We start from the raw sequence: 54,803 nt of genomic DNA, 5'->3' as shown, positions 1-54,803 counted from the left end.
CTCGCTCATCGCGCTGTGGTTCGCTCTTGCGATCTACACGGGGGCCTTCATCGCGGAGAACGTGCGTGCGGGGATCCTGGCGGTGAACCGCGGCCAGACCGAGGCGGCGGCCTCGCTGGGCCTGCGCCCGGGGCGGATCATGAACCTCGTGATCCTGCCGCAGGCGCTGCGCGTCATCATCCCGCCGGTGATTTCGCAATATCTCAACCTCACCAAGAACTCGTCGCTGGCCATCGCCGTGGGCTACATGGACGTGACCGGCACGCTGGGGGGGATCACCCTCAACCAGACGGGCCGCGCCATCGAATGCGTGCTGCTGCTGATGCTGTTCTACCTGACGATCAGCCTCGCAATCTCGTCGGTGATGAACCTCTATAACAAGTCCATTGCGCTGAAGGAGCGGTGAGCCATGTCGCACGATAATGTCGCCTTCCACCGCGAGCATATGCTCCCCGAGGCACCGCCGCCGGTGACGGAGACGGGGGTCATCAAGTGGCTGCGTGAGAACCTGTTTTCCTCGGTGGCCAACGGCCTGCTCACGGTGGCTACTGCTTATGTCATCATTAGTATCGTGATCGCGGCGGCGCCGTGGTTTTTCAACGGTATCTGGGACAGCCCCAGCCTTACGGCCTGCCGCGAGATGCTCGATGGGCGAACGGGGGCCTGTTTCGCGGTGCTGACAGAGCGCTGGAACCAGCTTCTGTTCGGGTTCAAGTATCCCGACGAGCTCTACTGGCGGCCGACGCTGGCCTTCGTGCTGCTGTTCGCGGCGATCGCGCCAGTGCTGTTCATCAAGTTCCTGCCGCGCATCCTGCTGATCTTTACCGGGCTCTACCCGTTCATCGCTTATTGGCTGATCTGGGGCGGGTCGATCATGGTGCCGATCATGGCGCTCCTGGGCGTGCTGTTTGGCGTTCTCGTCTACCGGCGCACCCTGACCGTCAGCGCCGGTGTTGCGGTCCTTGCGGGGATCGTGGGAGCGATGGTGTTCTGGTGGGCTGCCGGGTTTTTGACCGGGGCCACTGCCGGTTTCATGGCGCTCGAGCCGGTGGCATCGCGCGACATGGGCGGTTTCATGATCAACCTGATGCTGGGTGTGGTCTGCGTGTCGCTGTCGCTACCCTTCGGGATCGCGCTGGCGCTGGGGCGGCAATCCAACATGCCGATCATCAAGTGGATCTGCGTGATCTTCATCGAGTTCATACGCGGTGTGCCGCTCATCACGCTCTTGTTCGTGGCGAACGTGGTGCTGGCATATTTCCTGCCGCCGGGCACGAATTTCGACCTCATCCTGCGGGTCATCATCATGATCACGATGTTCGCCTCGGCCTATATCGCCGAGGTGATTCGGGGCGGTCTCGCGGCGCTGCCGCGCGGGCAATACGAGGCGGCTGACAGTCTCGGGCTCGACTACGCGCAGTCGATGCAGTTCATCATCCTGCCGCAGGCGCTGAAGATCTCGATCCCGGGCATCGTCAACGTCGCCGTGGGGCTGTTCAAGGATACCACGCTGGTCTCGGTGATCTCGATGTTCGACATCGTCGGCATGATCCGCGGCCCGATCCTCGCCTCGGCGGAATGGAACGGCGTCTATTGGGAGCTGTTCGGCTTCGCCGCACTGCTGTTCTTCATCACCTGCTACGGCATCTCGCAATATTCGCAATGGTTGGAGCGTCAGCTTCAGACCGATCATCGGTAAGGAGGGTCATCGACATGGCCGCAGAAGCACAAATGAAGGTCTCCGACGAGGTTGCCGTCGAGATCAGCAAGATGAACAAATGGTTTGGTGCGTTCCACGTGCTGCGCGATATCGACCTGACAGTCTATCAGGGCGAGCGGATCGTGATCGCGGGGCCCTCGGGATCGGGGAAATCGACGCTCATTCGCTGCATCAACGCGCTGGAGGAGCATCAGAAGGGATCGATCACCGTCGATGGCACGGTGCTGTCGAACGATATCAAGAACATCGACCGGATCCGCTCGGAGGTCGGGATGGTGTTCCAGCATTTCAACCTGTTCCCGCACCTGACGATCCTCGAGAACTGCACGCTTGCGCCGATCTGGGTGCGCAAGACGCCCAAGCGCGAGGCCGAGGAAATCGCGATGCATTTCCTCACCAAGGTCAAGATCCCCGAACAGGCGGACAAGTATCCCGGCCAGCTTTCGGGCGGGCAGCAGCAGCGGGTGGCGATCGCGCGGTCGCTGTGCATGAAACCGCGGATCATGCTGTTCGACGAGCCCACCTCGGCGCTCGATCCCGAGATGATCTCGGAGGTGCTCGACACCATGATCGAGCTGGCTGAGGAAGGCATGACCATGCTCTGCGTGACCCACGAGATGGGATTTGCCCGCAAGGTGGCGAACCGGGTGATCTTTATGGACCAGGGCCAGATCGTCGAACAGAACGAGCCCGAGGAGTTCTTTAACAACCCCAAGAGCGAGCGCACCAAGCTGTTCCTGAGCCAGATTCTGGGGCACTGATGGTCTTGGGGGCGCTGCCCCCGTCGCGCGATGCGCGACTCCCCCGGAATATTTGGGGCAAGATGAAGGGGCGGTCCGAGGGGCCGCCTTTTCGCATCAGACCCACGCGGCGCGGCGTTCGCGCAGGGTGGTAATCGCGGCACGCAGGTCGTCGGCGATCACGCCTTCGCGTGGACGGTCGCGCAGCGTATCCACCAGGGTATCGGGCGGCAGCGCCGGGCGGCGCGACCACGTGAGCGCGGCGAGGATGTTGCGGGCGCGTTCGGGCAGGCGGTCAGGGATGTCATACCCGTTCAGGGTGGCCCAGACACCCGCCCAGAGGCGGCCTACTGTCCACGGGTTGTAGCCGCCGCCGCCGAGGACCAGCAGGCGGGGGCCGAGCGTGCGGAGGGCCGCGACGGTGGCCCAGTGGGCGTTATTGGAGAGCGCGAGGCGCGAGAGCGGATCCTCGGCCACCGCGTCGGCCCCGCATTGCAGGACGATGGCCTGCGGCCGCATCGCCTGCAGGCTGGGCAGGATCACCTCGTGCAGCGCCATCGCGAAGCCGCTGTCATTGGCGTCGCGCGGCAGCGGCAGGTTGATGGCGTGACCGCCAGCGCGGTCGTCGAGCGCGCCGGTGAAGGGCCAGCGCCCGGCCTCGTGGGTGGAGATCATGAGCACGCGGCTCTCGCCGTGAAACGCCGCCGCGACCCCGTCGCAGTGATGGGCGTCGATATCGACATAGGCGATGCGGGTGAGACCCTGGGCGAGGAACGCCTTCAGCGCCAGAACCGGGTCGTTGAGGTAGCAGAATCCCGCCGCCCGGTCCGCCATGCCGTGATGGGTGCCGCCGCCGGGGTTGTAGACGGCGCCACCTTTGCCGAGCAGGTCGGCCGCAAGGAGCGAACCGCCCGCCGCCGTCGCGGGACGACGGAACATCTCTGGAAAGACCGGGTTCGACAGCGTGCCGAGGTGGTGGCGGGTTCGGGTTTCGGCGGTGACGTGCCCCTCGGTCTCGGCGCATTGCAGTGCGGCGATGTAGGCGGGGCTGTGCCATGTGGTCAGGGCCTCCGCCTTCGCGCGGGGGCTGGTGACATACTGGCGGTCCGGGAGCCAGCCCATGGCGCGGCAGAGGTCGATCACCGTCGGCACGCGCGGGATCGAGAGTGGGTGGCGCGGCCCGTAGCTCGAGCCGCGGTAGATGTCCGAGCCGATGAAGCGCGGTGTCTGCATCGCGCTCAGATCAGGTCTCGTGGGATGACGAAGTGCAGCGCCGTGCCGGTGCCGGGGGCGACATCGGCCCAGTCGTCGATCTCGAAGCGTGCGACCAGCGTCGCCCCGGTGGGGTAGTCACCGAAGCGGTAGTGGTCTGGCGGTGCGGCGACGAGACGGGCTGCGAATTCGGCGATGCCCGGGTTGTGGCCAAGCATCAGCACCTGCGAACCGGTGGCCCCGCGCAGCAGCCTAAGCATGTCCGGTGCCTCGGCGAGGTAGAGCGCGTCGTGAAGCTCGGGGGCGAGCGGCAGTTTCAGGCGCGCGCAGGTCTCTTGCGTGCGTGCGGACGAGGAACAAAGGATTTGATCCGGCACCGCGTCTATCGTGCGCAGCCAGTCGCCGAGCGCGGTGGCCGAGCGGCGGCCGCGCTCGTTGAGGGGGCGGGCGTGGTCGGGCAGCGCCGGGTCGCCCCAATCGGACTTGGCGTGGCGCATGAGGACCAGGCGTTTCATCGGAAGTATCCCATGTGGAAGGCGGATTGCGCCTCGGTCCGGCCCGCGCCCTGGCTGAGCGGGCAGGCGCGGCGCACGGCGCAGCCGCGCGCCATGCAGTCGTTGCCGGGCCGGTCGAGATCGGTCTTGCAGGCGGGTACGTCGTAGCCATCGGGCGACAGCGCGCTCACCGGGCAGGCGGTGCGGCAGGGCTGGCCGTCGCAGGTGTCACAGGGGCGCGAGGCGGGGGCAGGCAGGTCGATCCGGTGGGGCAGGGCGAGGGCGCCGCGATAGGACAGCATCAGGCCCGTGGTGTCGTGCACCAAGAGCCCAACCGGCGAGGACCAGGCCCGCCCGCTGCGCCGTGCCCAGCCGGTGAAGGATGGCCAGGGCGGGCCGTCGAAGGGAAAGACCGCGCGCGCGCCGAGATCGCTGGCCAGCGCGCCGATCACCCGAAGTGACCAGCGGTCGAGCGGGTCGGGCGCGCCATCGGCGAATTCGGGCGCGGCGGTGACATGCGGCCAGAAGTCCGGCCCGGCGGGGCCGAGCAACACGAGGCTGGTGTATCCCGGCACCTCGTCCGGTTCGAGGTGCAGCGCGCCAAGCGGGGCGAGGTGGTTGCCTCGGGCCTTGGTGGCAATAGAGGAGAGCGCGAGCCGAGGTGTCATGCCGGAGAGCTAGGCCGGGGGCCGCTTCGTCGAGGGGGCCGCACCGTTGCGGATGAGCGATCCGGCGCCATGCTCGGTGAACAGCTCCAGCAGGGTGGCGTTGGGGGCGCGTCCATCGAGGATGACCACTGCGCGCACACCGCCGGCGATGGCGGCGAGCGCGGTTTCGGTCTTGGGGATCATGCCGCCCGCGATCACGCCTTCGCGGGTGAGCGCGCGGATCTGCTCGGGCGTGAGCTCGGTCACGACGTGGCCCTCGGCGTCGAGCACGCCGTCGGTGTCGGTGAGCAACAGCAGCCGGTCGGCGCGCAGTGCCGCAGCGATGGCCCCGGCGGCGGTGTCGCCGTTGATGTTGTAGGTCTCGCCATCCGGCCCGCCGCCAAGCGGCGCGATGACGGGGATCACGCCCGCATCGAAGAGTGTGTGCAGGATCGCCGGGTCGATTTCCGAGGGCTCGCCCACGAGGCCGAGATCGGCGCTGGCCGGGGTGCAGGCGATGAGCCCGGCATCCTTGCCCGAAAGCCCCGCCGCGCGCCCGCCCTGGCCGCCGATGGCCTGCACGATGCGCTTGTTGACGGTGCCCGAGAGCACCATTTCCACCACTTCCATCGTGGCGGCATCGGTGACTCGCTTGCCGCCTACGAAATCCGAGCGGATATCGAGCCGGGCGAGCATCTCGTTGATCATCGGTCCGCCACCGTGGACGATCACCGGGTTGACCCCCACCTGCCGCATCAGCACCACGTCGCGGGCGAATTCGGCCATCGCCTGCGCGCTGCCCATGGCGTGGCCGCCGAGCTTGATGACCACGATGGCACCGGTATAGCGCTGCAGGTAGGGCAGCGCCTCGGAAAGGGTGCGGGCGGTGGCGATCCAGTCGCGGTTCATGTCTCGGGCCTTCATTCCTGTCTCCGGGGTCACGCGCCCGCACTTGTTATCCGCTGCGCCGTGGCGTGCCAAGAGCCGTTGATCCTGGCTGCAGTCGGGCTAGGGTGGAAAGGTCCACGCCGGAGAGATCGCCATGACCATGACGCGCACTTTGCTACTGACCGGCGCGAGCCGGGGAATCGGCCATGCGACAGTGCGCCGTTTCAATAACGAGGGTTGGCGGGTGATCACCTGTTCGCGCCACCCGTTTCCGCAGGAATGCCCTTGGGGTGGCGGCGCGGCGAACCATATCCAGATCGACCTCGCGAACCCCAACGACGTGATCGAGAAGGTCGAGGTGATCCGCAGAATGCTGGGTGGCCGTCTTGATGCGCTGGTCAACAACGCCGGCATTTCGCCCAAGGGGCCGGAGGGTGAGCGGCTAAATACCTTCGACACCGACCTGCGGACATGGGGCCATGTGTTTCACGTCAATTTTTTCGCCCCGGTCGTGCTGGCGCGCAGCCTGCGCGACGAGTTGGCGGCAGCCAAGGGGGCGGTGGTCAATGTCACCTCCATCGCGGGCGGGCGGGTGCATCCCTTTGCGGGTGCGGCCTATGCCACGTCAAAGGCGGCGCTGGCGGCGCTCACGCGCGAGATGGCGCATGATTTCGGGCCTCTCGGCGTGCGCGTGAACGCCATCGCGCCGGGCGAGATCCGCACCGACATCCTGTCGCCGGGCACCGAGGAGCTGGCCGACACGATCCCGATGCGCCGACTTGGCGAGCCGCGAGAGGTGGCTGACACGGTCTATTTCCTGTGCACGTCGCCCTCGGCCTATATCTCGGGTACGGAGATCGAGATCAACGGGGCGCAGCACGTTTGAGCGGGGAGAGATTTGGGCTTGGTGCGGACGTTTGGGATTTGGACCCGGCGCGGAATCGAGGGCGAAGCCCGCCGCGTCATCGCCAGGCCGCCCCCCGGACTGGCGATTTGTCTAAGCTCGCGCACCGATTACAGGTTTTTCGGATTCGGCAGGCATAAAGCGCCCTGAAAAACCGTCGGATCGCCAGCCCGCGGCCTGTCGATGGCGCGGCTCACGGCAACGACCGCTCAAGGCCAGAACAGCCCCCTCACCCCTCCTGTCCCAGCGCCGCGATGGTGGCGCGCAGGGTGGCGAGCCCCTCGCCCTTTTCCGAGGACGTGAGGATCAGCTCGGGGTAGGCCGCCGGGTGCGGGGCGAGGCGCTCGCGGACCTGCGCGAGCACCTTTTCCCGGGTGCCTGCGGCGATCTTGTCGGTCTTGGTCAGCACGCACTGGAAGGGCACCGCGGCGCGGTCGAGCAAGGTCATGATCTCTTCGTCCACCGGCTTGACCCCGTGGCGGGCATCGACCAGCACGAAGGCGCGACGCAGGCTGGCGCGGCCCGAGAGGTATGTCTTTAGCAGCGCTTGCCATTTGCGCACCACGTCGAGCGGCGCATTGGCGTAGCCATAGCCGGGCAGGTCGACGAGGTAGTGGCTGTCGCCGAGGGTGAAGTAATTGATCTCCTGCGTGCGCCCGGGCGTGTTGGAGGCGCGCGCCAGTGCCTTGCGCCCGGTGAGCGCGTTGATGAGCGAGGACTTGCCCACATTGGAGCGGCCCGCGAAGCAGACTTCGGCGCGGTCGGCGGGTGGCAGGCCGGACATGGCCACCACGCCCTTGAGGAAATCCACCTCCCCGGCGAAGAGCTTGCGCCCGGCCTCGGCGTGCTCGGTGTCGGGCTGCTCGGCCTCCGGGAAGGGCAGGCGTTGCATCACAGCACCTCGATCCGGTCACCCACGGCAAGCGTGCCGCTGCGGGTCACCTCGGTATAGATACCGAAATCCTGCGCTCCGCGCGTGCTGTTGAGCGCCCCGAGCGTGTCGAGATCGCGCGCCCCGGTCCCGGGATTGGCCGTGGTCGCCATGCAGCGCCGGATCGGCTCGCGCACGCGCAACTCCGCCTCGCCGATGCGCAGCGTCCGGTCGACGAGATCGAATTCTGCCCACGGCTCCATGCCATCGACATGGATGTTGCAGCGCCACCGCAGCGGCGACACCTCGGCGCCCATCTGCGCGGCCAGATCGGCATTGGAGGCAAGGTTCAAGAGGCTCACCGAGGGGTAATCCGTATCCGTCAGCCCGCGCCCGTCGAGCCGGAAGAGCCGCACCGAGCGCGCGCGGCTCGAAGGCATGAGTGGTGCGACCCAGTCGAGAAACGCCTGTGCGTCGCGGTCGGGATCGAAGGTCAGGTCGGGGCGGTCAGGGTGGGTGAGGGTCACGCGGCCTGCCGCCTCGTCCACCTGCGCGTCGATCGCCATCAATGCGGGCGCCTTGGCCCCGATGGAGAAATTCGTGCAGGGTGCCCATTCGCCTTCGGTGAGGCGCGCCAGCTCGTGCGCGACGGCCCAGCGCCGATCCCACGGCATCGCCTGCCCGCGGCTCAGCGTCACGCGGCGCAGCGCCTCGCGCCCGTGCCCCTTGACCGGGTGGCGCCAGAGGGCACTGACCCGCGCCATCACTTCTTCTTGCCCGTATCCGGGGCGGGCTTGTTGGCGCGCCTGAAGCTCGCTTTGATATTGCCGAACACGTCGGGCTTGTGCCCGTGGCTGCGCATGATCGCGTATTGCTGGGTGAAGGTGATCATGTTGTTGGCGATCCAGTAGATCACCAGGCCCGAGGCGAAGCTGCCCAGCATGAACATGAACACCCAGGGCATCCAGGCAAAGATCATCTTTTGCGTGGGATCGGTCGGGGTCGGGTTCAGCTTCTGTTGCAGCCACATCGACACGCCGAGGCAGAGCGGGAGGATACCAATGAAGATGAGCGCGAGAACCGAGCCGGACTCGGGCGCGGCCCAGGGCAGCAGGCCCCAGAGATTGTAGAGCGACGAGGGATCGGGCGCGGAGAGATCGCGGATCCATCCGATCCACGGCGCGTGACGCAATTCAAGCGTGACGAAGATCACCTTGTAGAGCGAGAAGAAGATCGGGATCTGTAGCAGGATGGGCAGGCAGCCCGCCGCCGGGTTGACCTTTTCCTTCTTGTAGAGCGCCATCATCTCCTGCTGGAGCTTCTGGCGGTCGTCGCCAGCGATCTCCTTGATCTTCTCCATCTCGGGCTGGAGTTCCTTCATCTTGGCCATAGAGACGTAGGATTTGTAGGCCAGCGGCAGCACCAACGCCTTGATCGCGAGGGTGAGCGCGATGATCGCCCAGCCCATGTTGCCGATCATCAGGTTGAACCAGTGCAGCGCCGCGAAGATCGGCTTGGTCAGGAAGAAGAACCAGCCCCAGTCGATCGAGTCGAGAAAGCCGTTGACGCCGTCCTCGTCCTGGTAGCGGCGGATGGTGGCCCATTCCTTTGCCCCCGCGAAAAGGCGGCTGTCGGCGGTGACCGTCTCGCCGGGGGCGAGGCTCCGGGTCTGCTGCACGGTTTCGGTCTGGTAGATGCCGCGCTGCGGATCGTACTTGGTGACGGCCTTGAAAGGCGTGCCGGGCGCGGGGATGAGCGTGGTCATCCAGTAATGATCGGTGAATCCCAGCCAGCCGCCTTCGGTGACCTGCGTGACCTCGGCGGGCGCGCCCTCGCGGGGGTTCAAGGGATATTCCTCGACATCGTCGTAGTCGATCTCGGACAGCGTGCCGTCGGCCATGCCGATAAGGCCTTCGTGCAGGATGAAGAAATTCTTCATGTCGGCGGGCTGGCCGTGGCGGGCGATGATACCATAGGGGGCGAGGCTGACCTCGTTGTTGCCCCGGTTCTCGACCGTTTGGCGCACGGAGAACATGTAGTCCTCGTCCACGGATATCTCGCGGCGGAAGGTGAGGCCCGCGCCATTGTCCCACGACAGGGAGAGCGGCGCGCCGGGGCTGAGCGTGCCGCCGCTCTCGACCTGCCAGAGCGTGTTCGGCCCGGGCACCTGATCTGGCGCCAGTCCGGCGCCAGGGGCCCATCCGTGCAGCGCGTAATAGGGCGTGTCGCTGCCCAGCGGCGTGAGCAGGCGGACGACCGGGGATTCGGGGTCGATCGTCTCGCGGTAGTCCTTGAGCGACAACTCGTCGATGCGCCCGCCCTTTAGCGAGATCGAGCCGACGAGGCTCGGTGTGTCGATGGCGACGCGCGGCACATCGGCGGCGGCCTCCGCGGCGGCACCGGTCCCAGTCGCGGCTGTTGCGTCATTGTTGGCGGCGGGATCGGCGCTCGGCGTGGGGGCGAGCGGATCCTCGGCTTGCGACTCGGCGGTGGGGGCGTTGGGATCGGTGGGCGCGGGCTCCGGCGGCGGGAACATCACGAACCAGACGAGGATCACGAGAAAGCTGAGCGCCGTCGCGAAAATGAGATTCTTGTTCTGATCGTCCATCGCCGGGACCCGTCCGTCATTTATTTGCCTTGGGGCGTTCAACAGAGTGAGGCCCCAAAGGTCAAGCGGATTCCGGGATCGGGTGGTGACCCGGGCGGTATCGGTCGGGATATGCGGCGGTAGCGGCGCCGCACGCGTGAGCGGCCCCACGCGCCCGTCCCTCGTACCAGCGTTCAGCCGCCTTCATGGACGGATGGCGGCGAGGCTATCGGCGATCATCGCCCGCCCGCTGCGTGTGCCCGGCTGTGGCTCCAGGCAGAAGCCGGACGCGACGGCGAGCCCCTCGTCCCGTTGGAAGCCGGACAGGCACGCCGCGGCATGAGCCTGAAGCCGGGCGGCGAGGCGTTGGGCCGCTGCGGTGTCCATCCCCCGCGCGCCGCCGGGGATCACGCCGAACTGCCCGCAGCCCAGGTCGAACAGTGCATCCTCGCGCCGAAGTCGATGGGAGAGGTGGTCGAGGCAGGTGGTTACCAGCCGTTCACCCAACGTGTCCCGTACCCCGTCGAAGCCCGCAATCTCGAGCGTGACGCACAGCACCGGGTGGTGCGCGCGCCGGGTGGTGCGCAGGCGGCGATCGAGGGCCGCAGCCATTTCCGCCATCTGACCGGGCGTGACACGACGGCGCCGCCCGCTGCCGTGGGTGGCGGTCTTGCGCGGGAACAGCACCAGGGCGAAGGGCAGGCCGAGCGCCAGCGCGGCGGGGCCGAACCACACGAAGGCCAGCCCCAGCGCCAGCGCGAGGATCGCGATTTGCGGCCCGCGCATGGCGGCCAGCGCGCTTCGCAGGGCGTATCGAGCCTGGTGCATGGCAATCTCCGTCAACAGGGGCGCAGCCTAGGCGCGCGCGGTTAACGGAGGGTTGGCACCGCCGGCTCTTTTGTCTCGGATTTTAGGGGGTCGCGGGTCAGCCCGGCGAAATCGAACAACGCCGGGTCGAGCAGGTGCGAGGGGCGGGCATTCATCAGCGCGCGGAACATCTTTTGCCGCCGACCCGGATGGTTGGCCTCCCACTCGTCGAGCAGGCGCTTGACCTGCTGACGCTGAAGCCCGTCCTGCGACCCACACAGGTCGCAGGGAATGATCGGGTAGTCCATCGCCCGCGCGAACCGCTCGCAATCGGCCTCGGCCACGTGGGCGAGGGGGCGGTAGAGAAACAGGTCGCCCTCTTCGTTGATGAGCTTGGGCGGCATGGTGGCGAGCCGCCCGCCATGGAAGAGGTTCATGAAGAAGGTCTCGAGGATGTCGTCGCGGTGATGGCCGAGCACCACCGCCGAGCAGCCCTCTTCGCGGGCGATGCGGTATAGATTTCCCCTGCGCAGACGGGAGCATAGCGCGCAATAGGTGCGCCCTTGCGGCACCTTGTCCATGACGATGGAATAGGTGTCCTGATACTCGATCCGGTGGGGCACGCCGCGTGCTTTGAGGAACTCGGGCAGGACCGTGGCGGGAAATCCGGGCTGCCCCTGATCGAGATTGCAGGCGAGCAGGTCGACCGGTAGCAGGCCCCGCCATTGCAGCTCGTGCAGCACGGCAAGCAGGGTGTAGCTGTCCTTGCCGCCCGAGAGGCAGACAAGCCAGCGAGCCCCCTTCTCGACCATGCCGTATTGCTCCACCGCCTCGCGCACCTCGCGCACGATGCGCTTGCGCAGCTTGCGGAATTCGGTGCTGGCGGGAGCGCCGTGGAAGAGTGGATGGATATCGTCGGCTGTGTCGGTCATGGCCCGCGCTTTAGGGCCTATCGGGGCGTCGGGCAAGGGCGGCGGCGGTGGTCTGCATCTTGAGGCCACCCCTCCTGCCTCAACAACTTATTGCGGATATCCCCAACAAATTGCTTTACAGCCCATGAATATGGCCGCACCATATATTGTATGGGCGGTTGGATGCACCTCCGCCCGTAGAGCAGGCACCTAGCGTTTGGGGTGCAAGGCCACCCCCGCGCTACAGCATATGAGGCGGCGCCATGGCACTTTCCGAGCATGATCTGAGCGCGGATCTTCATCCCATCGACCTTGTCGAGCACATAGCAGAACATCACGACTGGGAATTCGACCGCATCGGTGACGATCAAATCGCGATGGCGATCGAGGGGCAGTGGCGCACTTATTCCATCACGCTCGCATGGTCGGGCCATGACGAGACGCTGCGCATGGTCTGTACCTTCGAGATGGAGCCCCCCGAAGAGCGCCTGCCGGTGCTTTACGAGATGCTCAATCTGGTCAACGATCAGTGCTGGTCGGGCGCATTCACCTGGTGGGACGAGCAGAAACTCATGGTGTGGCGCTATGGATTGGTCATGGCGGGCGCGCCGGGGGCGACGGCAGAGCAGATCGACACGCTGCTGGGCGCGGCGGTGATGAGCGCCGAGCGCTATTATCCGGCCTTTCAACTGGCGATCTGGGGCGACAACAGCCCGAAGGACGCGATGCAGGTCGCCATTGCAGAGGCCTACGGTCGCGCGTAAACCTCGGCCCGCAACGAGACGGCGCGGGAGGGGTTCATGACGAAGGAAGAGATCGGCGAGCGGGGCCTCGTGCTTCTTGGCTGCGGCAAGATGGGCGGCGCGATGCTGAAGGGCTGGCTCGATGGCGGGTTGGATGCGGGCGCGGTGCACGTTGTCGATCCGCACCCGGCGGAGTGGCTGGGCGCGGCGGGTGTGAACGTCAACGCCGAATTGCCGCCCGACCCGGGCGTGGTGCTGATCGCGGTCAAGCCGCAGATGATGGCCGAGGCGCTGCCAACGCTCAAGGGCTATGGCAACGGCGCGACGCTGTTCGTGTCGGTGGCCGCCGGCACCACCATTGCCACCTGCGAGGAGATGCTGGGCGCGGCCACGCCGATCGTGCGCGCCATGCCCAACACCCCCGCTGCGGTGGGGCGCGGGATTACCGCGATCATCGGCAACGCCCACGCCACGCCCGCGCATCTGGACGCGACCGAGACGCTGCTCAGGGCGGTGGGACAGGTGGTGCGGCTGGAGAGCGAGGATCAGATGGACGCGGTCACCGGGCTGTCGGGCTCGGGACCAGCCTACGTGTTTCACATGATCGAGTGCATGGCGCGGGCGGGCGAGGCGCAGGGGCTGGCCCCTGCGCTGGCGATGCAACTGGCACAGGCCACCGTCGCAGGTGCCGGTGCGCTGGCCGAGGCCGCCGACGAGACGCCCGCAGAGCTGCGCAAGAACGTGACAAGCCCCAATGGCACCACGCAAGCGGGGCTGGAAGTGCTGATGGACGAGGCCACCGGCCTGCCGCCGCTGATGGCGCGCACGGTCGCCGCCGCTGCCGACCGCTCGCGTGAGCTACGTGATGGCTGAGATCAGTTTCGACGATTTTCTCAAGGTTGATATCCGGGTGGGCCGCGTCACCCGTGCCGAGCCCTATCCGGAGGCGCGCAAGCCCGCGATCAAGCTCTGGGTCGATTTCGGCGCGGAGATCGGCGAGAAGAAATCGAGCGCGCAGATCACGGCGCATTACACGCCCGACGCGCTCGTCGGGCGGCAGGTGCTGGCGGTGGTCAATTTCCCGCCGCGGCAGATCGGCAAGTTTGTCTCGGAGGTGTTGGTGCTGGGGCTGAGCGATGCCGCGGGCGAAGTAGTGCTGATCGCGCCGGACAAGGACGTGCCCGAAGGCGGGAGGCTGCATTGAAACGGATTCTCATTACACGTCCCATGCCCGCGCGGGTGGTGGCCGAGGCAGAGACGCATTTCGATGTTGAGATGCGCGAGGAAAACACGCCCCTCAAGCCCGGGCAGATGCGGGGTGCGCTGGCGCTCTATGACGGAATCCTGCCGACGTTGGGCGACATGTTCTCGGCGGAGGTGTTCGAGGACGCGGAGGGAAGCCGCTGCCGGATTGTTGCCAATTTCGGGGTGGGCTACAATCATATCGACGTGGCCGCCGCGCGCGCCGCGGGGATTGCCGTCACCAACACGCCGGGCGCCGTGACCGATGCCACCGCCGATATCGCGATGATGCTGATCCTGATGAGCGCGCGCCGAGCGGGCGAGGGCGAGCGGATGCTGCGCGCGGGCCGCTGGACCGGCTGGAACCCGACGCAGATGCTGGGCACCCATGTCACCGGCAAGACGGTTGGGATCGTTGGCATGGGGCGCATCGGGCAGGCCATTGCACGGCGCTGCCATCACGGTTTCGGCATGGAGGTGCTCTATTACAACCGCTCTGCCAAGGCGGTGGATATCCCGTCGCGGCAGGTGGAGAGTATCGAGGCGCTGGCCTCAGAAGCCGATTTCCTCGTGGCCGCGGTGCCGGGTGGAGCCGAGACGCGGAAAATCATCGGGCCGGAGGTGCTGGCGGCGATGAAGCCCACGGCGCATCTAATCAACATCGCACGCGGCGACGTGGTTGACGAGGCGGCGCTGATCGACGCGCTGCGCGAGCGGCGCATTTCGGGCGCGGGGCTCGATGTCTACGAGCGCGAGCCCGAGGTGCCCGAGGTGCTGCGCAAGATGGAGAACGTGACGCTGCTGCCGCATCTGGGCACCGCCGCATTGGAGGTGCGGGAGGCGATGGGGCTGCTGGCAGTGGAGAACCTGCGCGCCTTTTTTGCCGGAGAAGACCCGCCCAACCCGGTGAATTGAGTATTTCGGGAAAGGTGAATCCGGGTGGTCTTGCGCGACGTCGCGCTTGACCTTGGCGCGCGGCTGCGTTGATCTGGCGGAAAACCCTGGGGGAGAGGTTCATGGTGCAGCCCGCGATCACGGGATCGGGCGTGTTCACGCCGCCGCAGGTCATCAGCAACGAGGAACTGGTGGCGGCCTACAATGCCCATGCCGAGGCGTTCAATGCGGCCCACGCCGATGCGATCGCAGCCGGGGAGGTAGAGGCCAAGGCGCCGTCTTCGCCCGAGTTCATTCTCAATGCCTCGGGGATCGAGCGTCGGCATGTCATGGACAAGGCAGGGGTGCTCGACCCGGACGTGATGCACCCGATCCTGCGGGAGCGCAGCGATGACGAGCCGGGGATCATGACCGAGATCGCGCTGGAGGCTTGCGGGACGGCGCTGGCGAAGGCGGGGCGCGAGGCGGGCGAAATCGACCTGGTGATCTGTGCCGCGTCGAACCACGAGCGGCCCTATCCGGCCATCGCCATCGAGATACAGGAGACGCTCGGCGCGGGCGGCTTTGCCTTCGACATGAACGTGGCGTGTTCTTCGGCCACCTTCGGCATCCAGGCGGCGGCGGACATGATCCGCGCAGGCAGCGCGCGGCGCGCGCTGGTGGTCAGCCCCGAGATATGTTCGGGGCATCTGGAATGGCGTGACCGGGACTGTCATTTCATCTTTGGCGACGTGTGCACGGCGCTGGTGATCGAGGCGGCGGAAGAGGCGAGGGCTACGCATTTCCGCATCCTCTCGACCCGCTGCGCCACGAAATTCTCCAACAACATCCGCAACAATAACGGCTTTCTGCGACGCACCCGGCCCGGCCACATGGAGGACCGGCGCGACATGCTTTTCGTTCAGGAGGGGCGCCGCGTTTTCAAGGAGGTGCTGCCGCTCGTCTCAGGGCATATCGCGGAGCATCTCGACGCGGTGGGGGTGGCGTCGGGCGATCTGCGGCGGCTATGGCTGCACCAGGCTAACAAGACGATGAACGATTTCATCGGTCGCAAGGTGATGGGGCGCGTACCCGATCCGACCGAGCAGCCCAACATCCTGCAGGATTACGCCAACACGTCCTCGGCCGGCTCGATCATCGCGTTCTCGCAGTATTCCGACGATCTCAACCCTGGCGACAAGGGGCTGATCTGTTCGTTCGGGGCGGGCTATTCGGTGGGGTCGGTGCTGGTCGAGCGCGCCTGAGGGTCGGCGCGGGTGGGCGCTGCTCAGCCGAATAGCGCGCTCGAGGCATCCCTCAGCACGGTCACGACCGAGGCCCGGAAATCCGGCAGGACCAGCGCCGACACCATGCCGATATGCAGCACGATGATGGCGTTGAGCGAGGTGCGGAACGGCTCCTTGCGGGTCTTGTGGCGGAACACGCCCTGCCCGGTCTTGGCCCCGAACGCGCCGCCCACGAGACACAGCGTCAGTAGCGTGCTCTCGGGCACGCGCCAGCGCCGGTGAATGGCGCATTGCTTGTCCCACCAGAACAGTCCGAAGGTCACGAGATTGAGAAACAGAAGATAACTGGTAGCGAGAGCCAGCGGGGTCATGGCGGCCTATCGGATAGCAGGCGGCAGGGGATGCCGCGGTGATGGTGTCTAGATCGACTTGCGCGCCGCGAACGCCGCGCCGATCGTTCCGTCGTCGAGATAATCCAGTTCGCCGCCGATGGGAACACCCTGTGCGAGCGATGTGAGCGTCACTGTGCCGTCAAGCTGATCGGCGATGTAATGGGCGGTGGTTTGCCCATCCATGGTGGCGTTGAGCGCGAGAATCACCTCGGTCACTTCCTCCTCGGCTACGCGCGCCACGAGTTGCGGGATGCGCAGGGCTTCCGGCCCCACCTGATCGAGCGCGGAGAGCGTGCCGCCCAGCACATGATAGCGCCCGCGAAACGCCTGCCCGCGTTCCATCGCCCACAGGTCGGCCACGTCCTCGACCACGCAGATCTGACCTTTCGCGCGTTTCGGCGAGGCACAGATGTCGCAAATCTCGGTGGTGCCGATATTGCCGCAGCGTGCGCATTCACGCGCAGTGGCGGCGACGGTCTGCATGAGGTCCGCCAGCGGGGTGAGCAACAGTGTGCGCTTGCGGATCATGTGCAGCACCGCGCGCCGCGCCGAGCGCGGCCCGAGGCCGGGCAGGCGTGCCATCATGTCGATGAGGGCGTCTATGTCTCGGGTGCTGCTCAATCGTCGGATCCGTTTCGATGGCGGGTGCCTGTCGCGCGAGAGTATTGCTGGAAAGATGAAGATCGCGTGTCAGAACGGCAGCTTCATGTCCTTGGGCAGGCCCATGCCCTCGGTGATCTTGCCCATCTCCTCTTGTGCGCGCTCGCTGGCCTTGGATTGCGCATCCTTGATCGCGGCGAGGATCAGGTCCTCGACCACTTCCTTGTCATCGGCGTTGAAGATCGAGGGGTCGATGTCGAGGGATTTCAGCTCGCCCTTGGCCGTGCATGTCGCCTTGACGAGGCCCGCGCCGCTTTCGCCCTCGGCCATGATGGTGTGCATCTCTTCCTGCAGCGCGGCCATCTTCTCCTGCATTTCCTGCGCGGCCTTCATCATCTTGGCCATATCGCCCATCTGGCCCAAACCCTTGAACATGATGTGATCTCCTCTGGATCGGGGCCCGCGTGCGGGCGGGCCGGAGTAATAGAAGTCGTCTTGAACCATATCGGTGCGCGAAAGGCCACGGACAAGCAGTCAGGTCAATCCTCTTCGAACGGATCCCATTCGTCCTCGACCTCGGGCAACGCCTCTGCGCCGGCCTCGGTGGTGATTTCCTCGGCGGTGCGGATGCCGGTGATGCTCGCGCCGGGGAAGGCCGCGAACACCGCCTTGACCAGCGGGTGGTCGCGCGCCTCCTCTCGGAGCGCGTTCTCCTCTGCCTCGCGGGCCTCGCGCAGGGTGGGGGTGGTGGCGGAATTCGTGAGGCTCACCGCCCATCGTGCGCCGGTCCAGCGTTGCAGCGCGCTGCCAAGCCGCTGCGCGAGATCGGCGGGTGCGTCCGGGGTGGGGGTGAATTCGATCCGCCCTGGACGATAGGCGGCGAGGCGCAGGCAGCCTTCGACCTCGATCAGCAGCTTCGCGTCGCGATGGGCGCGGATGAGCTCGAGCACATGCTCGAAGCTGGGGTATCCGGCAAGCGCCTCCTGCGTCTCTGGCGCGCGGGCCGTCACCTGCCCGCCGCCGTGCGCGCGCGGGCCTTGCGGTGCGGCATGGGTGGGGTGGGGCAGCGGGGTGCCCTGCGCTGGTTCGCCCTGGCCCTGCGCCTGCGGGCGTGCACCGCCGCCACCGCCCGGGGCCGGGGTCGGGCCGTCCGACAGGCGGCGTACGAGATCCTCGGGCGTGGGCAGGTCGGCCACGTGGGTGAGCCGGATTACGGCCATCTCGGCCGCCATCATCGCGTTCGGGGCCTCGGCCACCTCGTCGAGCGCCTTCAAGAGCATCTGCCACATGCGGGTGAGAACGCGCATCGGCAGCTTTGCCGCCATCTCCTGCCCGCGGGCGCGCTCGTCAGGGCCGATGGTGGGGTCGTCGGCGGCGTCCGGTGTGATCTTGACCACGGAAATCCAGTGCGTGATCTCTGACAGGTCGCGCATTACGGCGAGCGGGTCGGCCCCTTCGGCATACTGTGCGCTGAGCTCTGACAGCGCGCCCGCCGCGTCGCCGCGCAGGATCATGTCGAACAGGTCGAGCACCCGGCCCCGATCGGCCAGCCCCAGCATGGCGCGGACCTGGTCGGCGGTCGTTTCGCCGGCGCCGTGGCTGATCGCCTGATCGAGCAGCGAGGTGGCATCGCGGGCCGAGCCTTCTGCGGCGCGGGTGATGAGGGCGAGCGCTTCGTCGGTGATCTGTGCATCTTCGGTGTCGGCGATCCGGTGCAACAGGCCGATCATCGCCTCGGGCTCGATCCGGCGCAGATCGAACCGCTGGCAGCGCGACAGCACGGTGACCGGCACCTTGCGTATCTCGGTGGTGGCGAAAATGAATTTCACATGCGCTGGCGGCTCCTCGAGCGTCTTGAGCAGCGCGTTGAAGGCCGAGGTGCTGAGCATGTGCACCTCGTCGATGATGTAGATCTTGTAGCGGGCCGAGGCGGCGCGGTAATGCACGCTCTCGATGATGTCGCGGATGTCGCCCACGCCGGTACGGCTGGCCGCGTCCATCTCGAGCACGTCGACATGGCGCCCCTCCATGATCGCCACGCAATGCTCGCATTGCCCGCAAGGGTCGGTCGTCGGGCTGCCGTTGCCATCCAGGCCGATGCAGTTCATCCCCTTGGCAATGATGCGCGCCGTGGTCGTCTTGCCGGTGCCGCGGATGCCGGTCATGATGAAGGCCTGCGCGATGCGGTCGGCCTGGAACGCGTTTTTCAGCGTGCGCACCATCGCGTCCTGCCCGACGAGATCGGCAAAGGTCTCGGGGCGGTATTTCCGCGCGAGGACCTGGTAGCCGGTATCGGGGGTTGGGGACATGCGGGGCACCTGCCGGATTCGGATGACGGGCTCAGGGTAAGGCCCGGCCGGGGACGCGTCCACCTTGCTTTTTGCCGTGGGTTGCAGAAACTCCGGTGAGGGGGAGTATGCCATGAGTGGCTTTGTCATCCATGCCTTGCACGTGGGCGGAGGCACGCTGGCGCTGGCGCCGGTGCCGGGTGTGGGCGGGGCCTATGGCGCCGATATGGCGCATCTGCGGGACTGGCGCCCGGCGCTGGTGATCTCGCTGACGACCGAAGCAGAGATGGTTGCCGCGGGGGCGGGCGGACTGGCGTTCGATGTACACGCATCGGGCGCGCGATGGATCGGCGTGCCGGTCGCGGATTTCGGTGTGCCGGACGCGGCGCAGGCGGGAAATTGGGCGCGGGCGCGGGCCGACGCGTTGGCGGCGCTGGCCGGAGGCGGCCGGGTGCTGGTGCATTGCCGGGGCGGGTGCGGGCGCTCGGGCATGGCGGTGCTGCGGCTCATGGTGGAGGCGGGTGAGACGCCGGGGGCGGCCTTGGCCCGGCTGCGCGCGGTGAGGCCCTGCGCGGTCGAGACCGAGGCGCAGTTGGCCTGGGCCAAGGCTGGTGCTGAGGGAAAAGGGTGAGAGGCTGACAACGACCCAAGCGAGGCTCGTTACGGCTGCTTCCTTCCGGATCTGACCGGGTTGGCGAGGTGCCTGCCCGCGCCAACCTCTCGGTCCCGGATATAGGCGTGCGCGCGCGGATTCGCAAGGGTGTGCGTGCTGTCGAGCGGCAGGCGCAGGTTCAGGAAACCCCTGTCATCCATTCCGATATCCTCGGCACCGAGCGCGGCGATATCGGAAGGATAGGCGCGCAGCCCCGGGCCGGTGACGAACAGGACCGAGGTATTGGGCGGCATGGGGGCGAAGCGCCACGTTTTCCGTGGCGCGGGCGCGACAACGCCGGTCGCGGCGACATGGCCAGCGAGGATCTCGCGGATGGGACGCTCGGCGCTGTGAACGAGCGCGTGCCCGGCCATTGCCTCGAATGGGCCGCCGCCCCATGCGCGGTAGGAATTGGTGGCGATGACGAAGCGATCCGCGTCGCGCACCGGGCGACCGTCATGGGTCAGGTCGCGGATGCGTCGCGCGTCGGGGGCGATGAGCGTGCCCGAGAGGTCGTAGCGCGCCGGCGCCGCGAGGTCTATGGTGTAGCCAAGCCCGTCTATCACGTCGAACACATGGCCCGGGACATTCGCATTCCGGAGCGGCTGATCTGCCACCCCCGGCGCGATCCGGTTGAAGCAGATCGCCGCGCGTTCGAGCCAGTCGCGCAGCATGGCCCCGGTGACACACAGGCCGCAAAGCGTGTTGGGAAAGCCGTAGAGATCGGCGAGATGGCGCAGGCGCAAGGGGCCTGCGGGAATATCTGTATAGTGGCCCGGGCCGCCGCGTCCGCCGGTCTTGAACGGAGCCGAGGCCGACAGGACCGGTAACCCGGCATGGGCGGTGCCCTTGAGCGCGGCGACGAGGGCGGCGCGCTGGGCGGCGTTGACAAGCGCGAGGCCGGGATCGTCGCGCGCAAGCGCGAGATAACTGTGCAGCGGCGCGCGGATTTCACCGAGTGGGCGGCGAGTCAACCGCAGCGTATGGGCATGGGCGCGCGCCAGGCTTCGCCCGAGTTGAGGGCAGGGCGCGACCGTGCTGGCGGCGTGCAGTGTGGTGCGGTGCCCGGTGACGTGCCAGCCATTGCGGGTGCGCGCGAGGTGCAGGTCGATCATCCCGAGATGCGAGGCGGCAAATCCGGGTTTGACGCAAGGCGTGCCGTGCAGCGTGCCGGCCCCGATATCGGCGCCGGGTGTTTCCCGGTGGCCGGGGTCGGGAAAACGGCGGTGGCTGTGTCCGGCGATAAGCGCGTCGAGGCCGGGCAGGCGCGCCAGCGCGCGCGCCGCGTTCTCCATCATCGGCCGGTCTGGCCCTGCGTCGATCCCGGTATGGGCGAGCGCGATCACCACGTCGGCCCCGGCGCGCCGGATCGCGGGGAGCCAGGCGCGGGCGGTCTCGACCATGTCGCGCAGCGCCAGCCGCCCCGTGAGATGGCCGTGATCCCAAGTGGTGGCCTGCGGCGGGGTGAGGCCGATCACCCCGATGCGCAGGTTGCGCGCGATCCCGTCGCGGTCTTGCAGGGTGCGGTGCAGGATGGTGAAGGGTGGCAGGAACGGGGTGTCGTGCCGCGGCGTGGCCCCGAGGGCGCGCACGGCATTGGCGCAGATCACCGGAAACCGGGCCTGCGTCAGGGTGGTTTCGAGCCAGTCGATACCGAAGTTGAATTCGTGATTGCCGAGCGTCGCGGCGTCATAGTGCATGTGGTTCATGGCGCGGACCACGGGGTGGTGCCCGCGCCAGCCATGTCCGGGTCGGGCGGTCAGGTCGGTGAGTGCCGTGCCTTGCAGGAAATCGCCGTTGTCGAGCAACAGGCAATTGTCCTCGCCCATCTCGGCCCGCGCCCGATGGACGAGTGTCGCCAGCCGAGCGAGGCCTTGTCCGGCATCCGTTTTGCCATTGAAATAATCGTATGGCAGGAGGTGGCCGTGTACGTCCGAGGTGGCGAGAATCCGCAGCGTGGTCTCGGGGTGGCCCTGGATTTGTGGGTCGGGGGCTGTGAGCGGTTGGAACAATGCGAACGTCTCGTTGGAAGAATAAACGGGTGTGCCGAGCCTCTGCGTAGCACGGATGATGCTTGTTTTATCTTATGGTGTGTAAATGGCGGCACAATACCGCAAAGATTGAATTGGTTGATCTTCTCGGATTCGTGTGCACGCGTGATCTCCCGGCTTGCCCCCCGGCCCTTGCCGGTGACAGTAAGGGGCCGGGGCGAAGGAGGCAGGGATGCGGTGCGCGGAAGATGTGACATTCGGCGGCTCGGGGTTTGATCGGGCGGATGATCTGCGCGGGGACAGCGCCACGCTCGACGCGGCGTTGGCGGCTGGTCGTGCGCAGGCTGCGGTGCTGTGGCGCGGCAAGCCGCTGCTGGCGGGCGAGGGGCGCGATGGGTTGGCGCTGCTGCGCTGCGATCATCCGGTGCTGGCGCGCTACAAGGTGCCGCCGATCCTGATTGGGCGCGACGACGGCGGTGAGCCGCTCTTTGCCTTCGACATCTCGGCATGGGTGCCGCCGGGCCTCGATCCGGAACAGCTCGACAGTTTTCTCGACGCCACGGAGCAGGTGCATCCCGACCTGCCCGAAGGCACTGTGTTTGCCGAATTGCGCCGCGTGATGTCCCGGCTCTCGCCGCGCGACGCCGAGATCGCGGCCACCGCCAAGGCGATCTTTGGCTGGCACGAAAGCCATCGCCATTGCGCCCGTTGCGGTGCGAAGAGCCGAATGATCCGGGCGGGCTGGCAGCGGGCTTGCGATGATTGCGGCGCGCAGCATTTTCCGCGCACCGACCCGGTGGCGATCATGCTGGTGACCCTTGGTAATGCCGTGCTGATGGGGCGTTCGCCCGGCTGGCCGGAGGGGATGTATTCGCTGCTTGCGGGGTTTATCGAGCCCGGCGAGACGGTCGAGGCCGCGGTGCGCCGCGAAGTCTGGGAGGAGGCGGGCGTGCGCGTGGGCCGGGTGGACTATCTTGCCAGCCAGCCGTGGCCATTCCCGGCGTCGCTGATGCTGGGCTGTCGCGGAGAGGCCCTGAGCCGCGAGATTGCCATCGACCCCTATGAGATCGCGGACGCGCGCTGGATGAGCCGCGAGGAAATGCTGGCAGCCTTTGCCGGAGAGCACCCGCAGCTGTTGCCCGCCCGCGAGGGCGCGGTGGCGCATTTCCTGCTCAAGAACTGGCTTGCCGACAGGCTCGATTGAAGCGAGACTGTCACGCGGCGCGGTAACGGCAGGCGCGTCAAGGGCAGGGTGAGAATGCAGTTCAAAGGCAGGGAAGACATCGAGGCACCGATCGATCAGGTGTTTGCCGAGATCACGGATTTCAAGCGGTTCGAGCGCGGGGCCATGCGTCGCGGCGCGGACGTGCAGCGCACCGATACGATGGCGGAGCCGGGTGTCGGCATGACCTGGCAGTCGCGGTTCAAGCTGCGAGGACGGATGCGCGACCTTTCTCTGCGACTATGCGAGCTCGATCCGCCAAACGGGATCGTTCTCGGGGCCGAGGCGGCCACAGTTGAAGCGCTGATGCGGGTCGAACTCGTTTCTTTGTCGCGCGCCCGCACGCGGCTCAGCGTTGATCTGGGCATTACGCCGCGCAACCTGGCGGGTCGACTGATGATCCAGTCCATGAAGCTGGCGAAGGGCAACCTGTCCAAGCGGTTCAACCTGCGGCTCGCGGAATACGCGATGGACGTCGAGAATCGCCACAAGCGCACCGCCTGAGCGGACGGGTCACTCGGGATAGATACCCCACCAGCGCAGCGTGTGGCGCAGGTGCTCGCGGATTTCGTGCGCCGCGCGGGCCGTGTCGGCGGCGTCGATCGCGTCGAGGATCGCGAGATGCTCGCGCATGGCAGAGGCGACCCGGTCGGCGAGAAAGGGCCGCGTGTTCTGGATCACCGCGATCCGGTCGCGGTTCTCGGCATAGAGCCTGCGGGCGAGGGCAGAGCCGAGCCCGGCGGCCAGCGCGTCGTGCAGTGACAGGTCGGTACGGATCGCGCGCCCCGGCAGATCGGCGGTCATCGCTGCCGCCGCCTCGTCGCGCAGGTGTTCATGCGCCGTGCGAAGCGCAGCGAGAGGGAAGGGGGCGCCGGTCTCGATGATGCGCCGCGCGCCCTCGCAATCGAACATGGCGCGCAACTCCAGGCATTCGCGCGTCGTCTCGGGCCCGGCATCCATCACCGTGATCCCGCGCTTGGGCAGGATGGCGAGCAGTCCGCCCGCCTCGGCACGCTTGACGGCCTCGCGCGTGGCGGCCATCGGCAGGCCGAGCTCTTCGACCAGCATCGGCATGGACAGGAAGCTGCCACTCGACAGTCGCCCATCACGCAACCGCGCGAGCAGGGCCTGGTGGGCCCGCTCGGTCAGGCCCTCTGCCGCGGTCCCGCGCGGCGAGGACTCGAAGGTGGCGACGTCATTGTCCTGCAATTTTTGAAAGTCCTTTCGCGATTCACATATTATCAATTGCTAACATAACATCTAACATTTCAGATGCAATATAACAGGTGCGATCACGGCGGGATTCCAAAGGACACAACCATCCACATCGCCGCGCGCGGCCTTATCAGGGAGTTAAGACATGCAGACCATGACACTCGACGGACAGGTGGCACAGGGGGCCGACGACACGCTCGATCCCGTCGCGCCAGAGGACAAAACCTGGAGCTGGTTCGCCATCTTCAACGTCTGGGCGAACGATATCCAATCGCTATTTGGCTATTCGCTGGTGGCGTCGCTGTTCATTTCCTACGGAGTGAGCGGCTGGACGGCCTTTGCCGCGCTCATCTGCGCGGGGCTTTTCGTGATGTTCCTCGTCAACCTCTCGGGCGCCGCGGGCGAGAGATACGGTATTCCCTATCCGGTCTTCGCGCGGGCCAGCATGGGCACGGCGGGGGCGATGCTTCCGGCGGTGCTGCGCTCTACGGTGGCGGTGTTCTGGTACGGCGTGCAGGTCTATTTCGCCTCGACCGCGCTGGCGCTGCTGATACGGTCCGTGACGGGCGTCACCGGCGGGGCCGAAGTGCTGGGCCTGACGGGCATCGACTGGCTCTCGTTCGTGCTGGTCTGGGCGTTTCACATTGTCATTTTCTGGCGCGGAATGAACTGGGTCGAGACCTTTCTCAACATTGCCGGGCCTTTCGTCTACCTGGTGATGATGGGCCTTCTGACGGTGCTGTGGGTGAAATCCGACGGCCAGCTTCTGTCGCAGGCGCAGACGATCTTTGCCAATCCGAACGCGACCTGGGCCACGGAATTCAACGGATTCATCGCGATCATCGGCACTATGGTGGCCTATTTCGCGGCCGTGATGATCAACTTCAGCGACTTCTCGCGCTATGCCCGTGACAAGCGCGCGATGGTGGTGGGCAACCTCGTGGGGCTGCCGTTCAACATGATCCTGTTCTCGGCGCTGGCGCTTCTGACCACGGCGGGTGCCGCGGTTGTCTATGGCGAAAAGATCATCAACCCGACCGAGATCGTCGGGCGCACCGACAGCGTGCTTTTGGGCGTTATCGCCGCGATCACCTTCTTCGCGGCGACGGTGGGTATCAACCTGGTGGCCAATTTCATCCCGGCGGTGAACGGAATCGCGAGCCTTGCGCCGTCGAAGATCGGGTTTCGCAAGGCGGGTCTCATCACGTCGGTTTTTGCCCTCGTGATCGGCGGGTTCTGGACCAGCTTTATCAGCGAGTTCGGCATCAGCGGTTTCGTCAACACGCTCGGCGCGACGCTGGCTCCGATCTACGGCATCATGATCGTGGATTACTACCTGCTGCGCAAGGAGGCGCTGAAGCGCGACGACCTCTATAATATGGAAGGCGGCACCTACCACTATACCGGCGGCTGGAACCGCAATGCGCTCTTCGCCTTTGCCATCGCGGCGGTGTTTTCGGTGGCGACGGTCTGGGTGCCTGCGCTTGGCCAGCTTTCGGGCTATGCTTGGGTGATCGGGGCACTTCTGGGTGGCATCATCTATTTTGTCCGCTGCCGGGCGTCGCACCTGGTGTGACGCCATCCCTCAAGAGTTGCGAAACCCGGCCCGGTGCCGGGTTTCGTGCGTCTGGAATCAGACGCCGTCGTGCCGCCGCGGATCGGCGGGATAGACGCCGAGGATGGTGATGTCGGAGGTGAAGTAATCCAGCTCATCCAGCGCGCGGGCCACGGCGGGATCGTCCGGGTGCCCCTCGATATCGGCGTAGAACTGTGTCGCCGTGAACGACCCGTTGATCATGTAGCTTTCCAGCTTGGTCATGTTCACGCCATTGGTGGCGAACCCGCCAAGCGCCTTGTAGAGCGCGGCGGGAAGGTTGCGCACCTGAAAGACGAAGGTCGTCATCATCCCGTCCTCGCCGCGTGGCGAGAAATCGGGTTCGCGCGCCATCACCAGAAAGCGCGTGGTGTTGGTGTCCTGATCCTCGATGTGCTGGGCGATCACGTCGAGCCCGTAAATCCGGCCCGCTAGTTCGCTGGCCAGCGCTGCCAGTTCCGGGCGGCCCTCCTCGGCGACCTGCCGGGCCGATCCGGCGGTGTCGGCGCCGGTCACGCGATGGATGCCGTGGCGTTCGAGAAAGCCTCGGCACTGGCCGAGAAGCACGGTATGGCTCATCGCGCTCTCGATCTGGTCGAGCCGCACGCCGGGCAGCGCGAGCAGGTTGATGTGCACCCGCACGAAGGCCTCGCCGACGATGTGCAGCCCGGACTCGGGCAACAGGTGATGGATATCGGCCACGCGCCCGAATGTGGAATTTTCCACCGGGACCATCGCCAGGCGTGCTGTGCCCTCGCGCACCGCCGCGATCGTGTCCTCGAAGGTGCGGCAGGGCAGCACCTCCATGTCGGGATAGGTCTCATGGCAGGCCTGATGCGAATATGCACCAGGCTCCCCCTGAAAGGCAATGCGGTCGGTCATCGTGAAAACCTGTCCCTCCTGAAGCCCCTTTCGGGCGTTTGGTCGCGGAAACTATACCTTGCGAAGCGGTAGGGGAAGCGGATAGATACCCGCGCAAGCGACAGATCTAACGGAAGCGAGCCAATGTTCGACACGATGACACTTACAAAGGCCACGGGTGCGATTTGCGGCTCCCTTCTGGTCTTCTTGCTGGGAGGCTGGGCAGCCGAGAGCATTTATTCGATGGGGGGCGGCCACGGCGAGGATCACGCGCAGGGCTACGTCATTGATACCGGCGACGAGGGTGCCAGCGAAGAGCCCGTGGACGAGGGCCCCGATCTCGCGGCGCTGTTTGCGGAGGCCGATGCCGGCAAGGGCGAGCGCGTTTTCAACAAGTGCAAGGCCTGCCACCAGGTCGAGGATGGCGCCAACGGTGTCGGCCCGCATCTGTATGATGTGGTGAGTCGCGATGTGGGGAGCGTTGACGGGTTCGGCTATTCCGGCGCGCTGAGCGAGGCTGCGGATGTCTGGACCGCAGAGAACCTCTTTGCCTTTCTCGAGAATCCCGCTGGTTACGCGCCCGGGACGAGCATGGGCTTTGCCGGGCTGGGCAAGCCCGAAGATCGCGCCAACGTGATTGCGTATCTCGACGGGGTCGATGGTAGCGACGATATTGCGATCGAAGCGCCTGCCGAGGAGGCCGCTGCCGAAGAGGCACCTGCGGAGGAAGCCCCGGCCGAGGAAACCGCTGCCGAAGAGGCACCTGCGGAGGAAGCCCCGGCCGAGGAGGCCGCTGCCGAAGAGGCACCTGCGGAGGAAGCCCCGGCCGAGGAGGCCGCTGCCGAAGAGGCCGCTGCCGAAGAAGCTGCCACCGAGGACACCGGTGGCGAAAGCGGCTTTGCCGCGATGGTCGCCTCCGCGGATGTTGCCGCAGGTGAGAAGGTCTATCGCCGCTGCGCCGCCTGTCATGCGGTCGAGGACGGTAAGAACAAGGTCGGCCCGCACCTCTTCGACGTCGTGAACCGGGACATCGCCAGTGTCGAAGGGTTCAGCTATTCCGACACGCTCAAGGGGCTCGACGGCGACTGGACCGTGGAAAAGCTGAGCGCATGGCTGGAGAACCCGCGCGAGTTCGCACCGGGAAACCGGATGGGCTATCCGGGCCTCAAGGACGAACAGGACCGCGCCAACGTGATCGGCTATCTTCAAAGCATCTCGAACTGAGGTAAGGTGCTGGGAATTCGGGGCCGCCGCCCGGCAGGGCGGCGGCCCTTTGCATGTGCGCGCCCCTTCGGCGCTTGAACACGGCGCGGCTGGCCCCTAGCTTGCCGTTGAAACGCGCGGGAAACGGCGCGGACCGACAGGAGGACACCATGAACATCATGCCGCCGCGCGCAGGCGCGCCGATCAGTCGCCGCCTTGCCCTGAAGGGGCTCGGGGCGTTGATGGCCGGGAGTGCCTTGCATTTGACCGGCCCAGGACGGGCGCGCGCGACCGAGGAAGAGATCATCCGCGCGCATGGCTATTCCTTCTTCGGCAACCTGCAGTATCCAGCCGATTACCCGCATTTCGACTATGTGAACCCCGACGCGCCCAAGGGAGGCGAGATTTCACTCTACGCCCCCGGCACGTTCGATTCGATGAACCCGTATTCGCGCAAGGGCCGCGCCGGGCGGCTGTCGTGGATGGTCTACGAAAGCCTGCTGGGCGGATCGGAGGCCACCGGCGAGCCGCTGCCCGGGGATCGTTACAACGAGGGCTATGGCCTGCTAGCCGAGAGCCTCGAATACGACCGCGGCAAGACATGGGTCATCTTTCACATGCGTCCCGAGGCGCGCTTTGCCGATGGCACACCGGTGACGGCGCATGACGTGGTGTTCTCGCACAACCTGTTTCTCGACCAGGGTCTGCGCTCTTACGCCGAAGCGGTGCGGCGGCGGGTGCCGGGGGCCGAGGCGCTCGACGATCACACGGTGAGGTTCGAGTTCGCCGAGGGCATTTCGCGGCGCTCGCTGATCGACCAGGTGGGCGGCACGCCGGTCTTTCCGCGCACCTGGTACGAGGAGACGGGCGCGCGCCTGGACGAGCCGCGGCTGAAGGCCGCGCCGGGCTCGGGCCCCTACCAGGTCGAGAGCTATGAGGTAAACCGCAACATCGTCTATGCGCGCAATCCCGATTACTGGGGCTGGCATCTGCCGATCAACAAGGGCCGTCACAATTTCGACCGTATCCGTATCGAGTATTTCGCCGACGACAACGCCGCTTTCGAGGCGTTCAAGGCGGGCATCTACACTTTCCGCCCCGAGGGAAATTCCAAGACATGGGCCACCGGTTACGATTTTCCGGCCGTCAGGAAAGGCCATGTCGTCAAGGCCGAATTGCCCGACGGGCTGCCGCCGACGCCTGCGGGCTTCGTCTTCAACCTCGGGCGCGAGGTGCTCAAGGACAAGCGCGTGCGCCGCGCCATCGCGCTGGGCTACAATTTCGAATGGACCAACCAGTCGCTGCAATATGGTCTGTTCAAGCAGCGGCATTCCTTTGTGCAGGACACGCATTTGCAGGCCGAGGGCGTGCCGGAGGGGGCCGAACGGCAATTGCTGGAGTCGCTGGGCGATCTGGTGCCGCAGGAAATGCTGACCGAACCGGCGGTTCGGGCGCATTCCTCCGATCCCGACCGGCTTAACGATCGGCGCAACCTGCGCCGCGCGATGCGGCTCCTGGACGAGGCGGGTTGGCCAGTGGGCGACGATGGCAAGCGGCGCAATGCGACGGGCGAATTGCTCAGCATCGAGATCCCGATTTCGGCCTCGGGCTCGGCCACCATGTCGGCGGTGGTCGAAAGCTTCGTTTCGAACCTGCAACTCATGGGGGTCGATGCGCGCTTCGACAAGATCGACGCCGCGCAATACACCGCCCGCGAGCGCGACCGGGACTATGACATCGTCTTTGACAGCTATATCCCCTTCCTTGAGGCAGGTACCGGCCTGCATCAGCGTTATGGCTCGCGCGAGGCGGAATTCAGCCTGTTCAATCCGGCAGGGCTGGCCAGCCCGCTGGTGGATGCGCTGATCGACGAGGCGCTCGAATCGACCTCAAAGGAAGAGCAGGACGTGGCGCTGATGGCGCTCGACCGGGCCTTGCGCTACGAGTTCTTCATGATCCCGACATGGTATCTCGACAAGAACTGGGTCGCCTACTGGGATCAGTATGCCCATCCCGACCCGTTGCCGGATTACGCCACCGGTGTGCTCGATTTCTGGTGGTATGACGAGGAAAAGGCCGCAGCGCTGCGGGCCGCGGGCGCGCTTTGATGCCGGTCGTTGCCATGGGGGCCGTCTGAGATGGGGGCCTATATCCTGCGGCGGCTGTTGCTGATCGTGCCGACGCTTTTCGGCATCATGGTGATCAACTTCGCGCTGGTGCAGTTCGTCCCCGGCGGCCCGGTCGAGCAGATGATCGCGCAGATGCAGGGGCAGGGCGACGTTTTCGAGAGCTTCGCCGGGTCAGGGAGCGATACCGGGCAGGACCTGTCGGGCGGGGGCAACGACCAGTATCTGGGCGCGCGCGGCCTGCCGCCCGAGTTGATCGCCGAGCTCGAGGAACAGTTCGGCCTCGACAAGCCGCCGCTGGAGCGGTTCTTCAACATGATGTGGAACTACATGCGTTTCGATTTCGGCGAGAGCTATTTTCGCAAGGTGGAGGTGCTCGACCTCGTGCTCGAGAAGATGCCGGTGTCGATCTCGCTGGGGCTATGGTCCACCCTGATCGCCTATATCGTGTCGATCCCGCTGGGCGTGGCCAAGGCGGTGCGCGACGGGTCGCGGTTCGACACCTGGACCTCCGGCGTCATCATCGTGGCCTACGCGATCCCGGCCTTCCTGTTCGCGATCATGCTGCTGGTGTTGTTTGCCGGGGGCAGCTATTTCCAACTCTTCCCGCTCAGGGGCCTGACCTCGGACAATTTCGAACAGCTGAGTATCTTCGGCAAGATCGTCGATTACCTGTGGCACATCTTCCTACCGGTTCTTGCCTCGACCATTTCGGCCTTTGCCACGCTGACGCTGCTGACCAAGAACAGCTTTCTCGACGAGATCAAGAAACACTACGTCATGACCGCACGGGCCAAGGGGCTGAGCGAGAAACGCGTGCTCTATGGCCATGTGTTTCGCAACGCCATGCTGATCGTGATCGCGGGGTTCCCGGCCGTGTTCATCGGCGTTTTCTTTGGCGGATCGGTGCTGATCGAGACGATCTTTAGCCTCGACGGGCTGGGGCGGCTCGGGTTCGAGGCGGCGGTGGGGCGCGACTACCCGGTGATGTTCGGCACGCTGTTCCTGTTTGGTCTCATCGGGCTTCTGGTGGGCCTGCTGAGCGACCTGATGTATGTGCTGGTCGACCCGCGCATCGACTTCGAGAAGCGGGAGGGCTGAGGATGGGTGGCGCATCATGGGGGCGCTGCCCCCGTCGTGCCTTTGGCGCGACTCCCCCGGAATATTTCCGGCAAGATGAAGGAGGGGCACGGTGATCCGGCTGTCGCCGCTCAACCAGCGCCGCTGGCGGAATTTCCGGCGCAACGGGCGTGCGTTCTGGTCGCTGGTGATCTTTTCGGTGATCTTCGCGATCACGCTCTGTGCCGAGTTCGTGGCCAATGACAAACCGATTCTCGTGCAGTATCGCGGCGAGTATTACATGCCGATCTTTCGTTTCTATCCCGAGACGGCATTCGGCGGCGATTTTCGGACCGAGGCGATCTATCGTGACCCGGAGGTGCAGTGCCTGATCGCGAGCGGCGGGCTCGATACCTGTTTCGACGACCCGGAGGGCGTGATGGCGGACGCGCAGGATGGCGTTGTCGGCGGTGATGAGATCGTGAAGGGTTGGTCGATCTGGCCGCCCATCCCCTATAGCTACGATACGATCGTGGATCGCGACGGCGCGGCGCCGCTGCCGCCCAACGAGCAGAACTGGCTGGGCACCGACGACACCAAGCGCGACGTGCTGGCGCGGGTGCTATATGGCTTCAGGCTGTCGGTGATGTTCACGCTGATCGTGACGTTTCTGTCCTCGGTCATCGGCATCTTTGCCGGAGCGGTGCAGGGGTATTTCGGGGGCAAGACCGATCTGTTCTTTCAGCGCATCATCGAGATATGGGCCTCCACGCCGCAGCTATACGTCATCATCATCCTGTTCGCGATCCTGCCGCGAAGTTTCTGGCTATTGGTGGTCATCACCGTGCTGTTCGGCTGGATGGCGCTGGTGGGCGTGGTGCGCGCCGAGTTCCTGCGCGCGCGCAACCTCGAATACGTGCGCGCGGCCAAGGCGCTGGGGGTGGGCAACATCACCATCATGTTCCGCCACATGCTGCCCAACGCGATGGTGGCGACACTGACGATGCTGCCCTTCGTCATCACCGGGACGATTTCGCTCTTGGCAGGGCTTGATTTCCTCGGCTTCGGGCTGCCGTCGTCTTCGCCCTCGCTTGGTGAATTGACGCTTCAGGCCAAGCAGAACCTGCAGGCGCCGTGGCTTGCGTTCACCGCGTTCTTTGCCTTTGCAATAATGCTGTCGCTGCTCGTTTTCATCTTCGAGGGCGTGCGCGACGCGTTCGATCCGAGAAAGACCTTTCAATGAGCGTGCTGGAGGTTCGCGATCTGAGCGTCGGGTTCCGGCAGGACGGGCAGGTGGTGCCCGCCGTGCGCGGTGTGTCGTTCTCGGTGGACCGGGGCGAGACGGTTGCGATCGTGGGCGAGAGCGGCTCGGGCAAGTCGGTCACCGCGCTGTCCACGGTATCGCTCCTGGGGTCATCGGCGGAGGTGACGGGCAGCGTTACCTATGATGGCCAGGAGATGATCGGCGCGGATGAGCGGCGCCTTCGGCAGGTGCGCGGCAACGATATCAGCTTCATCTTCCAGGAGCCGATGACCAGCCTCAACCCCCTGCACACGCTGGAGAAACAGTTGCGCGAGAGCCTGGAGTTGCACCAGGGGCTGACCGGCGAGGCGGCGCGGGAGCGCATCGTGGATCTGCTGGAGCGGGTCGGTATCCGCGAGGCGGCGAGCCGTCTGGGGGCCTACCCGCATCAATTGTCGGGCGGGCAGCGGCAACGGGTGATGATCGCAATGGCGCTTGCCAACAAGCCCGATATCCTGATCGCGGACGAGCCGACGACGGCGCTCGACGTGACCATCCAGGCTCAGATTCTCGAGCTTTTGGCTAACCTCAAGCGCGACGAGGGGATGGGTCTTTTGTTCATCACCCATGACCTCGGTATCGTGCGGCGTATCGCCGACCGGGTCTGCGTGATGAAGGATGGCGAGATCGTCGAGGCGGGGACGCTCGAACAGGTCTTTGACGCGCCACAGCATCCCTACACCCGCAAGCTGCTGGGCGCGCAGGCGGTGGGCGTGCCCGCGCCGGTGCCCGAGGGCGCGCAGGTGGTGGCCGAAACCGAGGGCCTGCGCGTCTGGTTCCCGATCCAGAAGGGGTTTCTGAAGCGCACGGTGGGCCATGTGAAGGCCGTGAATGACGCCACTCTAAGCGTGCGCGCGGGCGAGACGCTGGGGATCGTGGGCGAATCGGGGTCGGGCAAGACCACGCTCGCGCTGGCGATCATGCGACTCATCGCGTCGCAGGGCGGTATCCGCTTCGCGGGCGAAGATGTGCATGGCTGGTCAACGCGAGAGTTGCGCAAACGTCGGGCCGAGATGCAGATCGTATTCCAGGACCCGTTCGGCAGCCTCAGCCCGCGGATGAGCTGCGCGCAGATCATCGCCGAGGGGCTGGGCGTGCACGGCAACCCCGGCGGGCGGCCAGAGCGGGATCTGGTGGCCGAGGTAATGGCGGAGGTGGGGCTCGACCCGGTGGCGATGGACCGCTACCCGCACGAGTTCTCTGGCGGGCAGCGCCAAAGGATCGCGATCGCGCGGGCCATGATCCTGCGGCCGAAACTGGTGGTGTTGGACGAACCGACCAGTGCGCTTGACATGACGGTGCAGGTGCAGATCGTGGACCTGCTGCGCGATCTTCAGGTGAAATACGGGCTGGCCTACCTGTTCATCAGTCACGATCTCGCGGTAGTGCGCGCGATGAGCCACCGGGTGCTGGTGATGAAGGAGGGCGACGTGGTCGAGGCGGGCACAGCCGAGGCGCTCTTTACCGAACCGCGTACCGAGTATGCGCGTACGCTGCTGGCGGCGTCGCTGGAGGGGCGCCTACAGGGCGGGGTGCAGGACTCTTCGGGGATCGGCTGACGCGTCACGTTGAACCGGGTGGCCGCCTCACGACGGGCGCGCGCGCATCAGCCGGGCGAGCGTTGCCACCTCCTGTCCCAGCCCTGCCGCCTCCAGCGGGTCGGCGGCGCGCAGGCGCACGTCGTCCGGCTTGTTCTGGCCCAGCTTCCAGGTGCCTGCGATCTCGTCGATTCGCATCTCGCAGGGCACGATCTGGCGCATCATCCGGTCAAGCACCTCTGGAGTCATCTTGTCCGCCCGCCATTCCGGCTTGGGCGCGAGCCGCGCCTCGAACTGCGCCGACTGCCGGTCGAGCAGGTCGCGCATCCGCTCCTGCGGCTGCAAGGTGATGTCGCCCACAAGGTGCACGGCGACATAGTTCCACGTGGGCACCTGATCGTCCACGCCATACCAATCGGGCGAGACATAGGAGTGTGGCCCCTGCACCGCGAGCCGGGCACGATGGGGTGTCGCGATAAGCCGCGCGATGGGGTTCGAGCGCACGAGATGGAACTCGGCCCGCGTGCCGTCCTCTGAAAGCAGAAACGGGATATGGCTGACGAGCGGCGCATCGTCGGTGGTCACGGCCAGGAGGCCAAAGCCCTGGTCGCGGGCAAAGGCGATGTTCAGGGCCGTGTCGGCCTTGCGAAAGGCAGGGTTGGGGTGCATCGCGACGTGGCTTTCAGGTGGCGGTGAGCTGCGTGCCGGTATGGCCGGTCACGGTGGCGGCGACGATCGCGCCCTCGGGGCGGTCGCTGTCGAAGGCAACCTCGGTGAATTGCTCGGTCCGGCCCATTCGGGGATGCTCCATTAGGACACGGTGCGCGCGTCCCTGTTGCGCGGCGAGATGTGTCGCCACGCGCGCCGCGCCCGCCGCGCGCAGCCGCGCCGCTCGCGCCTTGATCGTGGCACCATGAACCTGCGGCATCCGCGCAGCGGGGGTGCCGGGGCGCGGTGAATACGGGAACACGTGCAGCCAGGTGAGGTGACACTCCTCGACCAGCCGCAGGGAATTCTCGAATGCCGCCTCGGTCTCGGTCGGGAATCCGGCGATGATATCGGCGCCGAAGGTTATGTCGGGGCGCAGGCGGCGTGCCTCTTCGGCAAATCGGATCGCGTCATCGCGCAAGTGCCGCCGCTTCATCCGCTTCAGGATCAGATCGTCGCCATGTTGCAGGCTCAGGTGCAGATGCGGCATCAGGCGCGGCTCTGTGGCGATGGCCTGCATGAGGTTGTCGTCCACCTCGATCGAATCGATGGAGGAGATGCGGAGGCGCGGCAGGTCTGGCACCAGCTTCAGGATACGCATCACCAGATCGCCGAGCTTGGGCTGTACGGGCAGGTCCGCGCCCCAGCTTGTCAGGTCCACGCCGGTCAGCACCACCTCGTTATAGCCGGCGCCCACCAGCCGCTTGATCTGATCGACGACGACGCCCGCGGGCACAGAGCGCGAATTGCCCCGGCCGTAAGGGATGATGCAGAAGGTGCAGCGGTGATCGCAGCCGTTCTGCACCTGCACATAGGCGCGGGAACGGGTGCCGAAGCCGTCGATCAGGTGGCCCGCCGTCTCGGTCACCGACATGATGTCGTTGACCTGCACACGCTCGCTATCCCCGATGAAATCGGCGGCGAGGCGGCCCCAGGTATCGGGCTGCATTTTCTCGGTATTGCCGATGACGGCGTCGACCTCCGCCATCGCGGCAAAGGTTTCGGGCTCGGTCTGTGCGGCACAGCCGGTGACGATGAGACGGGCCCCCGGGTTCTCGCGGCGCAGGCGGCGGATTTCCTGCCGCGCCTTGCGCACGGCCTCGGACGTCACGGCGCAGGTATTGACGACGACGGCATTTTCCAGCCCCACCTGCCCGGCGAGGTCTTTCATCGCCTCGGTTTCGTAGGCGTTGAGGCGGCAGCCAAGGGTAGCAAAGCGCGGCGTGCTCATGACCGCCACGCGAGGAATGCGGGTGTCAGCACGCCGGAGGCGACATGCATCGTCTCGCCGGTCATCCACACGCCATCCTCGCGCCAGTCGATCTCGAGGCTGCCGCCGTCCAGTGTGATGCGCACCTTGCGCCCCGTCAGGCCGCGCCGCGCCGCCGCCACCGCCACGGCGCAGGACGACGAGCCGGAGGCCAGCGTAAGCCCCACGCCCCGCTCCCAGACCCGCACGCGGATATGGTCGGGGCCGAAGAGGCTCGCCACCTGCACATTGGTGCGCTCGGGGTAGAGGGGATGATGCTCATAGCGCGGGCCGAACCGGTCCAGCGGCACGGCCTCTGCATCCTCGACGAAAAAGGTGCAGTGCGGGTTGCCCATGCCGGTTGCCGTTGGCCCTCCCTCGATGGGCAGCTCCAGCGTTTCCATTGCCTCGGCGAGTGGGATGTCCTGCCAATCGAACTGCGGCTGTCCCATGTTGACCGAGGTGAGGCCGTCGCCTGCGTCCACCGCGCTCAGGCTGCCGTGCGCGGTGGTCAGGGTCAGCGCCGTCTTGCCGGTCTCGTCCATCAGGTGACGCGCGATGCAGCGGGTGGCGTTGCCACAGGCGGCAGAGGTCGAGCCGTCGGCATTGAAGAAGGTGAGATGCGCGTCGGCACCGCTCTCGCCCGCCGCGATCACCGCGAGCTGATCGAAGCCGATGCCGCGCCGCCGGTCGGCGATCGCGGCGACCAGCGCTGGCGACAGGACGATGGCGCGCGCGCGCGCGTCGAGCACGACGAAGTCGTTTCCCAGCCCGTGCATCTTCATGAAGGGCAGCCCGGTATCGCGCGCATCGTCCATGCGCGCGCATATACGCGTGCGGCGAGCGGATTTCCAGCACCGACCGCGCACGGGCCGCGTTTTCGGGGTTGACCCCCCGCGCACCTCTTTCTAGACACCGCGCTTGAGTGGGCCGTTAGCTCAGTTGGTAGAGCAACTGACTTTTAATCAGTGGGTCGCAGGTTCGAATCCTGCACGGCTCACCACTGAAATCAGACACTTAGACTAACTTGAAAATCACTCTAGGCTCGTTCTAGGCTCATCTTTCATGTCTAAGGTAGCGTCGTGTGATTCAGCCAGACCTCCCCTCACGCGACAGTAGATTCAGATCATCATGTGTACACAGGCTTGTAAGACCCCAAGCGCTCGCGTGACTTACAGGGCCAGTCGCGAGGATTTCGTGTGGGCAAGTCGATTTTGTGGAGCAAGAAACGAACCTGTCCGTCATGCTCCTCAAACGAATGCGTCACCTTACTAAACACCTGTTGTCCTTGGCTTCCGGCAGTGATTTACTTGATGGTCTTGCACCCTGTCTCAAGGGTAAGCTGGTAATGTAATCGACAAGGGTTCATTCTATTTTCATAGAATCGCGCGCCAGACCCACCCGAGATACGGGTTGGCATCTTTGACCAAAGGAGTAGAATTGGAACCATGAGCAAGAAGCAAGGTCGATCGGCGTTGCTCGCCGAGCGAGACACCCTAAAATACTGTCAGCAATCAGCATCCTGTAGGCGAATTGATACGTGATGATGTTCTTTAAGATGCAACCCACTCAGTAAAAGCTTAATGACTATTTATTCACTTCAATCACTTAACCATCTTGCCCAGTTCTTATTGATGGTGACCGGGGCAATTTTTCTAGGCGTCGAGTCGTACGAGGTGATTGGCAATCAGGACTTGAGCTTTCCTTGGTTTCTCTTTGTCATCTCATGCTTGATACTTTCTGTATTAATCTGGATCGTCCATGGTTTTTGGATCGACGGATATCTCAAAGGCTCAGTGACTATCAAAAGCAATGTGATCGATCCCCCGGTTTCCATTGAATTCGGTGACCTTCTTGAAAAAGAGGGCTGGAAGGCAATCGGAGGCAATGATTTCTTCGACAGCGAAGTGGATGAGATCATCATTTCATCAAATACGCTTCATGGAAGAGTGCTCCGAGACTACTGGCCGGGCGCGATAGATGATTGGGATCAAACTGTCGAGAATGAACTAGAGCAAATTCAGTCCTCAACGGAAGCAAGGCGACGAGGTAAAACACTCCGCTATCCTATTGGAACAACAGTGAGTACTATTGCCAGAAACGGATCTAAGTTCTTTTTTGTAGCTCTTGCAAAAACTGCAGTAGGCGACGGGACGACGAAGGCGAATGCCGAAGATATTATTTTGGCAGTACGTGGACTGCTCAAAAAGGCACGTGCACGCTGTTCGAATGAGCCACTTTATATTCCGTTACTAGGCTCGGGGTTGGCACGAACTGGAATGAAAGAGCACCTACTCCTACAGCTTATCCTTATTGGTATCGTTGAAGAGCTCAAGGTGGCAAAGGTCACGTCAAAAATCACGATCATTCTTCCCAAACACCTCCGGAACACAATTAATCTTGGTTCAATTAACACTCACTGGAAATAATATGGCGTATAGAAATGGAAATTATATAGCCTTTGACGGGTTGGGAGAGCTGGATCCTACGAAATCTGATTTTAAGTACTACTCCACAATCCAAGCATGGGCCTCGGGTAAAGGGTTAGATTTCAAGTACGTAAACAGTCACGACAAAACTTACGCTGTTCGCAATTCAAGCCTTCGCCCGACCCTTGAGACTAGAATCCGTGAGCGATTGGCAGCCTCAAAGAATGTAGTAGTTATTCTCAGTGACCGCACTCGAAGATCAGGCAGCATGCTTTCATATGAGATCGAAAAAGCTGTAGATCGGTATGAGCTACCGCTAATATGTGCATACACTAATTATTTCAAGGTAACTGCGCCTGAAGAGCTGAGCCATCGCTGGCCAGAAGCACTCGAACAACGCATCAATAATGGCACCGCAAAGGCTATACACATTCCGTTCAAGAAAAACGCATTGCTTGATGCAATTGGCCAATTTACTGTGCACGGGCACACTCTTACTAATGGCCTGAACTTCTATACGTTGGATGCACACCGTGAATTTGGCTGCCTAGAATAGCACTCAATGAGATACTTCAGATATGAATATTAACACCTGGTGGAGCTGGCTAAACGAAACATTTAACAACCGCGAGCTCGCTACTGGATTCTGGGTCTGTGGAGTTCTCCTTTATCTACTTCTTTACCACAAAACTCGAGAGCACCTCTCAAAGCTTTTCAAGGTGTTATTCCAGTGGAAGCTTTTATTGTTGTTTGGCTCTTTTGCACTGTATGTTGCAGGCTTGTGTTGGTTGCTGAATGGGCTATACCTGTGGAGTATTGACCAGCTCCCTCAGACACTAATTTGGTTCTTCTTTTCAGGAGCTGTGCTATTGGGGCGCTCCTTTAACACGAAGGAAGAAGATCGGTTTTTTAGAACGATGTTCTGGGACAGTTTCAGAATAATCGTGATATTCGAATTCGTGGTTGTCGCCTACTCTTTCAGCTTACCTGTTGAGTTGGTTCTCGTTCCGCTAACCGCTTTTCTCGGCATGCTTATAGCATATACAACGGTTTACTCTGAATATCGTCAGGTCAAAACGTTCTTGGAAATTGTCGCTGCATTGGTGGTCCTATTCTTTTTTTGGAATTCAGTGATTCTGATTTTTGAAAATCCAGAAGAATTCGTCACGACTGAAAATGGAAAGAATTTCCTTCTTCCAATCTTTCTCACAATTCTGAGTATCCCAATTATATACGTTTGGCATTGCTATTCACATATTGAGAACGCAAAAATTCGCATTCAGATGAAGACGTTTCAACCAAAAGATGTGAAGCGATACGCACAAAAGCGCTTCATTTTGACATTTATGGCTAGACCGTGGTTGCTCCATCGGGCCGTTCGACAATTCCACAATATTCCAGCGATGAGTAAGGAGGATGTCAATCAAATCGTCAGTGGCATTCTGGCATTCGAACGAGAAGCAGATAACCCTCCAGAAGTGGACCCGAGAGCAGGATGGAGTCCGCATGTAGCAAGAGATTTTCTGAAGGATCATGGTTTGAGGACTGGCGATTACCACGCTGACGGCTTCGGCGAAGGGTGGTTCGCCTCCTCAGACTACAAAGAGCTTGATGATGGCTTACTCCAAAGCAGAGCATCATTTTATCTTGAAGGTGACGCTGACACTGTCCGGCGACTAAAGCTCAAAGGTTTCTTCAATATAGACTTCTACAAAAAGGAAGCGCTGTCAGAACTGCGAGAGATTGCAATTGATTTGATCTCGATTGCCACAGGCGAGAAGGCTGAGGGCGTTCAAATGATACTCCCAGAAAATTTCGTCTTGGATGAGAATATTGAAGACACACGAGTGTTGGGTGGTGAGGAAAGGTTCCCGAATGGAACAGCCTTCGAGTATTACATTATCTTGGAAAGAGGTTAGGCTGCCTCAGTCCAAAACCAACCATCTTCATCATCGGGCATGCTTTTTGTGGGGTAATTTCTATTCGTCGGCTTCTCAATGAGTGGCTCAGGCACACCGGTATTCGCCTCTTCGGGCTTGGCTGGTATCTTCCCTGTTTTGAAAAGTTCGAGAAGTGTGTCGTTCTGGGTCACCAAAGGAGACAGTTCGGAAATTTCGCGACATTGAAGCCAGGAATTTGGCTCCAAAAAAGGCTCTTTCCCGATCACTGTCCGGTTCGAGAAACAATTCTCGACCATCCACCGTTTTTCGTGCTCGTTCGCCGAAATATGAAGCTCTGCAAGGTTTTTCATGAGTTCGAGGAACTTCTGCATCTCGGCTTCAGACAGCTGTAATTTCTCGGTGTGTTCAAGCTCCTCTTTCAATGCAGATAACTCAAGGCTCAATGTCCGACGCCGCGTCTGATGCTCTTCAGCGGTGATAACACCATCGACCAGAAGGTCGGTCAAGCGAATCAGTCGAGCTTCAGTTTCTGCTATACGAAGCTCTATTGATCGCACGTGCTGACCCTTGTCACCTTGCGCAGTCCATTTCCTCCATTCTGCCTCAAGTCGACTTGCATCCTCCTCGCTCATCCTCACACGGTGGAAGGCAGCAAGAATAGCGTCGTTCAGACGATCTTCGCGTACGGTAGTGGTCGGACAAGTCGGGTTCTGGCAACGGTAGTATACGTGGCCTTTCTGGCGTTCCGGTGACATCGGACCGTCACACAGGCCACACCTGAAGAGACCCCTGAAAAGATGATTGTGCCGCGTCACCTTCTTGCCTGCCTTTCCAGCTTTCACGTCCTGTACACGCTGGAACATGCTTGTGCTGATGATGGGTTCGTGTACCCCTTGATACAGCGCGCCTGTCTTCTTAATCGAAATGAGGCCAGTGTAAAAAGGGTTGGCGAGAACGCTCTCCACGCCGTGTAGGCTCAGGGGTTTTTCTGCATTATTGCGTAGACCGATTCGTTCAAGCTCGGCAGTCAGGGAGCGGAGCGAATACTGTCCTGTCGCGTAGAGCGAAAAGGCCTCTCTGATCAAAGGGGCCTTTTTCGGGCATGGCGTTTTGGGCTGTCCACGCCCGTTGTCCAAGTATCCGATCGGCGCTCGGAACGGGTACAGACCCTGCTTGAGCCTTCCTTTCAGGCCCTTGATCGTCTCTTCGCGCAGATTGTGGATGTAATCCTCGGCGATGACCGCCTGCAAGTTGGCCGCGAGACGCCCGCCACGGGATCGGAAGTCCAGACTTTCGGTGGCAAAGAAGATGTCGATCCCGAGGTTCGGCAGTTCGGAGACCAGGGCCCAGTCGCGCAGATTCCGGGCTGATCGGTCGATCTTGTGCATGATGAGACCCTGTGCCTTTCCCTTCTTCAGTTGCCTCAGCATCTGGCTAAATATCGGCCGACCGCTCTTGGCGGCGGTTTCCTTCTCTTCGAACCACTTCGCGACGGTAAGATTGTGCTGACTCGCAAAGACCGTGATGGCTTCCTTTTGTGCCTCGAGTGATACGCCCAGTCCCTGCTTCTGGGTAGACACCCGAATGTATCCAAAGCACGGCTTCATATATCGTCGCGATTATCTTTGGACTCTATCAGATCCACCGGATTTTGCGAATCTGGCGCGTCTCTCCAGGGCCAGGAACCATCCTTGAGCATCCGCAGGTAGATGCGCTTGCAGAGATCAAGATGCTGTTGAAGATTGTCGTCCTTTTTCATGGCAGAAGCATACGGTGTCGCTGCCATTCGCCAAGTCTCACGCACCATGCAAATCCGCATTACGGGTGGGTCTTGCAGGGATATGTAGCTCGGTTAGGATTTCCCCCAGACCATCCCGATGCTCAGGCACACCTCACCATCGGGCGGTCTCGGGATCGGAGGGGTTTCACCCCTCCGACAATCGACGGATATCCTCGAGACCGTCCCGATGGAGGAAGAGAACTGGTTGCCCGTGCAATGAAGGGATGTAGAGGATTCCTGTCGTTGCGTGCTGCCACGGCCAGATTACAAGCCTTAGTTCATTCGATCTTTATGCAAGATTTCTCGCAAAGCCTGATCGATGCCCGCCGGAAGTCGGGCCTCAGTCAGGCGGACTGCGCGCATCTTCTCGGGGTGTCGCAGAGCCATGTATCGCGCCTGGAGCTTGGACACGCTGCACCGAGTGTGCCCGATCTGTGTGGCGTGGCCATCATCTTTGGACGCACAATGGAGCTGTTGGTCGAACCGTTATTCAGAGACCGGGCCCGGTTGATTCGCCAACGCCTGTTCGATCTGCCGGAACCACGTTCCGGATGGCTTGGCCGGTTCGTTCGCAATAATGCGCTGCACAATCTGGAAGTGCGTGTCGAGCGGATAATTGATCACTATGGATGCTAGAGGGTGTGTTCTTGCCATGGCCGCAGCCAGCGGGCGTGTAGCGCATGTGCTCCTGAAAATGGGCACGGTTGTCGATCTCGGAATGTCCAGGAAAGCAAGTTCCGGCCCACCCGAAGCCCAAGCCTATGCGGCACAGCAGATCGAGAGTCTGAGGCCCGACTTGGTCATCACGGAAAAGGTTCTTTCCAGATCTAAAAAAGGCCCGAAGACCCGTGAGATAATCGCGGCCATCACATCTGTGGCGAACGTTGCCGATGTAATGAACGTGGAGATCGTGCGTTTGCATTCGTATTCTAACCGGTTTGAAGAAGCCAGGGATCTCGCGCGCAGGTACCCGGCCATGCGTCCCTACCTGCCAAAGGTCCGCAAACCATGGGAGGCGGAACCGAAGGTGCTTATCTATTTCGAAGCCCTTTCTCTCACCGAATCCGTGTTCGGCACTGCACCTGCCGATGACAGTGTGGTCGAATAGCACTTCGTCTCGCCCTTCGCGGGGTGCGCCCGAGATGGTCTCGGGCGGCCACCCGAACGGAGGAAAGCGAGATGTCCGAACACGGAAAATGTAGCCTTGATACTGTTGTTGACGTGCCGGTTTGCGCAAGTTGCGGATCGGAACGTGTTGTCACCGATGCCTGGGCCTGCTGGAACCGCCACGCCGGTGTCTGGGAGCTTGAAAACAGCTTCGATGATGCATACTGCCACGCGTGTGAAGGTGAAACCAGACTCCAATGGATTCGACCCGATGATCCGCCGAAGCGCCGTGTATGCGATCTGAACGACGCGTTCCGGAAAAGCGGCATGGGACGAGGTTCAATGCTGGCAACGGAAGGTATTTCCGCCTTTGGCCCGGATTTCGTGACAAAGGCGGTGAGTGCCGTCAGACGGTTCGAGGCCTTCACAGAAGACAACGATCCGTGGGGCGAGCATGATTTCGGCGCGATCGAACTGGATGGCCAGAAGATCTTCTGGAAAATCGATCCATACGACCTCGACCTGCAGGCATATTCGCCCAACCCGGCAGATCCTGCGGTGACGCACCGGGTTCTGACCATCATGTTGGCAAGCGAATACTGAGCTTTCACCGCCTTCTTTCGAAGGCGGTTTTTCCTGCCAGTAGTGTTTTCATCGAAAAAACCCGTGTTCGCTCACCATCGAGCATGATCCGCGTCAGGGCTCTGTAGTTGGGCTGATTGATCAGGTCGCTGAGCGTGACGTCTTCAAGCTGACGAAGAAAGACCGGCGCATCTTCAGCGCCTACCCGGAACACCATGAGGCTTCCCGCATTCCCCATTATTGCCGCGAACACGTCCGGATCAACCTGCGCAACGTGCTGGTGTACGAGCGTGAGACCGAGCCCGTACTTCCGCGTCTCCGGAAGTATGTCAGCTATCGCTGCTGTGGTGAAGGAATGGAACTCGTCGACGTGCAGCATGAAGGGGCGCCGCTTGATCTGCGGAATGCTCTGTCGACTCAGAGCCGCATTGACGATGCTTGATACGATGAGACCGCCAAGCACGTTCGCGGTATCTGCCCCCAATCTTCCCTTGCTGAGATTGACAATGAGGATCTGGCCATCGTCCATGATCCGTCGAAAACGTAGCGGCTCCTTGGGTGCACAGATTGCTTTCCGGACATTGGGGTGACTGAGGAATGCCCCGAGCTTATTGGCGATCGGTGCAACGCCATCGATTGCGGTCCTGTAGTTCATACGAGTGAACTCCTGCGTCCAGAAAAATCGCAGCTGAGGATCCGTGACCTGCGCCAGCATGTGCATCCGCACATCCTTATCGAGAAAGAGTCGCATGACGTCCCGTAGATCAGACCTCGGCTGATCCAGAAGGGTGAGCAGTGCGTGGCGCAACAAGTGCTCCATGCGAACACCCCATGCATCCGCCCATTGCTTCCGGAACGCATCGATCAGTCCTGACACCACTAGAGGCCGGTATTCTGCCGGAACATGTGTAAGCGGATTATACCCATATGTATTATCGGGGTCGGCTGGTGACCACACGATGGCATTTTCACCAAGGGTTTCAGAAAGACGCCCAGCCAGATCACCATGTGGGTCGATCAGGCAGAATCCGTATCCACACGCTGCATCCTGAAGCGCCAGATTGCCAAGAAGTGTCGATTTCCCTGTTCCGGTTTGCCCGACGACGTGAAGGTGCATCAACCGGTCAGCCAGCTTGATCCCGAAGAGTCTGTCCGCCGTACGGTCGTGTGCGAGGCCAAGTGCGCTGACTGTCTCTGCGATATGTCTCATCACAGAGATTTTCAGGGTCCGGGCTGATCGGCGCTAGACCCACCCGAACCTCATGTCCCCTCTCACGTCTCCAGTTTCTTGACTCCTGCAACCAAAAGTCGCAGCGTTTTTCGAAAAATGGGGACAATTGCATGCGAAGCTACGAAGTTGCGCGGAAGATATTTTCGTTCATGGAGTTTTGCGGCTGGTCGCTTGTCGTCATCGGTGGACTTATGGCGGTTAGCATGGCGGCAAGTGTCGGTGAATACGGAGGGGTCGGCGCGGCCGTCACTGCATTCCTGATTGGTGGTTCAATTGCAGCCGTCGGCCTGATTTTCGTCGGCTTTGTGCAGGCCGGGCGAGCAACGGTCGATACGGCCGAATACACTCAGCAGATGCTTCAGATCGCTCGTGACCAACTCGAGGTATCGCGACGCGGGCTGAAGGGCGCGAGTGATGCGCCACAAAGCTTCGCAGCTGCATCGTCCAGAGAAGAGCCTCCCGTATCATCGCCATATCGCAAGGCGGAGGCCGACACTCCAAACGAAAGCGAGGCTGAGCCGCAGGCAGCAGAAATTCCCGAGAACGCGACGATGTATAACGGTCATATGATAGAACAACGGGGCAATCGGTACTTTGTCGAGGGTGCCAGTTTCCTCACGCTCGGCAATGCAAAACGGCACGTCAAGAATCTGACGAAGTAGCGTGAGGCCAAGCGTGTTGACCCCCCCATACCGACCCCCAACCCCTATGTGTATCCGGTATGGGCATCGGGGGCGGAACATGGCGATGCGTAGCGGAACAGAATGCTAGGATCGGAACCCGTGACTTTATCACCGCCAGCTATTGATAAACCCGCCCTCCCGACCCTTCCATTCTGAATGAGGTTGAGCAATGCGGGTTTCGATTTCTCACCATACGGTCCGAAAGGGTCTGTTGTTCAAGACAACCTATTACGAGGTACACCTGACGGTCGCCTTTACCCATGAGGAAAAGCAGATCATACGGCAGAGGAATCTCCTGAAGACAAAGCTGGTGGACAGGCGACCGGCAACGGCCAGGGTGGATGACCGCGACGAGAAGTTCGAGCTCCGGGTTGAGCATCTGATGGATGGCCGAACCGACCGGTTTCTCTGCGCCAATCCCTCGAAAGCCAAGATCTACGAAGACAATCTGCTGGACATGCTGGCGCAGATGAAGCGCTGGCTCGACGACAATGCTGATACGGCGGATCGCACCGTGATCGAGTTCTGATGGCGAGGAATTCTTCAGACGACTATTTCGGCGTGGTTGTGGGTGCGCTCATTCTTGCCCTGATCCTGCTCATTGCCATTCTCGTCTCCTATGTCGCGCTGATCGCCATTCCGGCCTATGTCGGCTACCGCCTCTACATTGAGAACCCCAAACGTCTCGAACGCCTCGCCCGCGACGAAACCATGACGCTCTACCATCATGCGGTCGCGGGCTCCGTGCAACTCAAGGATGAGGAGATCGACGCGGGCCTTTCGAGCCACTGGCCGCCGGATGTGCCGTCGTCCCTGCGCGTGCAGCTGCTGCAGATCGGCCGGGCGCTTTTCGAGCAGGAAGGACTGATGCCGGAAATCCCGCCGCCGCCGGCCCTTTGCAACACCGTCGAGGGCGCCCGCTACCGGGACATGCTCGCCAAGGCCGGACAGGCGAAAAGCGACCGGGTGATGGTCATGTCGGCGCTGGAGATTATCTCGAAGGCGCTGGCGCCCGTTGCCGATGCGGTCCCGCCCGTCGAGGGCGATGTCCTGGTCGAGGTGACGCAGTTCACCCAGCCGCTCGGCCAGACCGTGCAGAACGTCATCGCCCCCTTCTTTCAGGAGAACGACTACCATCACTTCAAGGCGCTGCGTGAGCGGCTGGATGCCAATCTCGCCGCCACCCACCGCACCAACCCCATTCTTCCCATCGACTACAAGCACGACGACGTGGTCGAGACCTACCTTCGCGGCACGCACCTGAAAGACCTTTTCAGCCTGCGCACACCCTTTACCATTCCCGAGGAACGACGCTTCGAGCATACGCATATCGTCGCCGGCTCCGGCCACGGAAAAACCCAGACGCTGCAGTATTTCATCTCCAAGGATCTCGAAGAAGTCGAACGCGGCGACAAGACCGTGGTGGTGATCGACAGCCAGGGCGACCTGATCGACACGATCCTGCACGCGAAGACCGTGCCGCCCGAGAAGATCGTGCTGATCGATCCCGAAGATATCGGCTGGCCGGTCTGTCTTAATCTCTTCTCCGTCGGCCAGGACCGGCTGGAGAGCTACGACCCGCTCGAGCGCGAGCGGCTCACCAACTCGATCATCGAACTCTATGACTTCGTGCTGGGCTCGCTGCTCTCGGCTGGCATGACGGCCAAACAGTCTGTGGTCTTCCGCTACGTGACGCGGCTCATGTTCCATATCCCCGATGCCACGATCCACACGCTGCGCGAGCTGATGGAGCCGGGCGGGGTCGAGACATACCGCGCGTACATCGACCAGCTCTCCGGCACGCCGCGGCGGTTTTTCGAGACCGAATTCGACAGCAAGGAGTTCGCCAACACCAAAACGCAGGTGCTGCGCCGCCTCTATGGGGTGCTGGAAAACCAGACATTCGAGCGGATGTTCTCGCACCCAGAGAGCAAGTTCGACATGTTCTCGGAGATGAATGCGGGCAAGCTCATCCTGATCAACACCTCGAAGAGCTTGCTGAAGGAACAGGGCACGGAAATTTTCGGCCGCTTCTTCATTGCGCTCATTGCCCAGGCGGCGCAGGAACGCGCCACATTGCCCTCCTGGGACCGTCTGCCGGTTATGGTCTATGTCGACGAGGCGCAGGACTACTTCGACCGGAACATCGGCATCATCCTCAGCCAGGCCCGCAAATACCGGGTCGGCATGGTGATGGCGCACCAGTATCTCGGCCAGCTCTCAAGCGGATTGCAGGAGGCCTTCGAGGCCAATACCTCGATCAAGCTCGCGGGCGGTGTCTCGGCGCGGGATGCCCGAGCGCTGGCCGGGCAGATGAATGCCAACCCGGAACTCATCCAGAGCCAGCCCAAGGGCACGTTTGCCACCTTCATTCGCGGCCTGACCGAACGCGCCGTGCCGATCGGCTTTCCGTTCTTCGTTCTGGAAAAGCTGCCGAAAGCCACAAAAGATGAGATCGAGGCCATAAGGCAACAGTGCCGGGAAACCTATGCGGAACCCTGGCAGACCACGGTCGAGCATAGCGACACATCCGAAGACGACGCGCCGGAGACGCCGGAAGAAAACGACCCCGACGACCCGCTCAAACCTTCGCCGGAGCTCTGAGGAAGTCTATCCTGGCCGCATGACGCAACCGCAGACAGACAGCCTGGGCCGGGCCACCTTCCACCACATCGCGCCGCAATCGCATGTGCGGCCCACCGAGCGTGAAATCCGTTGGCTCAAGCACATCGAACGCCACGGCCCGCAAAGTTCGCAGTACCTCTACGAGCTTACCCACGACACGCACCGCTGCAGGGATACAGCGCTCAGGCAGATGCAGAAACTCCGCGCGGGAGGGTATCTCGCGCTACCGCGCCAGCAACGCGCGACCGAGCGCGCGGAGTTCAACCCGTATATCTACGACCTCACGAAAAAGGCGAAGGATCATCTTCGGGACCTTGGCCTCGATGAGCCGACGGTTCGCCCGACCGGGCACTGGTGGCACGGCTACACAGTGTCTTGTGTGACCGGGTCGATCGACATCGCTGCTGCCCGCGCCGGTGTGCGCTACATCCCGGCGCATGAAATCCTGGCCCGGACCGGGGCCGATCTCGCAATCCCCGTGGCGCGCACAAGACTGATACCGGACCAGCTCTTTGCGCTGGATTACGGCGGCAGCTTCCGGGCGTTTGCTCTGGAGGTTGATCGGGGTACCGAACCGAAATCAAGCGCTCAGCGTCGCAAGAGTTACCAGAGAAACATTGAACACTATCGTCGGGTGCTTGCAGATGGCCTGCACCGGTCACATTACGGAATTCGAGCGAACTTGCTGGTTCTGTTTGTTTTCTCGCGCCATACGGACGAGAGACGTTTTCTCGAGCTACTGGCAATGGAACCTGATGGAAGCGACCGGGTGTTCCTGACGCAAACCCTGCCAGGCAATGGTGGCACCGGCCGCCACTACAATCTTTTGGAAAGCCCATTCTGCGAACCATGGAACGGCGTTGCTCGTGACCCGATCGCAATCTCGGAATAATGAAAGACTCGAAGCAAAGCGCACGGAACAAATTATGAACAGTTGGCTATGGACACCACTGTGAGCTCATGACAATATGTCAAAAAGTAACCCAGATAAAGAATGAGCATGTCCCTACAATCCGAATTCTCGCAGATCCGCGAACAGGCTGGTCTCGATATCGAAGAGGTCGCCAGCCTCCTTGAGGTTCATCCGCGAACTGTTCGCCGCTACGAGGACGGAACGACCCAACCCCGGCCGATATACCTGCGGCGATTGCGGGAACTCCTTGAGGCAAAAAACATCCGTTCTGGACAGGCAGGAAAATTTCGCTTTGTCGACCTTTTCGCAGGAATCGGTGGCCTCAGGCTGGCGATGGAAGCGGCTGGCGGGCGTTGTGTCTTCACGTCCGAGTGGGACGCCGCGTGTCGAAAGACCTATGCCGCAAATTTCCGCTGCGATCACGAGATTGCCGGAGACATACGGGAATACTCCGAGAAGCCCGAAATCGTTCCCGAGCATGATGTTCTTGTCGGCGGGTTCCCATGCCAACCGTTTTCCATAGCGGGCGTATCAAAGCTCAACTCGCTGATGCGGGATCATGGATTCCGGTATGCTGCGCAGGGCACGCTCTTCTTTGATGTGGCCTTGCTCATCGAGCATCATCGTCCAGCTGCGTTCCTGCTTGAGAACGTCAAGAACCTTGAGCGACATGACCGAGGTAAAACGTTCCAGGTGATCATGAAGACGCTGCGCGAGGAGCTGGGGTACCATGTGGAATTCAGGGTGGTTAATTCACAAAGCTGGGTTCCCCAGAAACGCGAACGGATATTCATTGTGGGCTTCCGCGAAGACGTCGGATTCTCGTTCGATGGTCTTACTGTTCCTGATCCGGATGCGGGGCCAAGGTTAGGTTCGATCCTCGAGGATCCTGCTTCGGTTGATCCTAAGTACACACTGTCGCCGAAGCTTTGGAAATACCTGCAGGACTACAAGAAAAAGCATCGCGCAGCCGGAAACGGATTTGGTTACGATGTTTTCGGGCCGGAAGACGTCACGCGTACGCTATCAGCACGCTACTACAAGGACGGATCGGAAATTCTGGTCGACCGGGGGGCTCGCAAGCGCCCGAGAAGACTGACACCAAGGGAATGCGCACGTCTCATGGGATTTGAGCGTGATGGCCGCCCTGAATGGCAAATACCGGTATCGGATACGCAGGCGTACAAACAGTTCGGCAATGCGGTAGTGGTCCAGGCGGCTGAGGCCGTAGCATTGCATATGAAACCGTTCATTCATCGGGCGATGAACCTCGACCAACCGGACCTTCTCGAGGACGTCCCCCCTATTTCTGCAAATGGCTGATATTGTCGGGCCAGAGACGCGCAGCCGGATGATGTCGGCTATCCGTGGGCGCGATACTCGACCTGAACTCTTTTTGCGAAAGAACCTGCACAAGAGGGGCTTCCGTTACCGCTTGCAGGCGCGTGATCTGCCCGGCAGGCCCGACCTTGTTTTTCCGCGCTACAAGGCCGTGCTTTTTGCACATGGTTGTTTCTGGCACATGCATGACTGCCGCCTTTTCAAATGGCCTCGTACGAGGCGGGAGTTCTGGAGATCGAAACTTGAAGCCAACCGTTCTCGAGATGAACGAAACCTTGCCGCTCTGGCACATGCCAGCTGGAGGATAGGAGTGGTGTGGGAATGCTCGCTCAAGGGGCCAGCGCGTCGTGATCCTGAAGAGATTATCGACCAGTGTGCTGAATGGTTGTATTCGGATCGTGACAGTCTCGAAGTCGCAGGATACAATTGTCAGAAATGAATTTCGGTTATCTTTCCAATTACTTTCAGGGTGTTGCAGCAAAAAGGCTGCGCCCGGTCGAGATCAGGCCAGACACATCAAACCAGCATGAACTGAATGGCTCAGGTCCCCTGAGGGCTCTACTTGGTGAGGAAGAATTCACGCGCCGTCCGGCTGCATTCATCTGGCTGGGTGACGAGAACGCCGGGTTTTCGGAAACAGGCTGGCTGAGCTGGTACGATGCGCGGAAGAACCAGCCCCACCGCTCAGCAGAGTGGAGACTTTATTATCCACACAGCGCAGTTCTCGAGATGGCCGAGCCGGGCGATCTGCTTATTATCGCGCGTCAGCGTTCGGGTGAACTTCTCATTGTCGTCGTTCCGCAACAGACGACCCTGGAGAACCAGCTGATCTGGTTGTTTGCACTGGATGCCAGCCTCGGAGAAATGTTCGAGCTCGAGCGGTTCGGCGATGATAACGATCGTGAGCTGGATTTTGCTGCAAGGTACATTCTCGATGAGCTCGGTATCGAGGTTGAGGAGCCTGATGCCGATCGGCTGGATGGGCTGCTTGAGCGATTTGGCGATAGCTTTCCTACGACGCGCGAATTTTCGGGCTTCGCCCGAGACACGCTTGACGGCTGTGACCCGATAGCGGATCCCGATGAGGCACTCTTGTCATGGATGAGCCATGAGGAAGCACTTTTCCGACGCCTTGAGAGAAAAATTGTCTCTGATCGTCTCACAACCGGATTTTCCGGAGAAGGCTCAGTTGACGTGGATGGGTTTCTCAAATTCTCTCTGAGTGTCCAGAACCGTCGGAAGTCGAGGGTTGGCTATGCACTCGAAAACCATCTTGAAGCAATTCTTGTCGCACATGGTATCGAGTATCAGCGAGGTGCCGAGACGGAGCACAGGGCAAAGCCTGATTTTCTGTTTCCCGGAGCGGCGCAGTATCATGATGCCGCCTTCCCGGTTGAGAGTCTGGCAATGCTCGGGGCGAAATCGACCTGCAAGGATCGCTGGCGGCAGGTTCTGTCTGAGGCTGCACGAATACCTACGAAGCATCTGCTGACGCTCGAACCTGGAATATCCGGCAATCAGACCGAGGAGATGATCGCCAATAATGTCCAGTTGATCCTGCCCGAACGCATACATGAGAGCTATACCGAGACTCAACAGTCGTGGCTGATGAACCTTTCTACTTTCGTAGAGAAGGTGCGCAGCATGCAGAACTGATTGGTACTTGTTGAGTCGTATCGCTGGAGTGAACCACACTGCTTTCGCAACTATGGGAGCAGGTCAATTCAGGGCATACCGTCCGAAGGTTTTATGTGAGATTTCAGTTCCTCGAGGGAAAGGCACACATCACGGTTGCGGTGAACCATACGATGGCAGTTTGCACAGAGCACAACAAGGTCAGTTTCCGGATTAGTATCTGACTTTCCCCTTTGCGTCAGGGGTACGACGTGGTGAACCTCTACAAAGCCTTTGCCAAGGGCTCCATACCGGTCTTCGAAATTGAACTTGCACGCCATGCAATCGAGACCGTGAAGCGCGATAGCATCATCTCGCAATTTGGGATCCCGCTCCTGGCGAACCGAAACGTATACTTTCTTACCACCTTCGGTTCTTGCCTGTGGATTATGAACAGCGCCTTCTGTGGCAGCCGGCAAGCCGGCCACGAGTCCAAGAACAAAACTTTCAAGCTCGTCGTCCGACCGTGTCCTCCATTCGTCGTGAACACGCTGAAAGCTGGCGCTCAGTGGAGGTTGGTCACCATCCCGATTGACCCACCCGATCCGGCCATTGTCGAAGAGAGTGTCAAATACATCACGTGCATTCTTCATGCTGTTACTGAAGGACCGTGGTGACCGACCATCCCCCATCGCATCATAAAATCTGTAATACGCATCTTTCCAGGTTTCTACGCCAAGAGCTGCAGGAGGCGAGGCCACTTGAGCTCCTTGCTGAACACCACACCGGGACAACCAGTAGCTGGCAATCAACATGGGGTATGTGCGTTTGACCGGGTGTTCTGATCTTTTCATGTCATTAAAAATCGTAGCGCCTTGGCAGTCTGAGCTCCAGCTCCGTAGCAATTCGGGTGACCGGGCTGTGCACGCCCGGTCACCCGTGCTCCCGTAGCGGGAGCGTCGTCAGGTGCTTTCGCGTTCATCCAGCCGGGACTGAAGCCTGTCCAGCACCTCATCCTCTATCCATCCCACTCTGTTAGGGCCCAGCTGTACCCTTTTCGGGAATTGGCCTGCCTTCTCCAGACGTGAAATGTGTTGGGGTGAGTACAAGACCAACTCCTTCAGCTGGCGTTTTGAAAGTATCCTCATCACGATGTCTCCATAGCTGAAGAGCATCGCGATGCTCAGGGTTACGACTATGCCCCGAGGAGATCGAAGGATATCAGGACTCGAGCATTTTGGATAGATGCGCCTCGTAGGCATGAAGCGCCGTACGCATCTCTTCCTGGTAGGAGTGACGGTTATATACGGCCGCGACCCCACTGATGGTGCCGGAAGCATGGTTCAGGATTCTCTCGGTTACATGGATCGGAGTACCAATCCTTGCCATCAGACTGCTGAAAGTTCGACGTAGATCGTGGAGCGTGTATGGCTGTACATCGATTTCCTTGTCGAAGTTTCTTTTTGCTCTTGAGAAACCATTGAAAGGCTTCGCGTCGTCCAGTCGTGACGGAAACAGCAAATCTGATGTCTCGGGCAGGCTTTCCACAAGCGAAATTCCTTTCGGCCCCAATGGAATTGAATGTTCACGATTGTTTTTTACGTACTCCGATGGAAAAGTGATCGTGTCTCCGGCAATCCAGCTTCTTCTCAAGTTGGTAATCTCATTCCGACGCTGACCGGTCAGGATAAGTAGCTGAACGATTGCTCCGAAGGGGTATCCATATCCGCCGGCGCGATGCCAGACGCTGCGCAACTCGTCATCCCGGAGTATTCGGTTTCGTTCTGCAGACGGGAAGGTCAAGGGCGGGACCGGTGAAGCATCGATATATCCGCGCTTCCAGCACCAGTTCATCATTGTCCTGATCGCAACGAATGCATGCTTCTGTTCAGCAGGCGTGGACTTCAGCCTGTCCAGTATCTGAACCAGTTTGTGGCGGTTGATCTCGGAAAGAGGCAGGTCGAACGCGAAGTGTTTGTGTAGCAATCGACGATATTCTTCGACTGTCCGCGGCTTGTTCCGCCGTTCACTATCGGCAAGAAAGAGGCGTCTGGCATCGTCGAACTTCAGTTTTGGCCGCACATGCTCTCGCGGGCTTTCCAGTGCAAATTCGGCCTGGAGGCTCTTAGCACGAGCGCGGGCTTCTGCAAGCGACATGTCAGGATACCGGCCGAGTGATTTGCGGCGCCTCTGAGGGCCATAGAGGACGACAAATGTCTTTGTACCTCCCTGCGAAACACGTACACCGAACCCACGCAAAGCATCGTCGTAGTATGTCTTCTGCCCTTTCGACGGGGGCTTCAGACGTTTTATCTTTGCGTCTGTTAGGCTCATTTTAGGCTCACATTTCACAGGCGTTTGGGCGGAAAGCAGTGTGGTGCTATGTTCAGAGTATTTCCTATAACTTATAGAATATCAATGATAAAATTTCCACCATGTTATGACATGCGCAGCTTGTCCTTCAAACTTTTAATCAGTGGGTCGCAGGTTCGAATCCTGCACGGCTCACCACTGAAATCAAGGACTTATACTGAACGACTACCGGCTGGCGCCGGTAGGATCAGCGATGTGCTGTTCCAGGTGCTGAAGTACGATGTCTTCGGTGATGGCACCGTTAGTGGTTGAAAAGTACCCTCGCCCCCAAAACCGGCAGCCCCAGTAGCGCTTTCGGATGGCTGGAAACTCCCGTTGCACCTTGTGGGACGAACGG

General features: G+C 62.2%; 58 protein-coding genes, 1 tRNA gene and 1 other RNA gene (1 of these 60 running past the window's edge). 35 read left to right on the top strand and 25 right to left on the bottom strand.

What is annotated here, in order from left to right:
• The 3 genes in view from C6W92_RS06860 to C6W92_RS06850 are tightly spaced (at most 14 nt apart) and all read left to right on the top strand, a layout consistent with a single transcriptional unit that may run on beyond the window.
• A protein-coding gene (locus tag C6W92_RS06860; protein WP_129432264.1) for an ABC transporter permease subunit crosses the window boundary here: on the top strand, positions 1-406 show its 3' end. The gene continues 809 nt to the left of window position 1, outside the view; only the last 406 of its 1,215 coding nucleotides appear in the window; its start codon lies off the left edge, out of view; it ends in the stop codon at positions 404-406.
• A gap of 3 nt (positions 407-409) precedes the next feature.
• Entirely contained in the window at positions 410-1,699 is a 1,290-nt protein-coding gene (locus C6W92_RS06855; protein ID WP_129432263.1) for an amino acid ABC transporter permease, read from the top strand.
• A gap of 14 nt (positions 1,700-1,713) precedes the next feature.
• Entirely contained in the window at positions 1,714-2,481 is a 768-nt protein-coding gene (locus C6W92_RS06850; RefSeq protein WP_104020360.1) for an amino acid ABC transporter ATP-binding protein, read from the top strand.
• A 96-nt stretch (positions 2,482-2,577) separates the two neighbouring features.
• On the opposite strand, the gene C6W92_RS06845 is transcribed toward C6W92_RS06850, so the two are convergent.
• The 4 genes from C6W92_RS06845 to argB are packed head-to-tail and all read right to left on the bottom strand — an operon-like array spanning position 2,578 to position 5,737.
• Positions 2,578-3,693 carry an acetoin utilization protein AcuC gene (locus C6W92_RS06845; protein ID WP_129432262.1) on the bottom strand — a complete coding sequence of 372 codons (1,116 nt, stop codon included), beginning with the start codon at positions 3,691-3,693 and terminating at the stop codon, positions 2,578-2,580.
• A gap of 5 nt (positions 3,694-3,698) precedes the next feature.
• On the bottom strand, positions 3,699-4,187 hold the full coding sequence (locus C6W92_RS06840; protein WP_129432261.1) for a histidine phosphatase family protein: 489 nt from the start codon (positions 4,185-4,187) through the stop codon (positions 3,699-3,701).
• Positions 4,184-4,834 carry a ferredoxin gene (locus C6W92_RS06835; RefSeq protein ID WP_129432260.1) on the bottom strand — a complete coding sequence of 217 codons (651 nt, stop codon included), beginning with the start codon at positions 4,832-4,834 and terminating at the stop codon, positions 4,184-4,186. The genes C6W92_RS06840 and C6W92_RS06835 overlap by 4 nt, the downstream gene beginning before the upstream one ends.
• A 9-nt stretch (positions 4,835-4,843) precedes the next feature.
• Positions 4,844-5,737: an acetylglutamate kinase gene (gene argB, locus C6W92_RS06830; protein ID WP_129432259.1), complete on the bottom strand. Its 894-nt coding sequence runs from the start codon at positions 5,735-5,737 to the stop codon at positions 4,844-4,846.
• Positions 5,738-5,855: 118 nt separating this feature from the next.
• On the opposite strand from argB, the gene C6W92_RS06825 reads away from it, so the two are divergent.
• Positions 5,856-6,587, top strand: coding sequence for an SDR family oxidoreductase (locus C6W92_RS06825; RefSeq protein WP_129432258.1), 732 nt, complete (start codon positions 5,856-5,858; stop codon positions 6,585-6,587).
• A gap of 247 nt (positions 6,588-6,834) precedes the next feature.
• Here C6W92_RS06825 and yihA read toward each other — a convergent pair whose 3' ends face one another.
• The 5 genes from yihA to ttcA all read right to left on the bottom strand — a co-directional run bounded on the left by yihA (position 6,835) and on the right by ttcA (position 11,802).
• Positions 6,835-7,497, bottom strand: coding sequence for a ribosome biogenesis GTP-binding protein YihA/YsxC (yihA, locus tag C6W92_RS06820; RefSeq protein ID WP_129432257.1), 663 nt, complete (start codon positions 7,495-7,497; stop codon positions 6,835-6,837).
• Entirely contained in the window at positions 7,497-8,240 is a 744-nt protein-coding gene (locus tag C6W92_RS06815) for an MOSC N-terminal beta barrel domain-containing protein (RefSeq protein WP_129432256.1), read from the bottom strand. Before C6W92_RS06815 ends, yihA begins: the two co-directional genes overlap by 1 nt.
• Entirely contained in the window at positions 8,240-10,084 is a 1,845-nt protein-coding gene (gene yidC, locus C6W92_RS06810) for a membrane protein insertase YidC (protein ID WP_129432255.1), read from the bottom strand. Before yidC ends, C6W92_RS06815 begins: the two co-directional genes overlap by 1 nt.
• A gap of 183 nt (positions 10,085-10,267) precedes the next feature.
• Entirely contained in the window at positions 10,268-10,891 is a 624-nt protein-coding gene (locus tag C6W92_RS06805) for a diguanylate cyclase (protein ID WP_129432254.1), read from the bottom strand.
• Positions 10,892-10,932: 41 nt separating this feature from the next.
• Positions 10,933-11,802, bottom strand: a complete 870-nt coding sequence (gene ttcA, locus C6W92_RS06800) for a tRNA 2-thiocytidine(32) synthetase TtcA (RefSeq protein ID WP_129432253.1) — start codon at positions 11,800-11,802, stop codon at positions 10,933-10,935.
• Between the two features lie 242 nt (positions 11,803-12,044).
• On the opposite strand from ttcA, the gene C6W92_RS06795 reads away from it, so the two are divergent.
• From C6W92_RS06795 to C6W92_RS06775, 5 genes are all read left to right on the top strand, one after another.
• Positions 12,045-12,545, top strand: coding sequence for a YbjN domain-containing protein (locus tag C6W92_RS06795; RefSeq protein ID WP_129432252.1), 501 nt, complete (start codon positions 12,045-12,047; stop codon positions 12,543-12,545).
• Between the two features lie 36 nt (positions 12,546-12,581).
• The gene (gene proC / locus C6W92_RS06790) at positions 12,582-13,397 is read left to right on the top strand and encodes a pyrroline-5-carboxylate reductase (RefSeq protein ID WP_129432251.1); all 816 of its coding nucleotides are present in this window, start codon (positions 12,582-12,584) and stop codon (positions 13,395-13,397) included.
• The gene (locus C6W92_RS06785; RefSeq protein WP_129432312.1) at positions 13,390-13,728 is read left to right on the top strand and encodes a tRNA-binding protein; all 339 of its coding nucleotides are present in this window, start codon (positions 13,390-13,392) and stop codon (positions 13,726-13,728) included. The genes proC and C6W92_RS06785 overlap by 8 nt, the downstream gene beginning before the upstream one ends.
• Entirely contained in the window at positions 13,725-14,681 is a 957-nt protein-coding gene (locus C6W92_RS06780) for a D-glycerate dehydrogenase (RefSeq protein ID WP_129432250.1), read from the top strand. The genes C6W92_RS06785 and C6W92_RS06780 overlap by 4 nt, the downstream gene beginning before the upstream one ends.
• 101 nt (positions 14,682-14,782) lie before the next feature.
• Positions 14,783-15,904: a beta-ketoacyl-ACP synthase III gene (locus C6W92_RS06775; protein WP_129432249.1), complete on the top strand. Its 1,122-nt coding sequence runs from the start codon at positions 14,783-14,785 to the stop codon at positions 15,902-15,904.
• A gap of 23 nt (positions 15,905-15,927) precedes the next feature.
• On the opposite strand, the gene C6W92_RS06770 is transcribed toward C6W92_RS06775, so the two are convergent.
• From C6W92_RS06770 to C6W92_RS06755, 4 genes are all read right to left on the bottom strand, one after another.
• Positions 15,928-16,257, bottom strand: coding sequence for a DUF1294 domain-containing protein (locus tag C6W92_RS06770; RefSeq protein ID WP_129432248.1), 330 nt, complete (start codon positions 16,255-16,257; stop codon positions 15,928-15,930).
• Positions 16,258-16,305: 48 nt separating this feature from the next.
• Positions 16,306-16,899, bottom strand: a complete 594-nt coding sequence (gene recR / locus C6W92_RS06765; RefSeq protein WP_129432247.1) for a recombination mediator RecR — start codon at positions 16,897-16,899, stop codon at positions 16,306-16,308.
• Between the two features lie 69 nt (positions 16,900-16,968).
• On the bottom strand, positions 16,969-17,313 hold the full coding sequence (locus C6W92_RS06760; RefSeq protein WP_129432246.1) for a YbaB/EbfC family nucleoid-associated protein: 345 nt from the start codon (positions 17,311-17,313) through the stop codon (positions 16,969-16,971).
• Between the two features lie 104 nt (positions 17,314-17,417).
• On the bottom strand, positions 17,418-19,187 hold the full coding sequence (locus C6W92_RS06755) for a DNA polymerase III subunit gamma/tau (protein WP_129432245.1): 1,770 nt from the start codon (positions 19,185-19,187) through the stop codon (positions 17,418-17,420).
• Between the two features lie 112 nt (positions 19,188-19,299).
• On the opposite strand from C6W92_RS06755, the gene C6W92_RS06750 reads away from it, so the two are divergent.
• A complete protein-coding gene (locus C6W92_RS06750; RefSeq protein WP_129432244.1) occupies positions 19,300-19,797 on the top strand; it encodes a dual specificity protein phosphatase family protein in 498 nt (165 codons plus the stop codon).
• On the opposite strand, the gene ffs is transcribed toward C6W92_RS06750, so the two are convergent.
• An RNA gene (gene ffs / locus C6W92_RS06745) (signal recognition particle sRNA small type) lies at positions 19,792-19,889 on the bottom strand. The two genes, C6W92_RS06750 and ffs, sit on opposite strands and share 6 nt — an antisense overlap.
• A 15-nt stretch (positions 19,890-19,904) precedes the next feature.
• Between ffs and C6W92_RS17950 the strand changes: the two genes are divergently transcribed.
• The 4 genes from C6W92_RS17950 to C6W92_RS06730 are packed head-to-tail and all read left to right on the top strand — an operon-like array spanning position 19,905 to position 23,535.
• Positions 19,905-20,648: a hypothetical protein gene (locus C6W92_RS17950; protein WP_241691092.1), complete on the top strand. Its 744-nt coding sequence runs from the start codon at positions 19,905-19,907 to the stop codon at positions 20,646-20,648.
• A 6-nt stretch (positions 20,649-20,654) separates the two neighbouring features.
• Entirely contained in the window at positions 20,655-22,085 is a 1,431-nt protein-coding gene (locus C6W92_RS17945) for a hypothetical protein (protein ID WP_241691091.1), read from the top strand.
• A complete protein-coding gene (gene nudC, locus C6W92_RS06735) occupies positions 22,042-23,013 on the top strand; it encodes an NAD(+) diphosphatase (protein WP_129432243.1) in 972 nt (323 codons plus the stop codon). The genes C6W92_RS17945 and nudC overlap by 44 nt, the downstream gene beginning before the upstream one ends.
• A gap of 54 nt (positions 23,014-23,067) precedes the next feature.
• Positions 23,068-23,535 carry an SRPBCC family protein gene (locus C6W92_RS06730; protein ID WP_104020339.1) on the top strand — a complete coding sequence of 156 codons (468 nt, stop codon included), beginning with the start codon at positions 23,068-23,070 and terminating at the stop codon, positions 23,533-23,535.
• Positions 23,536-23,544: 9 nt separating this feature from the next.
• Here the strand turns inward: C6W92_RS06730 and C6W92_RS06725 are convergent, their stop codons facing one another.
• Positions 23,545-24,240: a GntR family transcriptional regulator gene (locus tag C6W92_RS06725; RefSeq protein ID WP_241691090.1), complete on the bottom strand. Its 696-nt coding sequence runs from the start codon at positions 24,238-24,240 to the stop codon at positions 23,545-23,547.
• A 160-nt stretch (positions 24,241-24,400) separates the two neighbouring features.
• On the opposite strand from C6W92_RS06725, the gene C6W92_RS06720 reads away from it, so the two are divergent.
• A complete protein-coding gene (locus C6W92_RS06720; protein WP_129432311.1) occupies positions 24,401-25,822 on the top strand; it encodes an NCS1 family nucleobase:cation symporter-1 in 1,422 nt (473 codons plus the stop codon).
• A gap of 57 nt (positions 25,823-25,879) precedes the next feature.
• Here the strand turns inward: C6W92_RS06720 and C6W92_RS06715 are convergent, their stop codons facing one another.
• The gene (locus C6W92_RS06715; protein ID WP_129432242.1) at positions 25,880-26,722 is read right to left on the bottom strand and encodes a prephenate dehydratase; all 843 of its coding nucleotides are present in this window, start codon (positions 26,720-26,722) and stop codon (positions 25,880-25,882) included.
• Positions 26,723-26,845: 123 nt separating this feature from the next.
• Between C6W92_RS06715 and C6W92_RS06710 the strand changes: the two genes are divergently transcribed.
• The 5 genes from C6W92_RS06710 to C6W92_RS06690 all read left to right on the top strand — a co-directional run bounded on the left by C6W92_RS06710 (position 26,846) and on the right by C6W92_RS06690 (position 33,951).
• The gene (locus C6W92_RS06710; protein ID WP_129432241.1) at positions 26,846-27,925 is read left to right on the top strand and encodes a cytochrome c family protein; all 1,080 of its coding nucleotides are present in this window, start codon (positions 26,846-26,848) and stop codon (positions 27,923-27,925) included.
• Between the two features lie 221 nt (positions 27,926-28,146).
• Positions 28,147-30,012, top strand: coding sequence for an extracellular solute-binding protein (locus C6W92_RS06705; RefSeq protein WP_241691093.1), 1,866 nt, complete (start codon positions 28,147-28,149; stop codon positions 30,010-30,012).
• Positions 30,013-30,042: 30 nt separating this feature from the next.
• Complete coding sequence (locus tag C6W92_RS06700) at positions 30,043-31,131, top strand: microcin C ABC transporter permease YejB (protein ID WP_104020335.1); 1,089 nt, start codon at positions 30,043-30,045, stop codon at positions 31,129-31,131.
• Between the two features lie 94 nt (positions 31,132-31,225).
• Positions 31,226-32,332, top strand: a complete 1,107-nt coding sequence (locus C6W92_RS06695; protein WP_129432309.1) for an ABC transporter permease — start codon at positions 31,226-31,228, stop codon at positions 32,330-32,332.
• Positions 32,329-33,951 carry an ABC transporter ATP-binding protein gene (locus C6W92_RS06690; protein ID WP_129432240.1) on the top strand — a complete coding sequence of 541 codons (1,623 nt, stop codon included), beginning with the start codon at positions 32,329-32,331 and terminating at the stop codon, positions 33,949-33,951. The genes C6W92_RS06695 and C6W92_RS06690 overlap by 4 nt, the downstream gene beginning before the upstream one ends.
• A 27-nt stretch (positions 33,952-33,978) precedes the next feature.
• Here the strand turns inward: C6W92_RS06690 and C6W92_RS06685 are convergent, their stop codons facing one another.
• From C6W92_RS06685 to dapF, 3 genes are read right to left on the bottom strand one after another with little or no spacing between them, the layout of a single operon-like run.
• A complete protein-coding gene (locus C6W92_RS06685) occupies positions 33,979-34,599 on the bottom strand; it encodes an FMN-binding negative transcriptional regulator (RefSeq protein WP_129432239.1) in 621 nt (206 codons plus the stop codon).
• Between the two features lie 13 nt (positions 34,600-34,612).
• Positions 34,613-35,869, bottom strand: coding sequence for a tRNA (N(6)-L-threonylcarbamoyladenosine(37)-C(2))-methylthiotransferase MtaB (mtaB, locus tag C6W92_RS06680; RefSeq protein ID WP_129432238.1), 1,257 nt, complete (start codon positions 35,867-35,869; stop codon positions 34,613-34,615).
• Positions 35,866-36,705: a diaminopimelate epimerase gene (gene dapF / locus C6W92_RS06675; protein WP_129432237.1), complete on the bottom strand. Its 840-nt coding sequence runs from the start codon at positions 36,703-36,705 to the stop codon at positions 35,866-35,868. The genes mtaB and dapF overlap by 4 nt, the downstream gene beginning before the upstream one ends.
• Positions 36,706-36,814: 109 nt before the next feature.
• Here dapF and C6W92_RS06670 point away from each other — a divergent pair.
• The 4 genes from C6W92_RS06670 to C6W92_RS06655 all read left to right on the top strand — a co-directional run bounded on the left by C6W92_RS06670 (position 36,815) and on the right by C6W92_RS06655 (position 40,235).
• Positions 36,815-36,890: transfer RNA gene (locus tag C6W92_RS06670), tRNA-Lys, on the top strand.
• A gap of 580 nt (positions 36,891-37,470) precedes the next feature.
• Positions 37,471-38,316 (top strand): macro domain-containing protein, encoded by an 846-nt coding sequence (locus C6W92_RS06665; protein ID WP_129432236.1) that lies wholly within the window; start codon positions 37,471-37,473, stop codon positions 38,314-38,316.
• A gap of 1 nt (position 38,317) precedes the next feature.
• Complete coding sequence (locus C6W92_RS06660) at positions 38,318-38,872, top strand: TIR domain-containing protein (RefSeq protein ID WP_129432235.1); 555 nt, start codon at positions 38,318-38,320, stop codon at positions 38,870-38,872.
• Between the two features lie 22 nt (positions 38,873-38,894).
• Complete coding sequence (locus C6W92_RS06655) at positions 38,895-40,235, top strand: hypothetical protein (protein ID WP_129432234.1); 1,341 nt, start codon at positions 38,895-38,897, stop codon at positions 40,233-40,235.
• Here the strand turns inward: C6W92_RS06655 and C6W92_RS06650 are convergent.
• Both C6W92_RS06650 and C6W92_RS17625 read right to left on the bottom strand, forming a co-directional pair.
• On the bottom strand, positions 40,232-41,824 hold the full coding sequence (locus C6W92_RS06650) for a recombinase family protein (protein ID WP_129432233.1): 1,593 nt from the start codon (positions 41,822-41,824) through the stop codon (positions 40,232-40,234). The two genes, C6W92_RS06655 and C6W92_RS06650, sit on opposite strands and share 4 nt — an antisense overlap.
• Entirely contained in the window at positions 41,821-41,976 is a 156-nt protein-coding gene (locus tag C6W92_RS17625) for a hypothetical protein (RefSeq protein WP_164989184.1), read from the bottom strand. Before C6W92_RS17625 ends, C6W92_RS06650 begins: the two co-directional genes overlap by 4 nt.
• Positions 41,977-42,240: 264 nt before the next feature.
• On the opposite strand from C6W92_RS17625, the gene C6W92_RS17620 reads away from it, so the two are divergent.
• The 3 genes from C6W92_RS17620 (at position 42,241) to C6W92_RS06635 (ending at position 43,707) form a co-directional block, all read left to right on the top strand.
• Positions 42,241-42,633, top strand: a complete 393-nt coding sequence (locus tag C6W92_RS17620; protein WP_164989183.1) for a helix-turn-helix transcriptional regulator — start codon at positions 42,241-42,243, stop codon at positions 42,631-42,633.
• Positions 42,634-42,649: 16 nt separating this feature from the next.
• A complete protein-coding gene (locus C6W92_RS06640; protein ID WP_129432231.1) occupies positions 42,650-43,105 on the top strand; it encodes a hypothetical protein in 456 nt (151 codons plus the stop codon).
• Between the two features lie 71 nt (positions 43,106-43,176).
• Positions 43,177-43,707, top strand: a complete 531-nt coding sequence (locus C6W92_RS06635; protein ID WP_129432230.1) for a DUF3768 domain-containing protein — start codon at positions 43,177-43,179, stop codon at positions 43,705-43,707.
• A gap of 4 nt (positions 43,708-43,711) precedes the next feature.
• On the opposite strand, the gene C6W92_RS06630 is transcribed toward C6W92_RS06635, so the two are convergent.
• Positions 43,712-44,896 carry a DUF87 domain-containing protein gene (locus C6W92_RS06630; RefSeq protein WP_129432229.1) on the bottom strand — a complete coding sequence of 395 codons (1,185 nt, stop codon included), beginning with the start codon at positions 44,894-44,896 and terminating at the stop codon, positions 43,712-43,714.
• Between the two features lie 131 nt (positions 44,897-45,027).
• On the opposite strand from C6W92_RS06630, the gene C6W92_RS06625 reads away from it, so the two are divergent.
• The 8 genes from C6W92_RS06625 (at position 45,028) to C6W92_RS17940 (ending at position 52,770) form a co-directional block, all read left to right on the top strand.
• Positions 45,028-45,579, top strand: a complete 552-nt coding sequence (locus C6W92_RS06625; RefSeq protein ID WP_129432228.1) for a hypothetical protein — start codon at positions 45,028-45,030, stop codon at positions 45,577-45,579.
• Between the two features lie 232 nt (positions 45,580-45,811).
• Positions 45,812-46,129, top strand: a complete 318-nt coding sequence (locus tag C6W92_RS06620; protein ID WP_241691089.1) for a hypothetical protein — start codon at positions 45,812-45,814, stop codon at positions 46,127-46,129.
• Between the two features lie 38 nt (positions 46,130-46,167).
• A complete protein-coding gene (locus C6W92_RS06615) occupies positions 46,168-48,204 on the top strand; it encodes an ATP-binding protein (RefSeq protein ID WP_206735508.1) in 2,037 nt (678 codons plus the stop codon).
• 19 nt (positions 48,205-48,223) lie between these two features.
• The gene (locus C6W92_RS06610; RefSeq protein WP_129432226.1) at positions 48,224-49,117 is read left to right on the top strand and encodes a replication-relaxation family protein; all 894 of its coding nucleotides are present in this window, start codon (positions 48,224-48,226) and stop codon (positions 49,115-49,117) included.
• 108 nt (positions 49,118-49,225) lie between these two features.
• Complete coding sequence (dcm, locus tag C6W92_RS06605) at positions 49,226-50,461, top strand: DNA (cytosine-5-)-methyltransferase (protein WP_206735507.1); 1,236 nt, start codon at positions 49,226-49,228, stop codon at positions 50,459-50,461.
• On the top strand, positions 50,454-50,918 hold the full coding sequence (locus tag C6W92_RS06600) for a very short patch repair endonuclease (protein WP_129432224.1): 465 nt from the start codon (positions 50,454-50,456) through the stop codon (positions 50,916-50,918). The genes dcm and C6W92_RS06600 overlap by 8 nt, the downstream gene beginning before the upstream one ends.
• Positions 50,915-52,135 carry a type II restriction endonuclease gene (locus C6W92_RS06595; RefSeq protein WP_129432223.1) on the top strand — a complete coding sequence of 407 codons (1,221 nt, stop codon included), beginning with the start codon at positions 50,915-50,917 and terminating at the stop codon, positions 52,133-52,135. The genes C6W92_RS06600 and C6W92_RS06595 overlap by 4 nt, the downstream gene beginning before the upstream one ends.
• 230 nt (positions 52,136-52,365) lie before the next feature.
• Positions 52,366-52,770 carry a hypothetical protein gene (locus C6W92_RS17940; RefSeq protein ID WP_241691088.1) on the top strand — a complete coding sequence of 135 codons (405 nt, stop codon included), beginning with the start codon at positions 52,366-52,368 and terminating at the stop codon, positions 52,768-52,770.
• Between the two features lie 285 nt (positions 52,771-53,055).
• Here C6W92_RS17940 and C6W92_RS06585 read toward each other — a convergent pair whose 3' ends face one another.
• The 3 genes from C6W92_RS06585 to C6W92_RS06575 form a co-directional block, all read right to left on the bottom strand.
• Positions 53,056-53,241, bottom strand: a complete 186-nt coding sequence (locus C6W92_RS06585; RefSeq protein ID WP_129432308.1) for an AlpA family phage regulatory protein — start codon at positions 53,239-53,241, stop codon at positions 53,056-53,058.
• Between the two features lie 73 nt (positions 53,242-53,314).
• Positions 53,315-54,427: a site-specific integrase gene (locus tag C6W92_RS06580; protein WP_129432221.1), complete on the bottom strand. Its 1,113-nt coding sequence runs from the start codon at positions 54,425-54,427 to the stop codon at positions 53,315-53,317.
• Between the two features lie 204 nt (positions 54,428-54,631).
• On the bottom strand, positions 54,632-54,803 hold a 172-nt coding region (locus C6W92_RS06575; protein ID WP_206735509.1), incomplete at its 5' end, for a transposase.

This window comes from Roseovarius sp. A46 (assembly GCF_004126395.1).
In the GTDB taxonomy this organism is placed as follows: Bacteria; Pseudomonadota; Alphaproteobacteria; order Rhodobacterales; family Rhodobacteraceae; genus Roseovarius; species Roseovarius nitratireducens.
This window is presented reverse-complemented; position numbering and strand designations above follow the sequence as displayed.

What these genes read in the sequence shown, in the direction of transcription:
- C6W92_RS06850 (WP_104020360.1), top strand. Translation starts at nt 1,714, where the DNA reads ATGGCCGCAGAAGCACAAATGAAGGTCTCCGACGAGGTTGCCGTCGAG.
- dcm (WP_206735507.1), top strand. Translation starts at nt 49,226, where the DNA reads ATGTCCCTACAATCCGAATTCTCGCAGATCCGCGAACAGGCTGGTCTC.
- C6W92_RS06825 (WP_129432258.1), top strand. Translation starts at nt 5,856, where the DNA reads ATGACCATGACGCGCACTTTGCTACTGACCGGCGCGAGCCGGGGAATC.
- C6W92_RS06760 (WP_129432246.1), bottom strand. Translation starts at nt 17,313, where the DNA reads ATGTTCAAGGGTTTGGGCCAGATGGGCGATATGGCCAAGATGATGAAG.
- C6W92_RS17945 (WP_241691091.1), top strand. Translation starts at nt 20,655, where the DNA reads ATGGGCGGTGCCCTTGAGCGCGGCGACGAGGGCGGCGCGCTGGGCGGC.
- C6W92_RS06650 (WP_129432233.1), bottom strand. Translation starts at nt 41,824, where the DNA reads ATGAAGCCGTGCTTTGGATACATTCGGGTGTCTACCCAGAAGCAGGGA.
- C6W92_RS17625 (WP_164989184.1), bottom strand. Translation starts at nt 41,976, where the DNA reads ATGAAAAAGGACGACAATCTTCAACAGCATCTTGATCTCTGCAAGCGC.
- C6W92_RS06710 (WP_129432241.1), top strand. Translation starts at nt 26,846, where the DNA reads ATGTTCGACACGATGACACTTACAAAGGCCACGGGTGCGATTTGCGGC.
- C6W92_RS06815 (WP_129432256.1), bottom strand. Translation starts at nt 8,240, where the DNA reads ATGGCGCGGGTCAGTGCCCTCTGGCGCCACCCGGTCAAGGGGCACGGG.
- mtaB (WP_129432238.1), bottom strand. Translation starts at nt 35,869, where the DNA reads ATGAGCACGCCGCGCTTTGCTACCCTTGGCTGCCGCCTCAACGCCTAC.
- C6W92_RS06625 (WP_129432228.1), top strand. Translation starts at nt 45,028, where the DNA reads ATGCGAAGCTACGAAGTTGCGCGGAAGATATTTTCGTTCATGGAGTTT.
- C6W92_RS06750 (WP_129432244.1), top strand. Translation starts at nt 19,300, where the DNA reads ATGAGTGGCTTTGTCATCCATGCCTTGCACGTGGGCGGAGGCACGCTG.
- C6W92_RS06840 (WP_129432261.1), bottom strand. Translation starts at nt 4,187, where the DNA reads ATGAAACGCCTGGTCCTCATGCGCCACGCCAAGTCCGATTGGGGCGAC.
- C6W92_RS06635 (WP_129432230.1), top strand. Translation starts at nt 43,177, where the DNA reads ATGTCCGAACACGGAAAATGTAGCCTTGATACTGTTGTTGACGTGCCG.
- C6W92_RS06845 (WP_129432262.1), bottom strand. Translation starts at nt 3,693, where the DNA reads ATGCAGACACCGCGCTTCATCGGCTCGGACATCTACCGCGGCTCGAGC.
- nudC (WP_129432243.1), top strand. Translation starts at nt 22,042, where the DNA reads ATGCGGTGCGCGGAAGATGTGACATTCGGCGGCTCGGGGTTTGATCGG.
- C6W92_RS06600 (WP_129432224.1), top strand. Translation starts at nt 50,454, where the DNA reads ATGGCTGATATTGTCGGGCCAGAGACGCGCAGCCGGATGATGTCGGCT.
- C6W92_RS06685 (WP_129432239.1), bottom strand. Translation starts at nt 34,599, where the DNA reads ATGCACCCCAACCCTGCCTTTCGCAAGGCCGACACGGCCCTGAACATC.
- dapF (WP_129432237.1), bottom strand. Translation starts at nt 36,705, where the DNA reads ATGGACGATGCGCGCGATACCGGGCTGCCCTTCATGAAGATGCACGGG.
- C6W92_RS06660 (WP_129432235.1), top strand. Translation starts at nt 38,318, where the DNA reads ATGGCGTATAGAAATGGAAATTATATAGCCTTTGACGGGTTGGGAGAG.
- C6W92_RS06705 (WP_241691093.1), top strand. Translation starts at nt 28,147, where the DNA reads ATGGCCGGGAGTGCCTTGCATTTGACCGGCCCAGGACGGGCGCGCGCG.
- argB (WP_129432259.1), bottom strand. Translation starts at nt 5,737, where the DNA reads ATGAAGGCCCGAGACATGAACCGCGACTGGATCGCCACCGCCCGCACC.
- C6W92_RS06610 (WP_129432226.1), top strand. Translation starts at nt 48,224, where the DNA reads ATGACGCAACCGCAGACAGACAGCCTGGGCCGGGCCACCTTCCACCAC.
- C6W92_RS06630 (WP_129432229.1), bottom strand. Translation starts at nt 44,896, where the DNA reads ATGAGACATATCGCAGAGACAGTCAGCGCACTTGGCCTCGCACACGAC.
- C6W92_RS06805 (WP_129432254.1), bottom strand. Translation starts at nt 10,891, where the DNA reads ATGCACCAGGCTCGATACGCCCTGCGAAGCGCGCTGGCCGCCATGCGC.
- C6W92_RS06835 (WP_129432260.1), bottom strand. Translation starts at nt 4,834, where the DNA reads ATGACACCTCGGCTCGCGCTCTCCTCTATTGCCACCAAGGCCCGAGGC.
- C6W92_RS06655 (WP_129432234.1), top strand. Translation starts at nt 38,895, where the DNA reads ATGAATATTAACACCTGGTGGAGCTGGCTAAACGAAACATTTAACAAC.
- C6W92_RS06585 (WP_129432308.1), bottom strand. Translation starts at nt 53,241, where the DNA reads ATGAGGATACTTTCAAAACGCCAGCTGAAGGAGTTGGTCTTGTACTCA.
- yihA (WP_129432257.1), bottom strand. Translation starts at nt 7,497, where the DNA reads ATGCAACGCCTGCCCTTCCCGGAGGCCGAGCAGCCCGACACCGAGCAC.
- C6W92_RS06700 (WP_104020335.1), top strand. Translation starts at nt 30,043, where the DNA reads ATGGGGGCCTATATCCTGCGGCGGCTGTTGCTGATCGTGCCGACGCTT.
- C6W92_RS06595 (WP_129432223.1), top strand. Translation starts at nt 50,915, where the DNA reads ATGAATTTCGGTTATCTTTCCAATTACTTTCAGGGTGTTGCAGCAAAA.
- ttcA (WP_129432253.1), bottom strand. Translation starts at nt 11,802, where the DNA reads ATGACCGACACAGCCGACGATATCCATCCACTCTTCCACGGCGCTCCC.
- C6W92_RS06775 (WP_129432249.1), top strand. Translation starts at nt 14,783, where the DNA reads ATGGTGCAGCCCGCGATCACGGGATCGGGCGTGTTCACGCCGCCGCAG.
- C6W92_RS06580 (WP_129432221.1), bottom strand. Translation starts at nt 54,427, where the DNA reads ATGAGCCTAACAGACGCAAAGATAAAACGTCTGAAGCCCCCGTCGAAA.
- proC (WP_129432251.1), top strand. Translation starts at nt 12,582, where the DNA reads ATGACGAAGGAAGAGATCGGCGAGCGGGGCCTCGTGCTTCTTGGCTGC.
- C6W92_RS06720 (WP_129432311.1), top strand. Translation starts at nt 24,401, where the DNA reads ATGACACTCGACGGACAGGTGGCACAGGGGGCCGACGACACGCTCGAT.
- C6W92_RS06755 (WP_129432245.1), bottom strand. Translation starts at nt 19,187, where the DNA reads ATGTCCCCAACCCCCGATACCGGCTACCAGGTCCTCGCGCGGAAATAC.
- C6W92_RS06785 (WP_129432312.1), top strand. Translation starts at nt 13,390, where the DNA reads ATGGCTGAGATCAGTTTCGACGATTTTCTCAAGGTTGATATCCGGGTG.
- C6W92_RS06795 (WP_129432252.1), top strand. Translation starts at nt 12,045, where the DNA reads ATGGCACTTTCCGAGCATGATCTGAGCGCGGATCTTCATCCCATCGAC.
- C6W92_RS06665 (WP_129432236.1), top strand. Translation starts at nt 37,471, where the DNA reads ATGACTATTTATTCACTTCAATCACTTAACCATCTTGCCCAGTTCTTA.
- C6W92_RS06730 (WP_104020339.1), top strand. Translation starts at nt 23,068, where the DNA reads ATGCAGTTCAAAGGCAGGGAAGACATCGAGGCACCGATCGATCAGGTG.
- C6W92_RS06855 (WP_129432263.1), top strand. Translation starts at nt 410, where the DNA reads ATGTCGCACGATAATGTCGCCTTCCACCGCGAGCATATGCTCCCCGAG.
- C6W92_RS06715 (WP_129432242.1), bottom strand. Translation starts at nt 26,722, where the DNA reads ATGACCGACCGCATTGCCTTTCAGGGGGAGCCTGGTGCATATTCGCAT.
- C6W92_RS06640 (WP_129432231.1), top strand. Translation starts at nt 42,650, where the DNA reads ATGGCCGCAGCCAGCGGGCGTGTAGCGCATGTGCTCCTGAAAATGGGC.
- C6W92_RS06770 (WP_129432248.1), bottom strand. Translation starts at nt 16,257, where the DNA reads ATGACCCCGCTGGCTCTCGCTACCAGTTATCTTCTGTTTCTCAATCTC.
- yidC (WP_129432255.1), bottom strand. Translation starts at nt 10,084, where the DNA reads ATGGACGATCAGAACAAGAATCTCATTTTCGCGACGGCGCTCAGCTTT.
- C6W92_RS06690 (WP_129432240.1), top strand. Translation starts at nt 32,329, where the DNA reads ATGAGCGTGCTGGAGGTTCGCGATCTGAGCGTCGGGTTCCGGCAGGAC.